Source organism: Paraburkholderia dilworthii, from assembly GCF_000472525.1.
Classification (GTDB): Bacteria; Pseudomonadota; Gammaproteobacteria; order Burkholderiales; family Burkholderiaceae; genus Paraburkholderia; species Paraburkholderia dilworthii.
This window is the reverse complement of record NZ_AWZT01000002.1, coordinates 57672-115342: the sequence shown is the minus strand read 5'-3', so window position 1 is coordinate 115342 and position 57671 is coordinate 57672. Positions and strand designations below refer to the sequence as shown.

Here is a 57671-nt window from a genome sequence, read left to right as displayed (position 1 = left end):
GCGCACGCGCGGCGCCGAGGCGGTCGCGCTGCACGCCGGCGGCGTCGGTGCCGAGCAGGCGGGCGGCTTCGAGCGGGTGCGGGGTAAGCACGCATGGGTCGCCTTGCACACCACGCGCGGTGACGGCCGCGGCCAACGTCGGGTCTTTCGAAATCAGATTGAGTGCGTCGGCGTCGAAGAGCTTCGGCGCATCGAGTCGCAGCACGTCGTGCAACACGCGCGCGGCGCGCTCGCCGTGCCCCATGCCGCAGCCCACCGCGAGCGCATTCATCTTGTCGAGCGGCAAATCGTCGACGGGATGCAGCATCAGTTCGGGATGCGGCGGGTCATAGGGCGGGGCGCCCGCACCAAGCAACGCGACGTGGACCTTGCCCGCGCCCGTGTAGAGCGCCGCACGCGCAGCGAGGATCGGCGCGCCGCACATGCCGGTGTCGCCGCCGATCACCGCGAGACTGCCGAAGGTCCCCTTATTGGTCGCGAAGTCGCGCGGCGGCAGGGATGTGGCGAACAGATCAGGCGCGTTCAGTTGAATGGCTGTGCGCGCGCTGCTGTCGACGCCGATCGGCGCGACCGTCACGGCACCGGCGAGATCGCGGCCCTGCGCGGTGAAGAGACCCGGCTTGGCGGCGATGAAGGTGACGGTGTGCGTCGCGCGCACGGCCGTCTCGCCGTCGCCTGCGATCGTACCGGTGTCGCTATCGAGGCCGCTGGGGACGTCGAGCGCCAGCACGCCGCCTGTGTGCGGCCGGGCCTTGGTCCATTGCGAGAGTTGACGCGCGGCCGCAGCGAACACGCCGTCCAAATTTCGCGCGAGGCCAATGCCGAACATGCCGTCGACGAGCCACGTGTATCCGTCGAGCGAAGCGGGCAGCGCTGTCGTAATCGCAACGCCGGCCGCGCGGGCCGTGTCGAGTGCCCAGCGGGCGTCGTCCGGCTTCACTTCGACCGGCATGCAGAGCTCGACGGCGACGCCCGCCTTGTGCAGTTCCGCCGCCAGAATCAGCGCGTCGCCGCCATTATTGCCGGGGCCGGCGATCAGCCAGACGCGCTGCCTGGATTTTTCAACCGACGTGTCGCGCGTGATCTGTTCCAGCAGGAAACTGGCGGCCGCCTTGCCGGCCCGGTCCATCAGCGTGTGTGCCGGCAGCGACGCGGCGGCTTGCGATTCGGCGATCCGCAGGTCCGTCAGCGTCAGTAATGGGAGGGCGCGGTGATGAGGGCGGATCAGCGTCGGCGGCGTGAGGTCGGCTTCGGTCATGGCGAGACGGGCGGGCACCTTGTGCAAGGTGCGAAAGCTGCTGGAATCGCTATGGTAGTGCCGATGCGGGCGCGATGCGTCGATTCGGCACGCGCCGTTACTTAAACCGTTCCGCCCGCAGCGCGGCAAGCGTGTCGTCGGGCAGATCTGGCGTGTTGCCCGCGATCAGATCGGCAATCAGCTTGCCCGCTCCGCACGCGAGGCCCCATCCTGCGGGCCCGTGGCCCACGTTGACGAAAAGACGCGGATGCAGCGCACTGCCGACCACAGGCAAACCGTCGGGCGACAGCAGCTTGATGCCTTCCCACGGCAAGGCCGCCGAGATGCGCGCCGCGCCCGGAATCCAGTCATGCGTCGCCTGGCCGAGCAGCGCGAGGGCTTCCTTCGTCACCGCCTCGCCGAGCGGCTTGTCGATCTGGTTGGCGGCCTGCAACACCGCGCCGCCCGCGATTCGCAAGCGGTGATTCATCCGGCTGATCCCAATGCGCTTGATCGCGTCGACGATAGCAACATGCGGCGCGCATTCCTCATGTGCAATAGGCGCCACCAGCGTATGCAGGCGCAGCGGATGCAGCGGCAGGCGCAAGCCGAGGCGTTCGAGCAGCGCGAGGCTGCCGTGACCGGCAGCGACCACGATCGCGTCCGCGTGGATCACATCGACTTCGCGCGCGCGGGACGTCGCACCCGGCCGCGGAGCGAGTTCCACCGCGGCGCGCTGGCCGTCGAGGCGGACTGCGGAGACCTTGCAGCCGAGCATGAACTGCACGCCGCCTTGCGTATCGAGCGTCTGTTTGATCAGCTTGGCGAAGAGCGGGCAATTGGCCGTGCGCTCATGATCGAACAGCACGCCGCCCGCGAATTCGGGTTCAGTGCGCACCGAATGTTCGTAGGCCGCACATTCGGCCGGGGTCAGCACATGATGCGGCACTTCATAGCGCGCCAGCAGCCCGAGCGCGGGCTGTAACTGCTGCCATTCCTGCGCGGAACGCACGAGATACAGCAGACCGCTTGCCTGTTCGAACTCGAGCCCGAAGCGCGCTTCCATGTCGGCCATTGTCTCGCGCGACAATTCGATGAGCGGACGCAATAGCCCGTACTGGTGACCGAACTCGTCGGGCTCCTGCAAGGCGGCCAGCTTCTTCACGAACTGCCGTGCCGGCCCGCTGAAACCGGGCTTGCTGATCACGCCGTTTTTCGCGTTCTGGCGGCTTGCCATGAAAGTCGGCCCGAACCAGACGTCGAGCGGCGTTGGCAGAACCGTGCCGCCGTGCCCATAGGTCGCGCCTTGCGCGACGGTGGCGTGGCGCTCGACGACGCATACCCGGTGGCCGGCCGCGCGTAGCTGATAAGCGGTGGCGACGCCCGCAATCCCGCCGCCAATGACGATGACATCCATTGTTCTGATTCGATTTGCCGGGCGGGACGCTGCTGTGCGAGCCCCGCGAGGCGTGACATGCGGCGCGGCCGGACAGGGCGCGAAGACGTGACTTGCGGAACAGGTCCGGACACGACTCGCGACATGGCGCCAGCGGCAAGGCAAGCCTTGCTCGCACCGATCTGATGAAAGGGCGAATGATAGCAGCCAAAGCCCGTGCGCGGTCAGACGCGCGACACGCCCGAGCGCCTTGCGCAGCGCGCGCAAAGCGCATCGTGAGCCCACGGCGCGGCCCGCTGGAAGCCCGTTCCCGGGGTATAATCCCGGACTTCCTTTCCGCCTCATGTCGCCAGCACGCGCGACTCTTCGGCATCATTGAGCGACGCAACGTCAAGGTTATGGCCCACTTCTCGTGTATCCCCGGCGCTTCGGCCCTTTCCGATTTCCGTCAAACCCGCCTGCTCGAAACGCTTACGCGCATCGACCCGAATATCACGGCCGTGCGCGGGCAATATCTGCACTTCGTCAATGCGCAAACCCCGCTTTCCGCTGAAGACAACGCGAAGATCGAGGCGCTGATGCACTACGGCCATCCGCTCGAAGAAACCAGAGAGCGCGGCGCGGCCGAAACGTTTCTCGTGGTGCCGCGTTTCGGCACCGTGTCGCCGTGGGCCAGCAAGGCAACGGATATCGCGCATCTGTGCGGGCTCACGCAGGTGCGCCGGATCGAGCGCGGCGTCGAGTACACGGTCACGCTGAAAAGCGGGCTGCTCGGCGGTAAGAAGGCACTTTCCGACGAAGCGCGCGAGGCCGTCGTGGCCGCGCTGCACGACCGCATGACCGAAAGCGTCGCGCCGTCGCGCGATCATGCGCTGCATCTGTTCGACGAACTGCCGGCGAAACCGCTGCAAACCGTCGACGTGCTCGGCCAAGGCCGTCGCGCGCTGGAAGCCGCGAACACGGAACTGGGCCTCGCGCTCGCCGACGATGAAATCGACTACCTCGTCGACGCATTCGCGAAACTCGGCCGCAACCCGAGCGACGTCGAACTGATGATGTTCGCGCAGGCCAACAGCGAGCACTGCCGCCACAAGATCTTCAACGCGGACTGGACCATCGACGGCGAGAAGCAGGACATTTCGCTCTTCAACATGATCCGCAATACCGAGAAGCTCAACCCGCAAGGCACGATCGTGGCGTATTCGGACAACTCGGCGATCATGGCGGGCGGCACGGCGGAGCGCTGGTTCCCGCGCACGCCCGCGCAATTGGGCGAGAGCGAACTGCCGGAACATTACCGCCGCAGCGTTGAACTCACGCACACGTTGATGAAGGTCGAGACGCACAACCACCCGACCGCGATTTCGCCGTTCCCGGGCGCCGCGACTGGCGCGGGCGGTGAAATCCGCGACGAAGGCGCCACCGGTCGCGGCGCGCGTCCGAAGGCGGGCCTCGCGGGCTTCACCGTGTCGAACCTCGAATTGCCCGACGGCGTCGAAGCCTGGGAAAACGCGCGCGACGTCGCCGAGCCGCTCGCGCATCGCAATCCGGATCACAAGCACGAAGCTTATGGCCGCCCGGACCGCATCGCTTCGCCGCTGCAAATCATGATCGACGGTCCGCTGGGCGGCGCCGCGTTCAACAACGAATTCGGCCGGCCGAATCTGGGCGGCTATTTCCGCGCTTACGAGCAGAATGTGGCGGGCGTGGTGCGCGGTTATCACAAGCCGATCATGATCGCGGGCGGCATCGGCAATATTTCCGATCAGCACACGCATAAGCTCGACCTGCCGGAAGGCTCGCTGCTGATCCAGATCGGCGGGCCGGGCATGCGCATCGGCATGGGCGGCGGCGCGGCGAGCTCGATGGCGACCGGCACGAATACCGCCGAACTCGACTTCGACTCGGTGCAGCGCGGCAACCCGGAAATCGAGCGGCGTGCGCAGGAAGTCATCAATGCGTGCTGGCAGCTCGGCGACAAGAACCCGATTCTGAGCATTCACGACGTGGGCGCGGGCGGTTTGTCGAACGCGTTTCCGGAAGTGGTCGACGGCGCGGGCAAGGGCGCGCTCTTCGATCTGCGCAAGATCCAGCTGGAGGAGAGCGGCCTGTCGCCGCGCGAAATCTGGTCGAACGAGGCGCAAGAGCGCTACGTGCTCGCCATTGCGCCCGCTGATTTGCCGGCTTTCAAGGCGATGTGTCAGCGTGAGCGCTGCCCGTTCGCGGTGATCGGCACTGCGACCTCCGAGCGTCAGTTGAAACTGATCGACCCTGAACTCAAGGACGACAACGCGCATCAACCGGTCGACATGCCGATGGAAGTGCTGCTCGGCAAGGCGCCGCGTATGCATCGCGACGTCACGCGCGTCGAGCCGAAAGCCCAGCCGGTGGATGTGACCGGTATTGCACTGTCCGAAGTGGCGGTGAGCGTGCTGCGGCATCCGACAGTCGCGAGCAAGTCGTTCCTCATCACGATCGGCGATCGTTCGGTGGGCGGCACGACGGCGCGCGACCAGATGGTCGGGCCGTGGCAGGTGCCGGTCGCCGACGTCGCAATCACGACGATGGACTACGCGGGCTTTCGCGGCGAAGCAATGACGATGGCCGAGCGCACGCCGCTCGCCGTTATCGACGCGCCCGCGTCGGGCCGCATGGCGGTCGGCGAGGCCGTCACGAACATCGCGGCGGCGCCGATTGCATCGCTCGACAAGCTCAAGCTGTCGGCGAACTGGATGGCCGCGTGCGGCTCGCCGGGCGAAGACGCGGCGCTTTACGACACGGTTAAGGCGATCGGCATGGAGTTGTGTCCGGCGCTCGGCATCAGCATTCCGGTCGGCAAGGATTCGCTGTCCATGCGCACCAAGTGGGAAGATCGCGGCGTCGCGAAGGAAGTCGTTGCGCCGGTCTCGCTGATCATCTCGGCTTTCGCGCCGGTCGAAGACGTGCGCCGTCATCTCACGCCGCAACTGCGCCGCGCAAGCGGAACCGATGGCGTGGGCGACTCGGTGCTGATCGCGATCGACCTCGGCCGCGGCAAGCATCGTCTGGGCGGCAGTATCCTCGCGCAAGTCACGCAGCAGATCGGCGATACGGTGCCGGACGTGGATGATCCGGAAGACCTGAAGCGGTTCTTCAACGCGATCCAGTCGCTGAATCAGGACGGCAAGTTGCTCGCCTACCATGACCGCTCCGACGGCGGCCTGTGGGCAACCGTGTGTGAAATGGCGTTCGCAGGTCACGTCGGCGTGTCGTTGAATGTCGACATGCTGGTGCTCGATCCGCATCACGAGTCTGATTACGGCGACGCGAAAGACTGGGCGAAGCAAACGAGCGGCCGCCGCGAGGATCGCACGATCCGCGCGCTCTTCACCGAAGAACTCGGCGCCGTGGTTCAGGTGCGCGCGGCCGACCGCGACGCAGTGCTGGCCGCGTTGCGCGAACATGGCCTGTCGGCGTGCTCGCACGTGATCGGCAAGATCAACGATCGCGACACCATCGAAATTTATCGCGACGCGAAGAAGGTTTATGAGGCGCCGCGCGCCGAACTGCATCGCACGTGGAGCGAGGTGAGCTGGCGCATTTCGCGTCTGCGCGACAACCCGGCCTGCGCCGACGCAGAATACGACGCGCTGCAGGATGCCGCCGATCCGGGCATTACGCCGGTGCTGACTTTCGATCCGGCAGAAGACGTCGCGGCGCCGTACGTCGGCAAAAGCGCGCGTCCGCGTGTGGCGATTCTGCGCGAACAGGGGGTGAACTCGCACCTGGAAACGGCCTATGCGTTCGACCGGGCGGGTTTTGACGCGCATGACGTGCATATGAGCGATCTGCTCGCCGGCCGCGCCGATCTGGCGGATTTCGCGGGCGCGGTTGCATGCGGCGGGTTCTCGTACGGCGATACCCTCGGCGCCGGCGAAGGCTGGGCGAAGGCAATCCGCTTCAACCCGCAACTGGCCGACATGTTCGCAGCGTTCTTCGGCCGCGCGGACACGTTCGCCCTCGGCATCTGCAACGGCTGCCAGATGATGAGCAGCCTCGCGTCGATGATTCCCGGCGCCGAAGCCTGGCCGAAATTCACCCGCAACAAGTCGGAGAAATTCGAGGCGCGTTTCTCGCTGGTGCAGGTCGAGGCATCGCCGTCGATTTTCTTCGCCGGCATGGAAGGCTCGCGCATTCCGGTCGCGGTCGCGCACGGCGAAGGTTATGCGGACTTCTCGCAACAGGGCGATGCGTCGAAGGTGGCGGTGGCGATGCGTTATGTCGATCACCGTGGTCAGGCGACCGAACAGTATCCGTTCAACCCGAACGGATCGCCGGACGGCATCACGTCCGTCACGACGGCGGATGGCCGCTTTACCGTGCTGATGCCGCACACCGAGCGCGTGCATCGCGCGGTGCAGATGAGCTGGCATCCGGAAGGCTGGGGCGAGGGCGGCACGGACGCGAGTCCGTGGATGCGCGTGTTCCAGAACGCACGGCGCTGGCTCGGTTGACGGCATAGTGGAGCAGCGGGGGGGTCCTGCCAGCCAGGCCCACCCGTGGCGGTCCCCGTAGACGTCCCCGTAGACAACTGAGACCGTCGACGCTTTTCTAACGGCATGCGCATACCGGCGCTGCATCCGGCGCATGGCCCTCTCGCCGGCGCGCTGCGCGTCATCAAAAAAGCCCCGTTCAGTCATGAACTGAACGGGGCTCCGTGAACCAGATCGAAGATCGCGAATTGCCGCTTACTGAATCTTCGCGTTCTTCCGCAAACCTTCTTCGAATGCCTGCAGCTTTTCCTGCTGGATCTGCTGCACGATCTGCGGGCGCACCTGTTCGAGCGGCGGCGGGGTGATGCTGCGCACGTCGTCGACACGAATGATGTGCCAGCCGAATTGCGTATGCACCGGCGTGTCCGACATCTGGCCCTTCTGCAGATGCGTGGCCGCGTCCGCGAATTCAGGCACGTAAGCCTTCGGGTCCGACCAGTCCAGATCGCCGCCGTTCTTGCCCGATCCCGGGTCCTTCGAGAATTGCTTGGCCAGCTCCTCGAAGCTTGCGCCGCCCTTGATCTTCGCGATCAGGTCCTTTGCCTGCTGCTCGTTGTCCACGAGGATGTGGTGCAGGTGATATTCCTTGCCGCCCGCGTCCTTGATCAGCGCGTTGTAGCGAGCGGTGACTTCAGCATCGCTCGGCGCATTCTTCTTCACGAAATCTTCGATCAGCGCGCGCAGCACGACCGTTTGCTGAGCGACGGCAATTTGCGCCTTGATGTCCGGACGATTCGGCAGGCCGCGGCGCAGCGCTTCCTGCATCAGAATCTCGCGATTCACGAGCTCTTCGCGCACGGCCATTTGCAGTTGCGGCGTATTTTGCTGGCCTTGATGAACCAGTTGGTCGATCAGCGCGTCGGCGCGTGCTTTTGGAATCGGCGTGCCGTTTACCACGGCGATGTTCTGTGCGAATGCAGGTGCGGCCGCAAACGCAGCCAGCAATACCCAAAGGCGGGTTTTCTTCAAGGTCATCGGAAGTTTTCCTAGCGGGGCAACAAAGCGAATTCTTCGGGCGTGTAAGCCGTGATTGCAAGGGCATGAATGCCGCGCTGCATGGCATCGGCCAGCGCATCATACACCATGCGATGCCGCGCCACGCGGGGCTTGCCGGCGAATGCAGCAGCCACGATCGTGACGCTGAAATGACCGCCGGCGGACGCTCCGGCGTGGCCGGCGTGCTGCGCGCTGTCGTCGGTGATCTGGATCGACGTGATGGGTGCAAGCGCGGCGGTGAGGCGCGCTTCGATCAGCGCGGCGCGCTCGGCGGTGGTGGCGTGCATGAACATATCGCTCATGTCATTCCTCCTTCATGTACTTCGATAGCCACAAGCTCTGTCCGACGATGAACACCACCAGACAGCCTGTCGCGCCGAACAGTTTGAAATTGACCCACTGGTCGGTCGTGTAGTTGTACGCGACGAACAGATTGAGCAGCCCGAGCAGCACGAAAAAAATTGCCCAGATCACGCTCAGCTTGCCCCAGATCGCGTGCGGCAGCGTGATCTGCTTGCCCATCATCGCTTCGATCAGGTTCTTGTTGAAGGCCAGTTGCGACACGATCAGCACCACCGAAAACGCCCAGTACAAAACGGTCGGCTTCCATTTGATGAAGGTGTCGTTGTGCAGCACGAGCGTCGCGCCGCCGAACACGGTGACGACGCCGAGGCTCACCCACAGCATCGGGTCGACTTTGCGGTGGCGAAAGGCCACCCACGCGATCTGCACCAGCGTGGCGACGATCGCCACTGCCGTCGCCGTAAAGATGCCCCACACCTTGAAGGCGACGAAGAACAGGATGATCGGGAACAGATCGAACAGGAATTTCATGTATCTGGACGGGAAGTCGGAGAGTGGGTCAGAGGAACAAGTGCGCGGCGTGAAGCACCCAGGCACCCCGCGGCAGGCAGCAGAACTGGCCGCGGAGCCCGGCGACGCGACCTGCTTGCCTTCGCAGCGCACGCGGAATGGGCGTCCCTATCTGACGGGATAGCCGCGCCGAACGACGGTTCAGCAGCCGATGTTGCAGGTTGCTGTCACGCTGTCACGCGCGTCTGCAAGAGGCTTCTGCCTGCTTCAAGGCGCTTGCCTGTGCCTGCGACACGCTGCCACGAGTTGCTGCCAGTTGCTTCGAGCCTGCTGCCGCGCCGACGCATGCCTGACTTCCGCCGATATCGACCGCAACTCGCCAGGTCACCAGGCACCGGGCGCGACGCCAGGCTCCGCGCTGCGTTACTTGGGCTCGAATTGTAACGCAGCCGAATTGATGCAGTAGCGCAGACCGGTGGGCGCCGGTCCGTCCTCGAACACATGGCCGAGATGCGCGCCGCAGTTCTTGCATTGCACCTCGATGCGCAGCATGCCGTGCGAGCGGTCGGTTTTCTCGGCGATCACTTCGCCGTTGATCGGCTTGAAGTAGCTCGGCCAGCCGCAGCCGGCGTCGAACTTGGTGTCCGATTCGAACAGCGGCGTGCCGCAACAGACGCAATCATAGATGCCGCGGTCCCAGTGATCGTGATAGCGGCCCGTGAACGGGCGCTCGGTCGCGGCGTGGCGCGTCACCTGATATTCGATGTCGGAAAGCTGCTTGCGCCATTCGGCATCGTCTTTCTGCACCGCGGGGGCATCGTGCTTGAGGTCGTCGGGGTTGTTCATGGTCGGTTCCTGTCTCGGGCTTGTAGTGGGAGCGGCTCACAGCTTGCGCGTCACGACGAGCAGCTGACTTCCAGCGAGCTTGCCCAGTCGGGCGGCAACCCGGCATACGCTTCGTGCTCGGGCTGTTCGTCGAACGGATGGCGCAGCACGACGGCCAGACGCTCCAGTTCGGAAAAATCCTTCTCTTTCGCGCGGCGGATTGCCGTTTCCGCCAGATGATTGCGAAGTATGAATTTGGGGTTCACCCGGTTCATTGCAACGGCGCGCGCCGCATCGTCGCGTGTTTCATGGGACAAGCGCGTGCGATACTCGTTCGCCCAGGCGTCGAACGCGGCGCGGTCAAGGAACAGATCGCGCACCGGCGCATCGCCGCTCGCGTCGCGTTTCGACATGCGGGCGAGGTTGCGGAAGGTCAGCGTGAAATCCGCGCGGTTCGCGTGCATCACGTCGAACAGACGGTTGACCAAGGGCGCGTCGCCCTCGCGCTCGGTTTCCAGCCCGAGCTTCGCCGCCATGCGCCGCTCGAGCGCCGGGCCAAAGCGGTCCTTGAAGCCGCCGAGTACGCGCTGCGCATCCTCAATGGCCTTGTCGTTGCGCACGCTGTCCTCGTAGCGTTCGCCGAAGAGCGGCAGCAGTCCTTGCGCGAGACAAAAGAGATTCCAGTACGCGATCTGCGGCTGCATCCGGTACGCATAACGGCCCTGCGAATCGGAGTGATTGCAGATGTAGCCGGCGTCGAAGCCGTCCATGAAACCGAACGGACCATAGTCGATGGTGAGGCCGAGGATCGACATGTTGTCGGTGTTCATCACGCCGTGGCAGAAACCGACGGCCTGCCATTCGACCATCAGATCCGCCGTCGACAACACCGCTTCGTTCAGCAACGCGAGGTAGGGATCGTCGGCTTCGCGGCAATGCGGATAGAAACGCTCGATCACATGATCCGCTAGCGCGCGCAGCGCGTCGGTGCGATCGTTCGAATAAAAGTGCTCGAAGTGGCCGAAGCGCACGAAGCTCGGCGCGACGCGCGTGACGACGGCGGCGGTTTCGATCTCCTCGCGCCGCACCGGCTGGTCGGAGCCGATCACGCACAACGCGCGCGTGGTCGGAATGCCGAGGTGATGCATCGCCTCGGAACACAGGAATTCGCGAATCGACGAGCGCAGCACCGCGCGGCCGTCGCCCATGCGCGAATAGGGCGTGCGTCCAGCGCCTTTCAGTTGCAATTCGAAACGTTTGCCCTCGTGTTCGACTTCGCCGAGTCCGAGCGCGCGGCCATCGCCCAACTGGCCCGCCCACACGCCGAACTGATGCCCCGAATACACGGATGCATAAGGCAGCGCCTCTCCCGGCCACTCGCGCGTGGCATTGCCCGAAAACAGTTCGGCGAATGCCGGATCTTTTTCGAGTCCCGGCTCCAAACCGAGCAGCGCGGCTGTCTCGGAGGAAAACCCGACGAGATACGGTGCGCTCAACGGCGTGGCCGGCAAACGCGTGACAAACGTGCTGCCAAGCCGCGCAAACGCGCTTTCAGGCGAGGTGACAAGAGTTTCGGAAAGTGCCGCCAAAGGCCCGGACAGGCCTGCAATGCTTGGGGAAAACGACATGTTGAGCGCCTCACTATTAACCGATATTGTAAGTCCGCACCCGCGGCGCTGCTGGTGGGCCGGCAGTTGGCGTCAACGTCGCTGTGCGGGGCGGATGCGTCGACTCGCCTGTCGATTGCTCCAGCAATTTCACTGCCGCACGGGTTTATGGCGAACGGCGCTTCCGGATCCGCACCCCTAAAAAGCAAAAGGCCAGGAGACGATTCTTTATGACGATGACGACGCCGCTGCTTGGCCAGATGATGGATGTGCCGCTCACCGTGTCATCGCTGCTCGCGCATGCCGCACGGCATTTCGGCAGCACCGAGATCGTGTCGCGGCGTATCGAAGGCGACGTTCATCGCTACACGTATCGCGATTGCGAACAGCGCGCGAAGCAGCTCGCGCAGGCGCTGATTGCGCTCGGCGTTCGCTCCGGCGAGCGTGTCGCGACGCTCGCGTGGAACGGCTACCGGCATCTCGAAACCTATTACGGCACCACCGGCTTCGGCGCCGTGTGTCACACGATCAACCCGCGCCTCTTTCCGGATCAGATCGCGTACATCATCAATCATGCCGACGATGCGTACGTGCTGTTCGATATCACGTTCGCGCCGCTCGTCGATGTGCTCGCGCCTCAATGTCCAAAAGTGCGCGGCTGGATCGCCCTCGCCGACGAAGCGCATCTGCCGGCGATGCAAACACCGGCGTTGAGCTACGAGACGCTCGTGAACGCGCAGGACGGCGACTTCGAATGGCCACCCATCGACGAACGTCAGGCGTCGTATCTCTGCTATACGTCGGGCACTACCGGCAATCCGAAAGGCGCGCTGTACTCGCATCGCTCGACGGTGCTGCATGCGTTCGGCGCATCCTTGCCGGACGCAATGAGCTTGTCCGCGCGCGATTCGGTGCTGCCCGTCGTGCCGATGTTTCATGTCAACGCGTGGGGCATTCCGCACGCCGCGCCGCTCACCGGAGCAAAGCTCGTGTTCCCCGGCAAGGACCTCGACGGCAAATCGCTGTTCGAACTGATGGAACGCGAACGCGTCACGTATTCGGCCGGCGTGCCGACGGTCTGGCTCGGCTTGCTCAACTATTTGCGCGATGCCGGCGTGCGCTTTTCGTCGCTGGAGCGCACGGTGATCGGCGGCTCCGCGTGTCCGCCCGCAATGCTGCGCACGTTCGAGGACGATTACGGCGTGCAGGTGATTCACGCGTGGGGCATGACCGAAATGTCGCCGCTCGGCACGCTGTCGAAGCTGACCTGGGAGCAATCGCAGCGACCCCTGGCCGAGCAGCGCAAGTCGCTCGAAAAACAGGGACATGCGCTTTACGGCGTCGATATGAAGATCGTCGGCGAAAATGGTAAGGAGTTGCCGTGGGACGGCGTCGCGTTCGGCGATCTGTATGTGCGTGGACCCTGGGTGATCGACCGGTATTTCCGCAAGGACGACTCGCCGCTCGTGGACGGCTGGTTCCCGACCGGCGACGTTGCGACTATCGACGGCGACGGTTTCCTGCAGATCACGGACCGCTCGAAAGACGTGATCAAGTCCGGCGGCGAGTGGATCAGTTCGATCGACGTCGAGAACGTTGCGATTGCGCATCCGGCGGTGGCCGAGGCCGCGTGCATTGCTTGTGCGCATCCGAAGTGGACGGAGCGCCCGCTGCTGGTCGTGGTCAAACGCGCGGGCCTCGACGTAACGCGCGAAGAACTGCTCGCGTTCTACAACGGCAAGGTCGCCCGATGGTGGATCCCCGACGACGTCGTGTTCGTCGACGAACTGCCGCATACGGCCACCGGCAAGCTGCAAAAACTGAAGCTGCGGGAAATCTTCCGCGATCATGTTCTGCCGTCGGCGCTCGAAGACCGGATGCACGAAGGAGACTGCCCGCTTGCCAGGGGAAACCCCGCCTGACGATAAATTGAACGAGCGTGCTTTTTTGTGTATTCTGCCTGCTGACACCGGAACGGCCGACCTGAAGCTGGAGACGAAGGTTGGAGCACGTGAGTCGGACGATACGCCGGCTCGGCGAACCGGACGGGCGGCGCGCGCTGCGCCGCCTTATCTCATGGATGCGATGCATCGCACGGAGGCAGGCAGATGGCAGTGGACTACACAACCCATGACGGCGTGGCCGTCATCACGCTGAACAATCCTCCCGTCAACGGCCTCGGGCTGTCGACGCGGGCAGGGATCGTGGAAGGCATCGAGCGCGCGCAGAAGGATCCGGCCATCAAGGCCATCGTGCTGACGGGCGCGGGCAAGGCCTTTTCGGGCGGCGCCGACATCACCGAATTCAATACGCCGAAAGCCACCCAGGAGCCGACGCTCGCCACCGTCATCAAGACCGTGGAAAGCAGCGCGAAGCCGGTGGTCGCGGCCATTCACAGCGTTGCGATGGGCGGCGGCCTCGAACTCGCGCTCGGCGCTCACTATCGCATCGCCACGCCTGGCGCGCAGATCGCGTTGCCGGAAGTGAAGCTCGGGATTCTGCCGGGCGCGGGCGGCACCCAGCGGCTGCCGCGTGCAATCGGCCTTGAAGCCGCGCTCAACATGATCGTTTCGGGCGCGCCTGTTATGTCGGAGAAACTGTCCGGCTCGGGCCTCTTCGACGAACTGGCAGAAGGCGATCTCGCCGAAGCGGCGCTCGCGTTCGCTCGCAAGGTCGGCGCAAAAGAAGGCCCGCATCCAAAGGTGCGCGAGCGCAAGATCGAGCATCCGAATGCCGAGGGTTTCATTCAGTTCGCGCGCAATAGCGTCGCCACCGTCGCGAAGAATTTCCCCGCGCCGCTGAAATGCATCGACGCAGTCGAAGCCGGCGTGAAAAACGGCTTCGACAAGGGCCTCGCGTTCGAGCGAGAATGTTTTGTCGCGCTCGTGCAAACGCCCGAGAGCCGCGCGCTGCGTCACGCGTTCTTCGGCGAACGCGCGGCGAGCAAGATTCCCGACGTGCCCGCCGATACGCCGGTGCGCGAGATTCGCCAGGTCGCCGTGATCGGCGCGGGCACGATGGGCGGTGGGATCGCGATGAACTTCATCAACGCGGGCATTCCGGTCACGCTGCTCGAAACGAAACAGGAAGCGCTCGACCGCGGCCTCGCCACGATCCGCAAGAACTACGAAGCGAGCGTGAAGAAGGGCAAGCTCAAGCCCGAAGCACTAGAAGAACGCATGGCGCTGATCGTGCCCACGCTTTCCTACGACGACCTGAAGAACGCCGACCTCATCGTTGAAGCGGTGTTCGAGGAACTCGGCGTCAAGGAGCAGGTGTTCAAGCGTCTCGACGAAGTCGCGAAATCCGGTGCAATCCTCGCATCGAACACGTCGACACTCGATGTGGACAAGATCGCCGCCTTCACGAAGCGTCCGCAAGACGTGGTCGGCATGCACTTCTTCAGCCCGGCCAACGTGATGAAGCTGCTCGAAGTCGTGCGCGGCAAGGAGACTGCGAAAGACGTGCTCGCCACCGTCATGAAGCTCGCGAAGAAGATCAAAAAGACCGCGGTGGTGTCGGGCGTATGCGACGGCTTTATCGGCAACCGGATGATCGAGCAGTACATTCGCCAGGCGCTCTTCATGCTGGAAGAGGGTGCATTGCCCGCGCAAGTCGATCGCGCAATCGAAAAGTTCGGCTTCGCGATGGGCCCGTTCCGCATGAGCGATCTGGCCGGCAACGACATCGGCTGGGCGATACGCAAGCGCCGCTATCAGGAATATCCGGAGATGCATTACTCGAAGATTGCAGACCGTCTGTGCGAGACGGGGCGCTTCGGCCAGAAGACCGGCGCGGGCTGGTACGACTACAAGGCGGGCGACCGTACCGCGTATCCGTCGAAACTGGTCGACGAGATGATCGTCGCTCACTCTGAGAAAACCGGCACGAGGCGCCGCACAATCGGCGACGACGAAATCGTCGAGCGTCTCGTGTTCGCGCTCGTGAATGAAGGCGCGAAGATTCTGGAAGAAGGAATTGCGTCGAAAGCGTCGGACATCGACATGGTCTATCTGACCGGCTACGGCTTTCCGGTCTATCGCGGCGGCCCGATGCTGTACGCGGACACTGTCGGCCTCTACAACGTCGAGCGCGCGATTCGCCGCTACGCATCGCAGCCGAATGGCGACGCGTGGCAACTCGCGCCGAGCATTGCCGAACTCGCGGCCCAGGGCCGGGGCTTTAACGGCTGACGCCGCGCGCACGGCGCACGCCGCTCGCACGAACCAGAGGTGGCGCGCGCGATTGCCGTGCGGCGGCGGTATCGCTCGCATCGACGCAAGCGCCACCATCGACATTGACACGCAGGAGATTCGCATGACTGACGCCGTAATCGTATCGACCGCCCGAACGGGGCTCGCCAAATCGTGGCGTGGCGGTTTCAACATGACGCATGGGGCAACGCTCGGCGGCCACGTGACGCAGGCCGCTGTGGATCGCGCGAAGCTGGACCCGGCGCGCGTGGAGGACGTGATCATGGGTTGCGCCAATCCCGAAGGCGCGACCGGCATGAACATCGCGCGGCAAATCGCGCTGCGCGCCGGTTTGCCGGTCAGCGTGCCGGGCATGACGGTGAATCGTTTCTGTTCATCGGGATTGCAAACCATTGCGCTTGCCGCGCAACGCGTGATTGCCGGCGAGGGCGACGTCTTCGTGGCGGGCGGCGTCGAATCCATCTCGTGCGTGCAGAACGAGATGAACCAGCACATGATGACCGAGGGCTGGCTTAGCAAGAACAAGCCGGAAATCTACTGGTCGATGTTGCAGACCGCCGAGCATGTCGCGAAACGCTATTCGATTTCCAAAGAACGGCAGGACGAATACGGCGTGCGCTCGCAGCAGCGCGCCGCGGCCGCGCTGGAAGCCGGCAAGTTCAAGGACGAGATCGTGCCGTTGACGGTGCTCGCGGGCGTCGCCGACAAAGCGACCGGGCGGCTGTACACGAAAGAAGTGACCGTTAGCGGCGACGAGGGCATTCGCGCTGACACGACGCTCGAAGGCGTGTCCAGAATCCGCACTGCGCTGCCGGGCGGCGTCATCACGGCGGGCAACGCGAGCCAGTTCTCGGACGGCGCGTCGGCGTGCGTGGTGATGAACGCCAAGGTCGCGGAGCGCGAAGGGCTGCAGCCGCTCGGCATTTTTCGCGGCTTCGCGGTGGCCGGCTGCGAGCCGGATGAGATGGGCATCGGACCGGTTTTCGCGGTGCCTAAACTGCTCAAGCAGGCGGGCCTGAAAGTCGAGGACATCGACCTGTGGGAATTGAACGAAGCGTTTGCCGTGCAGGTGCTGTATTGCGCCGACAAGCTCGGCATTCCGCACGACCGTTTGAACGTGAACGGTGGCGCGATCGCGGTCGGTCATCCGTATGGCGTGTCGGGCGCGCGGCTCACCGGGCATGCGCTGATCGAAGGCAAGCGGCGCGGCGCGAAGCTGGTTGTGGTGACGATGTGTATCGGGGGCGGGCAGGGCGCCGCGGGGCTGTTCGAAGTCGCGTGAGCGCGTAGTCACGCCGTCACGGGATCACGGGATCACGGCATCACGGCATCACGGCAGGGCCATGCCGGCCGCGGGCAGGCTCAGCGATCCCTGATCGACGAACCGCGTCGTGCCGGTCAGGCCGCCCGCGAGCTTGCCGCGCAAAATGTACGGAATTTGTCCCGACTGCGCGGTGCTCCCCTGCATCGCGCCGGCGAACGCGAAAGCCTGGCGCACGGCGGCGAAGGCGGGCACCGTCAACGGCACATTGACCACTGTTTCGCCAAAGCGCGGCACGGTGCCGCTCTGATCGCTGACACCGCTTGCGAACGGCTTGCCGTTCAGATCGAGATCGAGCGACACGCCGTTAAAGCTGACTGTCGATTCGTTCGGATTCTGCACGCGCAGCTTCACGTTGAAGCGCATCTCAAGACCTTGGCTTTCGATCGGTTCGATGCCGGCCACGCTCACGCGCAGCGGGTCGCCGCCGAACAATCCGGCACATCCGTTGAGCGTGAGCGCGAGAACGGCCCATAACGCGCCCACGCGGCACAGACGCGCGCTGAACAGCATGCGGACGAAGGACATGACCGGACCTCGGAGAGCGGATGGGGTCATGCATTGTAGCTGGCGATGCCTGGCGCGCGGCGCGCTCGTATGCAGCATCTGCTGCGACCTTTCATGCAGCAGATCAGGCCGCGCGCCGCAGCCTGGTCTTGAGAAACCTGGCGAACTGAAGCGCGGCGCGACTTGTCAAGGTGCTGCCTTTGTCCTCAGCAAGCGACGGTTGCACGAGGAAGGTCGCAGCCGGCGCATGCGCCGCGCTGATCGATACGATGCCGCGTTGCCGCGCCACGAAACACTGGCCTTCGTGCAATGTGATCGACGTCAACGGAACGGCATCGCCGAGCCACGCGAGCGAATGATCGCGGAACGCCAGTTGTAGATCGCCTTGAATGGCGAGAACGGAGCTTCGCGCCCGCAAGTCGCGCAGCGCGACTTGACCGACGGCGACGCATGACAAATTGGTGTTCACGCGAGCTGACATGACCGTTTCCTTGAGACCGTTTGCATGCCATCCAGCATATTGAGCCGGTGCCCGTGAAAACAGTCGCAGTCATCCACAATCTGAACCGGTACAAGGCAGCAGTTTGGCGCGCTGTATCGGTCGAAATGGCGCGGATGTGTATCTGTCGCGGCGCACCGACTGTGCGCACCATCCGCTCATGAACCAGTCCACGCAAATGCCAACGCCAACGCTCACGCATCTCCACCCCGCGGACGATCCTTTGGCGAGCCAGCCGCTCTACCGCCAACTGGCCAGCCACTACCGCCGCGCGATCCGCAACGGCGTGCTGCGTCCCGGCGAGCGCATGCCGTCGATGCGCGCGTTCATGCAGCGTCACGGCGTAAGTCTCGCGACGGCGACCGAAAGCTACCGCGTGCTCGAACGTGAAGCGCTGATCGAGGCGCAGCCGCGCGCCGGCTACTTCGTGCGCGCCTCGCAAGGCGCTGCGTTACCCGCCGCCTCTGAACCCGACCTCGCGACCCTGCCGCAGCCCGCGCAGTTCGTCGGCATTCACTCGGCGATATCGGCGATCGTCTCGCAATATCAGCGCTATCCGGACGCATTCAATCTCGGCGGCGCGACCGCTGTGCCGGAGCTCTATCCGACCGACGCGTTGCAAAAAGCCGCGCTGCGCGCATTGCGCCGGCGGCCCACGTTGCTGACCGCGGTTGGACCGGATCAGGGCGATCCGGCGTTGCGTGCGATCATCGCGCGCCGCGCGCTCGACGCGGGCATTCAGATCGGCGCGGACGATATCATCATGACGCACGGCGGCATTGAGGCGGTCAACCTTGCGTTGCGAGCGGTGACGCAACCGGGCGACACCGTGGCCGTCGAATCGCCGTGTTTCTTCGGCTTGTTGCAAGCGCTGGAAAGCCTTGGGCTGCGCGCGCTCGAAATCCCGGCAAGCCCGAGCAGCGGGCTCGCCATCGAGGCGCTCGACTTCGCGTTGCAAACGCATCCCGGCATCAAGGCCGTGGTGGTCGTGCCAAATCTTCAGAACCCGCTCGGCAGCGTGATGCCCGATTCGCACAAGGCGAGACTCGTCGAACTGTGCGCACGAGCCGGCATCGCGCTGATCGAAGACGACCCGTATCGCGAACTCGTCGACAACGCGCAGCCGCTGCGCTCGCTGAAGGCCTGGGACACCGACGGCACCGTGATCCACTGCACGTCGTTCAACAAGACGCTCGCGCCCGGCATGCGGATCGGCTGGATCAACGGCGGCCGCTGGCATCCGCGTATCGGTATGCTGAAGTTTGCGCAGTCGCGTCATAACGAGCAGTTGTCGCAAGTCGTGCTCGCGGAGTTTCTGGGGACGAACGCGTATGAGCGGCATTTGCGTCGTTTGCGCGATCGTTTGAGGTTGCAGCGTGAGCGGATGTCGGCGGCAATCGGCGCGTCGTTTCCCGAGGGCACGCGTTTTACGCCGCCCGCCGGCGGCATGTTCTTCTGGATCGAGTTGCCGCATGCGGTGTCGTCGGCGGCGTTGTTCGATGCCGCTTTGGAAGGGGGCATTCGCGTGATGCCGGGCACCGTGTTTTCAAACGCGGGCCGCTTCGATCGGTTCATTCGCCTCAGTTGTCCGAGCGCGGATCTCGATCTCGCCGATGAAGCCGTGCTCAGGCTCGGCCGGCTTGCGACAGCCATAGCCGCGCGGGCGGCGACGCAAGCGGCGTGAATGCGTCGCGGTTGACAGGCCGATGCCTCGCTCGTCACCGCGCGGCGCCATAGCGGGTATCATTTCTTCTCTTTCGGCGCGGTGCGTCGCCGCCTGAATGCCGCTGCATTGCTCATTCATTGCCATTCAGTGAAGGTGGCGCGCCGCCCTCATGTCAAGACAAGCAAATCTGAAAGCCGCTATGACCGATTCATCTTCATCCACCGCGGGCGGCGCGTCGTTGCCCGAGAGCCCGTTCGTCGACCGGCTCGGCGCGCAGCTCGTGTCGGCGGCGGACGGCGTCAGCGAAGTCGTGCTGCCCTTGCTGCCCGAGCATATGAACACGTGGGATGTCGCGCATGGCGGCGTGACGATGACGCTCGCCGACGTCGCGCTCGCAATGGCCGCGCGCAGCCTCGCGGGCGACGGCGTCGGCGTGGTCACCGTCGAAATGAAGGTCAACTTCATGCAGCCCGGCCGCGGCGAACTGCGCGCGACTGGCCGCGTGCTGCACCGCTCGACCACGATGGCCTATTGCGAAGGCGAGGTCCGCGACAGTGAAGGGCACTTCGTCGCCAAGGCGCTCGGCACGTTCAAATACATGCGCCGTCTCGCCGTGGGCCGCGACGTGACGCGCCAGCGCTTGCGCAGCGACCCGTCGGCGAAACCCGGTCCTAGCGACGGTTAAGCACCTGCGCACGCGTGCAGGCAAACGGCCATTGCGGCTGCACGGTCGGAGTGCGGATCGAGCGCACGAGTCGCTGCATTGCCAGAGGAATATGAAGCCGGCAACATGCAGTCGGCTGCCGGCGGTCCGCAACATGCAACCGGCTGCCGGCGGTCGGCAACATGCAACCGGCTAGTCACAGTCGGCAAGTCACAGTCGGCAAGTCACAGTCGGCTAGTCACAATCAGCCAAACCAAGGAGACGATCGTCATGCCACAGATCAACCGTCAGTTCGTGCTCGCTTCGCGTCCGCAAGGCGCCGTTACGCCTGAGAACTTCCGCCTCGTCGAGACGCCGCTTGCTCCGCTTGCCGATGGAGAAGTGCGCGTGCGTAATCACTATCTGTCGCTCGATCCGTACATGCGCGGCCGTATGAACGACAGCAAGTCGTATGCACCGCCGCAGCCGCTCGACGAAGTGATGATCGGCGGCACGGTCGGCGAGGTGATCGAGTCGAAGAATGCAAACTTCGCGGTCGGCGACAAGGTCGTCGCCATGTTCGGCTGGCAGGAATACGGTACGTCGAACGGCGCGGGCGTACAGAGAGTCGACGACACGCATGTGCCGCTATCCGCCTATCTCGGACCGGTCGGCATGCCGGGCGTAACCGCGTGGTACGGACTGAACCGGATCATCGCGCCGAAGGCCGGCGAGACCGTCGTTGTCAGCGCGGCGAGCGGGGCGGTGGGCAGCGTGGTCGGTCAGTTGGCGAAAGAGGCGGGCGCGCGCGCGGTGGGTATCGGGGGCGGTCCGCAAAAGTGCCGTTATGTGGTGGAGACGCTCGGCTTTGACGCCTGCATCGACTATAAGGCCGGCAACCTGTATCAGGATCTGAAGGCGGCGACGCCGGATGGTATCGACGGTTGCTTCGAGAACGTCGGCGGCGAAGTGCTCGACGCGACGCTCGCGCGCATGAACCCGTGGGGCCGCATCGCAGTTTGCGGGTTTATTGCGGGCTACGACGGCAAGCCGGTGCCGCTCAAGCACCCGTCGCTGATTCTGACGCAGCGCCTGCTCGTGCAGGGCTTTATCGTGACCGAGCATATGGATGTCTGGCCGCAAGCGCTCAAGCAGCTTGGCACATTGGTCGCGCAGAAAAAGCTGCACTATCGCGAAAGCATTGCGCAAGGGCTCGATGCCGCGCCCGAGGCGTTTATTGGCTTGCTGAAGGGGAAGAACTTCGGCAAGCAGCTTGTCAAGCTCATCTGATCTGATCTGATCTGATCTGATCTGATCTGATCTGATCGCGGCGGCGAAGGGAGCGCACCGAGCCGCCTGACAAGTGGGTCGACGGGCGGCCGAATGAGCCGTCAACAAGCGGCCGGATAGGGGGCCACAAGCGGTCCAATAAGCAGCCGGATAAGAGGGCCAACAAGCGGTCCAATAAGCAGCCGGATAAGAGGGCCAACAAGCGGTCCAACAAGCAGCAGGATAAGAGGGCCAACAAGCGGTCCAGCAAGCAGTCGGGTAAGACGGCCAACAGGCAGCCAACAAGCGGTCGGAAAAGCGACCGAAAAAGGCGCGGTCAACAAACTGCCCGGCAAGCGGCGTAAGAGGCCTTCAAGCGAGCTACCCATGCAGCCGCAGATGCACCCGCAGCCGCACCCGCGCTTGCAACCGCACCCGCACACAAAGGAGTCCACGGATGTTCGAATTTGCAGGCAAGGTCGCGGTTATTACCGGCGCGGCGAGCGGCTTCGGCCACGCGTTCGCGCAAAAGGGCGCGGCGCTGGGAATGAAGCTTGTGCTCGCCGACGTGAACCCCGACGCGCTCGCGCAAGCTGTCGACGCGTTGCGCGCGGCAGGCGCCGAGGCGATAGGCGTGCCGACCGACGTGTCGAGCGCAACCCAGGTCGAGGCGCTCGCGCAAACCGCGCTCGATGCATTCGGCAAGGTGCATCTGCTGTTCAACAACGCGGGCGTGGGCTCGGGCGGCTTCCTGTGGGAGAGTTCGGCCAACGACTGGTCATGGGTATTCGGCGTGAACGTCATGGGCGTCGCGCATGGCGTGCGTGTGTTTGCGCCGATCATGCTGGCGCAGAACGAACCCGCGCATATCGTCAACACCGCATCCGTCGCGGGCCTGTTGTCGCCGCCTGCGATGGGCGTCTACAACGCGTCGAAACATGCGGTCGTGTCGCTCACCGAGACGCTCTATCACGATCTGCACATCGCGCAGGCCGGGCGTGACGCGAGCGGCCGCGTCGGCTGTTCGCTGCTATGTCCCGCGTTCGTGCCGACCGGCATCGCCGATGCCGAGCGCGCGCGGCCCGCTGATCTGCGCAACGAGAGCCGCCCGACGCGCTCGCAGATCGCCGCCGGCAAGCAATTGCAGCGTGCAGTGCAATCGGGCAAGCTCAGTGCCGCCGATGTCGCCGGCATCACGTTTGAGGCCATCGCCGCGCGGCGTTTCTATATCGTCACGCATCCGGCCATCATGGCGACGGTGAAACTGCGTCACGAGGACATCGAGCAGTTGCGCGATCCCACCGATCCGATGTCGCTGAAACCCGAAGTCAAGCACGCCGGTTCGGACTAAAAAAACCGCTTGCTGCGCGCAGTGCCGCGCGCCTCTTTTCAACCTTCGGCGCCTGAGCGCCATCCGACGTCACATGCCGCTGAATCCGAAGATCGAGCAGGTGCTCGACATGATCGCGCGCGCGAAGCGCCCCAAGCTCCATGAAATGACCGCGCAAGCGGCGCGCGCGTCTTATGAAAAAAGTGCGCCGATTCTCGAGATCGCGAGCGCGCCGATGTTCGCGGTCGAAGACCTGCGTGTACCGACGCGCGAAGGGGCAGCGATCCGCGCGCGTCTTTATCAGCCCGTCGAGCCGAGTTGGGCCGAGCCGGCTCCGGCATTGATCTACTATCACGGCGGCGGCTTCACGGTCGGCAGCGTCGATACGCACGATGCGCTGTGCCGAATGTTCGCGCGCGATGGAAAATGCGCGGTGCTGTCGGTCGATTACCGGCTCGCGCCGGAATACAAGTTCCCGACCGCCGTCGACGACGCCTTCGCCGCGCTCACGTGGCTGCACGCGCACGCCGCGGAATTCGGCATCGACACGAAACGGCTCGCGGTAGGCGGCGACAGCGCGGGCGGCACGCTGGCCACGGTCTGCGCGGTGCTGGCGCGCGATGCCGGCATCGACGTCTCGCTGCAATTGCTGATCTATCCGGGCACGACCGGCTATCAGCGGACCGATTCGCACTCGCGCCTCGCCGACGGCTTCCTGCTTTCCGGCGCGACGATCCGATGGTTCTTCGATCAATACGTGCGCGACGCGAGTGATCGTGACGACTGGCGTTTCGCGCCGCTCGACGGCAAGCGCGGCGCACCCGACTTCGGCGGACTAGCACCAGCCTGGATTGCGACCGCCGAATACGATCCGCTGAGCGACGAGGGCGACGCTTACGCGGCGAAACTGCGCAGCTATGGCAATGAGGTCACGCTCAGGCGCTACCCGGGCATGATCCACGAGTTCTTCAAGATGGGCGGCTTCGTGCCTGATGTCGCGCACGCGCACGCGGAGGCCGCCGCGGCGTTGCGCGCGGCCTTCGGGGTGGAATGATTACGCGATTTCCCGCTCGACGTTGAACGCGAAGCTGCGTTCGAAGTCGCCCGGCCGCACGATGCGGTGCGAGCCGTTGTCGTCGCTACGCTCGGCAACCGCCACGCTGACCATCTCCTCGTTGGCGAGCACCCGCAGCGCCGTCGTGCCGCGCGTGCCGTACTCGGGCGTTTCGATGAATGCCGCCGACAGCGCCCGTTCGCGCTCGAGCGCAATGCCGGTGGAGGGCAATTCATCGTCGGGGGCGACGCGCGGGTCACGCATCAGGTCGATCAGGCGCTCGAGCGGCGGCATCAGGTTGCGCGTGAGCAGCGCGCTCAACTCGGCCCGCTTTCTGACGAGCTTCGGCCACGCGGTGTCGAGTATCGCGTTCGAAATGCCGTGCGTGCCGGGCGCGAGCAGCGCCGGCGCGAGGTTCGAGCGGTTGCAGTACCAGGCGAGTTCGCGGCGCGTCCAGTCGCCGACCAGCAGGTTGAAGCCGTTGTAGATGTCGCCGGTTTGCGCCACGCGGTGCAGATAGGCAAGGGGCGTTTCATGCGCGCTGCCGTTTGCGCTTCCGTTCGAGGCGGAGTCGGCGGTCGAATCGGGATCGGAGTTCGCGCCAGAGTCTGGACCGGAGTTCACCCCGTAGTGCGCTGAAACCAGCCAGTCGCTGACGAGCGTGCCGCGGGTCGGCGCATCGGCGCGCGTTTCGTGCGGCGCGCGGTAATTGGTCAGCGCGGCAAAGCGGCCGTCGCGCGACATGCCGAGCCACGTTCCGCCGCCCAGCAGATCGCGGCCGGCCAGCACGCCCGGCGCATCACCCCACCAGGCGATCGGCTCGGCCGTGCGCCGGAAGAACTCATCGCGATTGGCGGCGAGCGTGAAGAGCGGGCCATCGACCGCATCGGGTCGCCAGTCGAAGACGATCAGGCACATCGGGGGCGTCTCCCGGTAGGGCGCTTTAAAAACAGGATCGCGCGCGGACAAAGATTCAGGCGAAGACGCCGGCAACAAGCAATGGCTTCACCAAGCGGCGCCTTTTCATCGAACTGCGCAGCGCGGCATCTTCGAGGCCGCTTAAACCTCGGTGGGCAGGCCGTACGGAAGCGCGAGGAACCGCAGCGCCGGGCCATCCGCCGCGCCCAGATGCACCGAGCCGCTTTCGAGCGCCGCGAGCTTGATCTCCACCAGCAGATCCACACCACCGTCGCGCGCCGCCGCCGCGTTCACCACCATGCCGCACGGCTGGCCCGGATCGTCCGACTGAAAAAGTTCGGCGCCGGCCTTCACGGTATCGAGTTCGCCCGCCACGTTGGCGAGCGACGTGCGCCGCTTGATCGTGCCGCGATACTGGCTGCGCGCCACCACCTCCTGGCCCGGATAGCAGCCCTTGCGGAAATTGACCGCGCCGAGCACGTCGAAATTGACCATTTGCGGCACGAACTGTTCGACCACCGGCTGCGTGATGCGCGGCTCGCCCGCGCGAATGTCGAGCCAGTCCCAAACCGCCGGCGAAACCTGCTTCAGTTTTTCACCGAGCAGCGGCAAGTGAGCTTCGACCTGCGCTTTCGGCCCGATCCATAGATAACGCAGACGCTCGGCCGCGTCGGGCACGCGAATCAGCGAGCCGGCCGCGCCGTCCACCTTCACGTGAACGCCGTCGGGCAGCGCGTCGAACACCCCGGAGAGCGCCTTGCGGACATCGCCCGCGAGGCCGATCACCGCGAGTTCGCCGCTGGCATCCACGAGTTTCGCCTTGGCGCGCAGGACAAACATGGACAAGCGCTTCTGCACTGCGGCCTGCACGTCTTTCGAGACCAGCAGGCGGATCGTGTCGCCGCTGCGCCACGTCAGAAACGACGCCAGCAGCCGCCCCTTTGCCGAGCAGTAGCCCGCAAGGCGCGCGTTGGCGGCGTCGAGATGCTGCGTGTCGTTGGTCAACTGTCCGTGCAGGAAGCTCGCGGCGTCGTCGCCGGTGGCGTCGATCACGCCGAACTGCATGAGCGCCATGTAGGCGCCGTGTTGGAGCACGGCGTCGAATTCATCGGCGGACGGACGCGGCAGCACCGGTAGTGCCGTGCCCGACTGACCTGACGGCGTGCCGGCGACTGCGGCGGGAACAGTGCCTGAAGGGGAGCCTGAAGGAGTGCCTGAAGCGGTAGTGAGCGGTGTGTTCATGGATTCCGGGAACAGTCAATTCTGACTTTAGCTAAGGCAAACAAGTATTATATGCAGTCCAACCCAGCCACGTTTCGCATGTCCCTCCTGAAGAAATGTTTGATAGCCGGCTCGATCGTCGTCGTGCTGGCCGCAGCCGCGATTGCTGGCGGATACCACTGGGCCAACAGCCCGCTCGAACTGAACCCCGCGCAACTCGACGTCACCGTCAAGCCGCACAGCAGTCTGCGCAGCGTCACGCTGCAGTTGAACCGCGGCGGCGTGCCGGTCGAACCCGAACTGTTTATCGTCATGACGCGGCTGCTCGGCCTTCAGAGCGAACTGAAGTCGGGCAATTACGAGTTCAAGACCGGCGTGACGCCGTATGAAGTGCTGCAAAAAATCGCTCGCGGCGACGTCAACGAATACGTTGCGACCATCATCGAAGGGTGGACGTTCAAGCGCATGCGCGCGGAACTGGACGCCAATCCGGCGCTCAAGCACGACAGCATCGGGATGGACGACGCGCAACTAATGAGCGCAATCGGCGCGCCGGAGGCGTCGCTCGGTAACGGCGAAGGGCTGTTTTTCCCCGATACATACCTGTTCGACAGGAACACGAGCGATCTCGACGTGTACCGCCGCGCATATCGGCTGATGCGCGCGCGTCTGGACGAAGCGTGGCTCGCGCGCGCGCCGAACCTGCCGTACAAGACGCCGTATGATGCGCTGATCATGGCGTCGATCATCGAAAAGGAAACCGGCAAGAAATCCGACCGGGCGATGGTCGCGGCGGTGTTCGCGAACCGTCTGCGCGCGGGCATGCCGCTGCAAACCGACCCAACCGTGATCTACGGCATGGGCGAGAGCTATACCGGCCACATCCGCAAGAAAGACCTGCAAACGGACACTCCCTACAATACCTACACCCGAATGGGCTTGCCGCCCACGCCCATCTCGCTGCCCGGGGTCGCGTCGCTGCAAGCGGCGATGAACCCCGCGCAAACGAGCGCGTTGTACTTCGTCTCGCGCGGCGACGGCAGCAGCATTTTTTCGGACACCCTCGGCGATCACAACAAGGCCGTGGACAAATACATTCGAGGGCAATAATGACGCGCGGCAAATTCATCACGTTCGAGGGCATAGACGGCGCCGGCAAGACGACGCATCTGGCCTGGTTCCGCGAGCGGCTCGAACAGAAAGTGGCGGCCACCGGCCGCTCAGTGGTCATGACACGCGAGCCGGGCGGCACGCCGCTTGGCGAGCAGATTCGCGAAATCGTGCTGCATCAGAAGATGGATCTCGAAACGGAGGCGCTGCTGATGTTCGCGCTGCGCCGCCAGCATCTGGCCGAAGTGATCGAACCTGCGCTCGCGCGCGGCGACTGGGTATTGTCCGACCGCTTCACCGACGCCACCTTTGCCTACCAGGGCGGTGGCCGCGGGCTGCCGCGCGACAAGCTCGAAACGCTGGAACGGTGGGTGCAGGGCGGCTTCCAGCCGGATCTGACGGTGCTGTTCGACCTCGCGCCCGAGATCGCCAACGAAAGGCGCAGCGCGGCGCGCGACCCGGATCGTTTCGAGAGCGAATCGACCGCGTTTTTCGACCGCACCCGGGCCGAATATCTGCGTCGCGCGGAAGAAGCGCCTTATCGTTTCGCTATCATTGACTCTTCGCAGAGCATTGCGCGAATCCAGAAACAACTCGAGCAAATGCTCGCAAGCCTTTGATTTTTAATTATCATAAGTGCAGCTGATACGAGCGCAACCGCTCATCTTTCACATCAAGTAGCGATTCTAACTGACTGAATTTAAAGAAAATAATGATTTATCCGTGGCAAACCGATGACTGGAACCGCCTGCAGCAATTGCGCGACCACTGGCCGCACGCGTTGCTGCTGCATGGGCAGGCGGGCATCGGCAAGCTGCGCTTCGCGCAGCATCTCGCCCAAGGTCTGCTGTGCGAGGACCGGCGGGCGAACGGCGAACCGTGCGGCGCGTGCGTCGCGTGCAACTGGTTCGCGCAAGGCAATCATCCTGATTACCGGATCGTCGTGCCGGAGGCGCTGGCCGCCGAAGCCGGCATCGGCAACGGCGCTGACGAGAAAGCCGAAAAAGCCGATACGGACGATGGCAAAAAAACGCGCGCGCCCAGCAAGGAAATCAAGATCGAGCAGATTCGCGGCTTGCTGGACTTCGTCGGCGTGGGTTCGCACCGCGGCGGCGCGCGCGTGGTCGTGCTGGCTCCAGCGGAAGCGCTGAACATCGCCGCGGCCAACGCGCTGCTGAAGACGCTCGAAGAACCGCCCGCGGGCGTCGTGTTCCTGATGGTGTCGGCGCGCATCGACCGGCTGTTGCCCACCATCATCAGCCGCTGCCGGCAATGGCCGATGAGCCTGCCGGCGCCGCAAGCCGCGACCCAGTGGCTCGCGGCGCAAGGCGTGGCTGAGGCGCCGGCGTTGCTCGCCGAAGCGGGCGGCGCGCCGCTGACCGCACTCGCGCTTGCCAGCGACGAAAACCGTGCGCTGCGCGACTGGACGCTCAAGCAACTGGCCGCCGGCCCCGAGTGCGACGCCTTTGCCTGCGGTGAGGCGCTGCAAAAGCTGCCGGTGCCGCTCGTACTCGGCTGGCTGCAACGCTGGATGTACGATCTGCTCGCGCAGCGCACGGCCGGCGCGCCGCGGTATTTTCCGCAGGCGTCGGCGGCGCTGACGCGCTGCGCGTCGCAAGCCGACGCGAGCGCGTTCGCCCGTTTCACGCGGGCGGTAACGCGTCAGCGGGCGGTCGAGAATCATCCGCTGAACGCACGGCTCGTGTTCGAGGAGCTGTTTCTTGGCTACCGCGAGCTCTTTGCGTGACGCGATGCCGCGCGGCCTTCCGCACGGCGAGCGTCGTGTCACCCGTTAGCGCGTTACCCGTTAGCCAGTCCTTCATTCCAATCAGAAAGCACCATGAGCCTGTCTTACCGCGATGCCACGCTCGACGATCTACCCGCCATCGTCGCCATTTACAACTCGACGGTAGCGTCACGCCAGGTGACCGCGGACCTCGAACCGGTCGGCGTCGAAAGCCGAATTGGATGGTTTCACGCGCATGGGCCGCAGAAACGTCCGCTGTGGGTCGTCGAAGATGCTGAACAACCCGGCCGCGTGATTGCGTGGCTCAGTTTTTCGGACTTCTATGGCCGTCCTGCCTATCAGCGCACCGCCGAAGTCAGCATCTATCTCGATGAGAGCGCGCGCGGCAAGGGCCTCGGCAAGCAGTTGCTGGCGGCCTCGCTGGCGGCGGCGCCGGCGCTGGGAATCGACACCGTGCTGGGATTTATCTTCGGTCACAATGAGGCGAGCCTGCGCCTCTTTCGCGGCTTCGGTTTCGACACGTGGGGCTCGCTGCCGCGCGTGGCCGTGCTGGACGGCGTCGAGCGCGATCTGGTAATCCTCGGCAAGCGCCTCGACGCGCACGGCGCGGCAGCCTGAGCCGCCTCGCGCCATTCATTTGCAGGACATCATCATGTTTGTCGATTCGCACTGTCACATCAATTTCGAAGGACTCGCCGACCGCCTGCCGCAGGTGCTCGAGAATATGCGCAGCCATTCGGTCACGCACGCGCTGTGTGTGTCGGTGGATCTCGAAACGCTGCCGTCCGTGCTCGACATCGCGAGCCGGCACGAGAACGTCTATGCGTCCGTGGGCGTGCATCCGGATCACGAGGACATGCGTGAGCCGAGCGTCGCCGAACTGGTCGAACTGGCCGAACATCCGAAGGTGGTCGCAATCGGCGAGACGGGCCTCGATTACTACCGCCTGGAAGGCCGCTCGATCGCCGACATGGAATGGCAGCGCGAGCGTTTTCGCACACATATCCGCGCCGCGCACGCGACCGGCAAGCCGCTCATCGTCCACACACGATCTTCGTCGGAAGACACGCTGCGCATCATGGCCGAGGAGTGCGCGAGCGAGCCGGGCGGCGTCATGCATTGCTTCACCGAGCCGTGGGCCGTGGCCGAACAGGCGCTCGCGCAGAATTTTTACATTTCGCTGTCGGGTATCGTCACGTTCAAAAGCGCGACGGATGTGCAGGACGTCGCGCGCCGCGTGCCTCTGGAGCGCCTGCTGATCGAAACCGATTCGCCGTACCTCGCGCCGGTGCCGTATCGCGGCAAGCCTAATGAACCTGCGTACGTCAGTTATGTCGGACGTTTCATTGCGCAGCAGCGCGAAATGACCGACGAGGCGCTGGCCGCCGCGACGACGCAGAACTTTTTCCGCCTTTTCAAGCTTCCGGCGCCGAATGGTGCGCGGTGAAAGACGCATAAATATCAATAGGATAGGGGCGAACCCTAAAGTAGAATATGACAAACGACTCGAAGTTGATCCACGCACGACAAGCCACCCAGACAGGCCGGGGCGCGTCGGCGCGCCGCGGCTTCTCGCGCGCCGCGTTGGCGGCCACGCTCGCGTGCGCCGCGCTGAGTTCGCTGATCGCCGCGCCGGTTCAGGCCGCGCCGATCGACTCGTTGATCAAATCGGTCAAATTCGACGACGTCGACGGCGTCAGGAAACTGCTTGCGAAGGGCATGGATCCGAACAGCGTCGATAACCAGGGCATGCCGCTTCTCGTGCTGGCCGCACGCGAGAAATCGGACAAGGTCGGCGCCGTGTTGCTCGCGAATCCGAAGACCAACGTCGAGATCGAGGACAAAGCCGGTGAAAACGCGATGATGATGGCCGCGCTGAACGGCGACCTGGACTTCGTCAAGCAGTTGATCGCCAAGGACGCCGAAGTGAACAAGAAGGGCTGGGCGCCGCTGCACTACGCCGCCGCGAACGGCCACGACGACATCGTGAAACTGCTGCTCGACCATTCTGCGTACGTCGATGCAGGCTCCCCGAACGGCACCACGCCGCTGATGATGGCCGCGCGAGGCGGTCATGTGTCGACGGTGAAACTGCTGCTCGACAACGGCGCGGACCTCACGGTCAAGAACCAGATTGGCCTCACGGCGCTCGATTTCGCGAAGACCTACAAGGAGCCGGACGTGGTCGAAGGCCTGACCGCGCGTCTGCAACAGATGCAGCAAAAGTAGAGCGCGCGGCGAAGCGGCGTGCGCCGGTCTTCGCCGCCGATAAGCCTGAAGATGGCGGCTGCCGGCCTGCTGCCGCATCGTAAAACAGTGCAGAATGACGACTTTGTTGCGGCGCGTGCGCGCGCCATCCGATTGCGGCAACAGACCGCCTGATAAACGACCCTGGAAAGGAACACCATGCTGCGGGCTTTGATTTTCGCCAGCGCGTTTGCCGTACCGTTATCGGCAGCCGCGTTTACGGGGGGCGACCTCAACAAGCTGTGCACCAAGACCGACGTGGCGTCGCGCAGTGCGTGCGCCGCGTACATCGAAGGCGCCGCCGACGGCATCTTCAATACCATCGACGCGATCGGCGGCACCACGGGGCCGCGCGTCGGACAGTATTTCTGCTTGCCGCAGGACGCGCGCTCGGCGCAACTCACGGATGCGGTACGCAAGTACATCGCGGAAAATCCGATCGTCGCGGGCTACAACGCGAGCACGGCGATCTCTCTGGGACTTGGCAAGGCGTTTCCTTGCAAAAGCGGAAGTTGACGCGAACTGAGATGCGCTGCGGCTCGCACGCGGCGCGTTGCTTTGCGATGTATCGGGTGTCTGGCCCATCCGGTGTATCAGACGTATCGGACGTCAAGCCGATTGGGCCGCTAGCGTTTGTCTCGCGGCGTTTGTCTCGCGGCGTTTGCGTTGAAGCGGCGGTTTGCGTTAAAGCGGCGTTGCGATTGCGTTTGCCGCATGCCGCGAACACGTTCCACGATGAGCCGGGCGCCACTATTAGCGGGCGGCACCGGCTCCAGAAGCGGGCCGCTGGATTTGATTCGCACCCGCGTCGAAGGCGCCTCACGGTGTTTTTCACCGCGCTTTCACGAGCGCGCCCGACAGGTTTATCCCGCGGCGCGCATCACGCTGTGCTGGCGCCGCGCCTCATCGCCGCCGGCCTGTCCACACTCAATCGAAAAGGAGATTGTCCCCTTCATGCCTTTTCTCGATGAACTCAACCACCTTGACCGCATCGCCGAAGCGCCACTGCATACGTGGCTCGGCGCATTGATCGTCTCGATCGTCGCCGTGCTGGTCGCGATCGGCGTGCACCGCGTGGGCGCCCGTATCGTCACGCGGATCGCTCGGCCTTATCCGCTCACGAGCGTCGTGCTCCGCTATATCGACAAGCCGTCGCTGTTCGTGCTGATCATCCTCGCTCTCGAAGCCGTATGGTGGGAGGCGCCGGACACGCTCACCTTCATCTCGCCGCTGCGCGACGCCGCGGCTATCGCGCTGATCGGCGCGTTGACGTGGTTGTCCGTGCGTTCCGCGGCGGCCATCGGCGAGGCCATCATCCAGGCCCATCCGCTTGATACCGCCGACAACCTGCAGGCGCGCCGCATCCACACGCAGGCGAGGGTGCTCGCACGTTCGGTGATGCTCGTGATCGTGATTGTCGGCGTCGGCGGCGCATTGATGACCTTTCCGAATGTCCGGCAGATCGGCGCGAGCCTGCTTGCGTCGGCGGGCGTGGCAGGCCTCGTTGCCGGTATCGCGGCGCGGCCGGTCCTCGGCAATCTGATTGCCGGCTTGCAGATTGCACTCTCGCAGCCAATCCGGCTCGACGATGTTGTCGTTATTCAGGGCGAATGGGGGCGTATCGAGGAGATCACCGGCACGTATGTATCGGTGCGTCTGTGGGACCAGCGGCGGCTGATCGTGCCGCTGCAATGGTTTATCGAAAACCCGTTCTCGAACTGGACGCGCAGCAGTTCGCAAATTATCGGCACGGTGTTTCTCTACGTCGATTACCGGATGCCGCTCGCGCCGCTGCGCGAGGAACTCGCGCGCATCGTCGAAGCGGCGCCCGAGTGGGACCAGCGCGTGCAGGTGCTGCAAGTCACCGAGGGCACCGAGCGCTCGATGCAATTGCGCGCGCTCGTCAGTTCGCTCGATTCGGGCCTGAACTGGGATTTGCGTTGTCGCGTGCGGGAGGGACTGCTCGACTTCATCCAGAAGCACTATCCGCAGTATCTGCCGCGCGCGCGTGCGGAAGTGTCGGCGGAACTCGAAAACGGCAAGGGCGAACCGCTCGACTGGGTGCCGCGTGGCGCGCGCACGCCGGCCGGCAGCACGGCGGCGCATACTGAGGCCGACCCGGTGGCGAGCCGCCCCGGGCAGGCGGCCAGCGCGGCAACGCCGGCACACAAGGTAAAGGAAACGGCCTAGCGGGCGGCAGACAGGCGGCTGGCAGGACAGCGTGCGTATGGCCTGCGCAGAGCGACGCGCTGAAAGCGCTGAGCGATGGATGGACCGGCGGAAAACTGGTGGCGGAAACGTCTGAAAGACTCGCGACGAATGCGTAAAGGAAAAGCCGAAAAGCTCGTGAAAAGCGTTTGCACCGGGCTTTCGGCTCCGACTGCCTGTAGTCCGATGCAACCGATCGGTCGTCAAGGGGTCGAACCGTCGACTTACTTATGAACCTGGCGCGGCATGGCGTGCACTCTGCGAAAAAGTTGTCGTGGCGCCGGCTGCACTGTGGCAAATGCCGCGCCAAACAAGGAGGACTTGCAACATGGGCCGACTGATCGTCGTGTCGAATCGCGTCGCAACGCCAACGGAAACCAAAGGATCGGCGGGCGGCCTTGCTGTCGGCGTGTTCGGTGCGCTGAAGGATGCGGGAGGCGTATGGTTCGGATGGAGCGGCGACGTGGTCAGCGAGACCGTCGCCAACGCGGGCCCGACGCTCGAACAGGATGGCGCCGTCACCTTCGCCACCGTGGGCCTCACGCGCAAGGACTACGACCAGTACTACCGCGGCTTTTCAAATGCGACGCTGTGGCCGGTGTTCCACTACCGCAACGACCTCGCCCGTTATGAGCGCGAGGAGTACGCGGGCTACCGGCGCGTCAACGCGTGGCTTGCCCACAAGCTGATCAAGCTGCTCGAACCCGACGACGTGATCTGGATTCACGACTACCACCTGATCCCGTTCGCCGAAGCGCTGCGCAGCGAAGGGATCACGAACCGCATCGGCTTCTTTCTGCACATTCCGTTTCCGGCGCCGCAGATCCTGCTCAACATTCCGCCGCACGAGGAACTGGTGAAGTCGCTGTCGTGCTACGACCTGCTGGGTTTCCAGACTGCGACCGATCAGGAGGCGTTCCACGACTACGTGACCCGGCACGCGCGCGGCACGGTGTCCAACGGCATGGTCGAAGCGTTCGGCCGCAAGCTGCGTACGGGCGTGTACCGCATCGGCGTATTTCCGGACGAGATCGCCGAGCAGGCGAAGCGCTACGAAAGCCGTCAGCATGTGCTCGATCTGAAGCAGAGTCTCGAAGGCCGCAAGCTGATCATGAGCGTCGACCGGCTCGATTATTCGAAAGGGCTCGTCGAACGTTTTCGCGCGTTCGAGCATCTGCTGGAACGCTCGCCCGAATGGCGCGGCAACGTCACGCTCGTGCAGATTGCGCCGCCCACGCGCTCCGACGTCGCCACCTACCAGAAGATCCGTCAGGATCTGGAGTACGAAGCAGGGCGAATCAACGGGCGGTATTCAGGACTCGACTACACGCCGATCCGCTACCTGAACCAGCAATACGACCGCTGGAAATTGATGTCGCTGTTCCGCGAATCGCAGATCGGCTTCGTCACGCCGTTGCATGACGGCATGAACCTCGTCGCGAAGGAATATGTCGCCGCGCAAAATCCGGACGATCCGGGCGTGCTCGTGCTGTCCATTTTCGCGGGCGCGGCGGATGAGCTCACAGGCGCGCTGCTCGTGAATCCGCACGATGCGATCGGCATGTGCGAGGCGTTGCAGCGCGCGCTGCAAATGCCGCTCGACGCGCGTCAGCGGCGTCATGAGATCAACATGGCGGCGCTGCGCAAGAACGATCTTGGCGTGTGGCGCGACAGCTTCCTGCGCGATCTGCGTAGCGTGCCGGTGCAGGAGCCGGGCAAGGGCGGCGGCCACAAGTGATGGATTGCTCGAAACGGCACAGCGCGCGCATGGACCGGCAGCGCGAGCACGGTGGCATAGCAAGCGCGCCCCGACAGGCATCGCATCCGTGGATGGCGGCGTGCTGAGCGCGCTCGCCATCGCGGGTTACCGGTCGTTACGCGAATTGATCGTGCCGCTCGGCCGGCTCAACGTCATTACAGGTGCGAATGGCAGCGGCAAGTCGAGCGTATATCGTTCGCTGCGTCTGCTTGCCGACACCGCGCGTGGCGGCGTGATCACCTCGCTCGCGCGCGAAGGCGGCTTGCCGTCCACCTTATGGGCCGGTCCCGAGCGTTTTTCGCGGGGCATGCTGAGCGGCGAATTCGAGGTTCAAGGCACGACCCGCAACGCACCGGTGAGCCTGCGGCTCGGGTTCGCGGGCGAACAGTTCAGTTATGCGATCGATCTCGGGCTGCCGCATCCGGGTACAAGCCAGTTCGTGCTCGATCCCGTCATCAAACGCGAGTGCATCTGGAGCGGACCTGTGCTGCGGCCTTCGGCGTTGCTGGTCGACCGGCACGGCGCGGCGCTGCGCACCCGCGATGAAAACGGCGACTGGCAAACGGTCCCGCAGCCGGTCGCGAGCTTCGACAGCATGATGACCGAGTTCGCCGACCCGCGCTCCGCGCCGGAGATGATCGCGGTGCGCGAGCAGATCCGCTCGTGGCGCTTCTACGACCATTTCCGCACCGACGCGGACGCGCCCGCGCGCATGCCGCAAATCGGCACGCATACGCCGGTGCTGTCCGACGACGGCGCCGATCTCGCCGCGGCTTTGCAAACCATTCGCGAGATCGGCGATCCGGCGGCGCTCGATGCCGCGATCGACGATGCGTTTCCCGGCTCGCGGCTCGAGATCGCGACACAGGACGGCCGCTTCGAAGTGCTGATGCAGCAACACGGCCTGCTACGCCCGCTGAAGGGCGCGGAATTGTCGGACGGGACTTTGCGCTATCTGTTGCTGGTGGCCGCACTGTTGACGCCGCGTCCGCCTGCGCTGCTGGTGCTGAACGAGCCGGAAACCAGTTTGCATCCGGACCTGTTGCCGGCGCTCGCACGCCTTATTACGCAGGCCGCCGCACATTCGCAGGTACTCGTGGTGTCGCACGCGGCGCGGCTGATCGCGGCACTCGAACGCGAAGACGCGAGCGAATCGATCGTGCTCGAGAAGCACTTTGGCGCAACGCGTCTCGCGGATGCGGACGAGCGCGACCTGCCGGCGTGGAAGTGGCCGGCCCGCTGAAGGAGCAAGGGCGCAGCGGATGCGCGCGTATTTCGCTGCTCCGCGCGATGTAAGCTGAATGTAACAGCGCCCAATAAATGCAATACCGGGCGCTTTTTAGCCCCTACCAGGGAATAATGCTCCGATGCATGTGGTGCGCGCGCCGCCGCCCGCGCATCAATCGAAGGACGAAAGACCGGCGCTCAGATTCGGCGCCACTGACGGCGAGCGCGGCAAAAGTTCGTGTCTGAACATAAGTCGGGCCGCAAGCCATCAGTTTACGGAGACAACTATGAAGATTGCGCAGATCGCCCCCTTGACCGAATCGGTGCCGCCGAAGCTGTATGGCGGCACGGAGCGCGTCGTGTCGTACATCACCGAGGCGCTCGTCGAACTCGGCCATGACGTGACGCTGTTCGCAAGCGGCGACTCCGTGACGAGCGCCAGGCTCGAGGCCGTATGGCCGCGCGCGCTGCGCCTCGATCCCGGGATTCGCGACCGCGTGGCGCCGCACATGCTGTTGATGGAACTCGTGCGCCGCCAGGCCGAGGATTTCGACGTGCTGCATTTTCACCTGGACTATTACTCGTTCTCAGTCTTCAAGCGCCAGGAGACGCCGTTCGTCACGACCATGCACGGCCGTCTCGATCTGCCCGAACAACAGCCGGTGTTCGACACGTTCAACACCGCGCCGGTCATTTCGATTTCGAATGCGCAGCGGCATCCGTTGCCGCAAGCGCGCTGGCTGACCACGGTTTATCACGGCCTGCCTGAGCAGCTTTACACGCCGCAGCCGGTCGAGCAGAAGTACCTCGCTTTCCTCGGGCGCATTTCGCCTGAAAAACGCGTCGATACTGCGATCCGCATTGCCGGGCGTTGCGGCATGCCGATTCGCATCGCCGCCAAGGTCGACACCGCGGATCGCGAATATTTCGAGCGCGATATCCGGCCGCTGCTGGACTTGCCGCACGTCGAGTTCATCGGCGAGATCGCCGATCATCAGAAGGCCGACTTCCTGTCGGGCGCGCATGCGCTGCTGTTTCCGATCGACTGGCCGGAGCCTTTCGGCCTCGTCATGATCGAGGCAATGGCTTGCGGCACGCCGGTCGTTGCGTTCAACCGTGGCTCGGTGCCGGAAGTGCTCGAAGACGGGCTGACGGGTTTTATCGTCGAAGACGAAATCGGTGCCGTTGCAGCGGTCAACCGCTTGCACAAGATGCCGCGTGCGGGCGTGCGGCAACGCTTCGAGGAGCGCTTCACATCGCACCGGATGGCGCAGCAGTATGTGGATGCGTATCAGTCGGTGATCCGCGCGCAGAAGCGTTCGCGCTTCAAAGTGGTGGACAGCTCGGGGCGTTGATCGCCGCGAGCGGGCGCGGCGGCCGGTTCAGCACGGCCGGCCATTTGCGCAGCGTGCGGATTTTGCCGATTATTCATCGTGCGAATTTGCGTTGGGCCCGGCAGCGTTGCTGTTGTGCCAGCGAAGGTCCAGCTGCAGGTCTAACGCAAAACGCCGACAAGGCCGGCGCCCACAGCGCAACCGACCTCTTGCCGAGATTTCGCGCGCGGCGTCAAATGGGGCGGATCTAACCTGGCAGGCGCGCGCCCAGCTCGCGCTCCCGGGCACCGTTGCAGGGATCACGCACATCAGGCGCCCCGCAAACGTCCAGGCGTTATGCCAAGCCGCTAGCGAGCCGCCACGTCCCTTAAATTTTCAGGCGCGAAACCTTTGTGCCCTGCAGCGACAGGTCGCCCATCAATCCGGCATTGGTCAGCACGAATACCTCGACGGGCGCCGTGGCCGTGTTGCTGTCGATCGCGCCATTCGCGCCCATCTTCACTAACGCGACCGACGCGTCGCCGCCCACCGACCAGCCGTCGGCATTGCGGAATTTGTCGAGTGCGTCCTGCGTCATGAACAGGAAGATGATGGCCTTCGATTGCGCGCCGGCTTGCAGGCCGAACGAGCCCGAGATCGTGCTGTAGTAGCCGACCGTGCTGCCGCCCACGCGCAGCGAGCCTTCGCCGTACTGGCCGCCGACAATGAAGCCCGCTTGCAGCACAGACGGGAACACGAGCACGCCGCGCGCCTTCGAGACGAGTTCACGCGAGCCCTTCACGGTCGTGTACAGCCTCGACATGGTGCCTTCGACGCTGGCATCGATCGACTGGCGTTTGGATGCGTCGGTGGCCGCGGTGTCGTGGCCGCCCGTATTGGTGGTACAACCGGCGAGTGCAAGGCCTCCGAAAGCGAGCGCAGCGGTAGTCTTCAACATGAAGTGTCGTCTTTGCATCGTTTTTCTCCGTATGGTTCCGGGGCGCAGCCGCGGAAGTCGCGCGGCTGCCTTTGAGTTATATCACACGGCGCGCCAAATGGCGCCCTTGCGCGCAAGGCGAAAGCCTTATGCGGCGGGGCTTTGCGGCACATCCGAAAAGACGCGCTGTAAATTTGACCGGCCCCGCGGCTCGCCCTCGCGGGTCGCACAATGCGCAATCGAACGGCTTTCAGCGCCAGGCATTTCGACGGCGCCAGCCCGGCGGCGGGAGGATGGAAAGGCGCGCCCGCGCCCATTTTTACCGATTCGGGCACCGGCAATTCGCGTTGCAATCGAATCGGAAGTGTTGCCTCAATGCAGCAGACTCGCGACGTCCGCATGCTATCAGCCGTGGTTGGCCGGGCTCTTGACCGGCGACGGGCGCCTCAACGCGCGGCGCACCCCGCCGATCACCACACCGATGAAAAGCAGCGTAATCGCCGGCACGATCCAGTAGCCGACAAACGCATGCCATAGATAAGCCATCAGAGTAGAGCGGCGCACACCGTATTCGTTGCGCGCGTCCTGCTGACGCGGCGCGTTGGCCGCGAGCACATCGGCGGGACAACCGGCGGCTTGCGCCTCGTCGGGCTTGCCGTGGCAGCGGGCGGGGGCGCCCGCGGCGCGCTGTGCGTCGGTGAAATTCCAGGTGGTCAGCGCGCGCTCCAGGTCGACGGCGTTGTAGGCCATCTCCTCGCGAATTTCGCTGACTGCAACGATCGCCACGGGCACGGCCCAGAATACGATGACGACCAGCCACCGCCTCAACCAGCGGTTTTTATGCTTCGATACCATCCTTGCCTCCAATCGATGCTTTGCGGCATCAACGACAAGATGGCGGCCCGTATGAATGTTGTGTGAGGGTGGGCCGTCTCCGCAGCCATCATAGAAGAAAAACGGCGCGTTCGGGCAGCGGCACCGCGAAGGGCGGGCGAAGCGGGGAAGTGAAAAACGCAAACAGTGTGACGCGATAATCGAGCGCCGCGCGAGGCACGCGGCGCTGTCCGACAAAAACCGCCGCTTAGTTAGCCGGCGCGGACGACAGGCAGCTCTTCATGAACGTCTTGCGTTCGTCACCTTTCTTGCCGGTGGCCTGCACGTTGCACGCCTTCATCTTGTCCTGCTGGCTCATCGGCGCGGCGGCCGGCTTGGCCGACAGGCAGGTTTTCATGAACGCCTTGCGCTCGTCGCCTTTCTTGTCGGCGGCCTGCTTGTTGCAGTCTGCCATCTTCGTTTGCTGGCTGTTCTGTGCGAACGCGGGCGAGGCGAGTACGGCGCCGAGTACCAGTGCAACGATTGCGGATTGAGTTTTCATGTGACACTCCATCGGTGTGGAAACGTTTGTGGTCTTCATGCACGTGGGCGTCGACGGCATCCGGCCCTCGGCAGGTCCATTATGGCAAATGCTGTCTGCATCAACGGTCAAAACCGCGTTTGCGTTGACAGCGTCGGCCGCGCGTTTTCCCTGACGGAGCGGCGCTTGCGCCATTCGCACGATTGAAACTGGCGCAATCACGGAGATGCCATTATGTTATGCATTGCAGATTAAATCGACAATGCAATTCGGCTTTAATTCGCATGTTGCAGTCGCAGGCGAACGCGCTCAAAAATTCGCGCTGCATTGATTCATTTGCTGCGCGTGCACATGAATGGCAATTCGTAAGGAAATCCTGAGAGAAAATACCCTAAAACCGATTGACACGCAGCGTTGCGCATTTGCCGGCTGTGCCGTGATATCAAGCAAACCAGAGGAGCTTGTCATGCACTATCTATTGAGTTATGACCTCGTGCCAGACTATCTGGAACGGCGCGGCGCACACCGCGAGCGGCATCTGAAGCTCGCGTGGGCCGCAGCAGAGCGCGGCGAACTGCTGCTCGCCGGCGCATTGACCGAACCGGCCGACACTGCTGTGCTGCTCTTTACCGGCGACTCGCCAGCAGCCGCGCAAGCCTTTGCAGAAGCGGATCCCTACGTGCAAGCCGGTCTCGTTACCCGTTGGCGCGTGCGCGAATGGACGACCGTGGTAGGCGAGGGCGCGGCGAGTCCTGTCCGCTAGAAGACGCCAATTAGCGCGTAGGCGCGGCGCCGCGCCTACGCTGTTCACGGAGGCTAGACACAGAGGCTAGAAGGCCGGGTTGCCACATCGGTGTCACCAGACGCTGGCACCGTTGACTCGATGCACGCGCAACGAACGGGGCATGCAGGCGTGCAAAAACTCTGTGGAATTACCGCGCGATGCATCTGTCGAATTCGCATGGGGCTATTCGCGGCTTTTGCTATTTTCGCTGCTCGCAATAGCAAATTCGGTGCTATCGCAGGAAGTATTTCCGTTACCGCATCGCGTGAAATGGTCGAGTGAAGAGTACAAGTTGTTTCTATCCGTAACACTTGTCTCAACGATATTCACGAAAACCCTGGTGATGGTATGCTTCGTGCACAAATTCTCCCACGCACGAGTGAGACCACGTTTTGTGCTTCGCAATAGGGACAAACCGCACTAACACAGGGCGGTATTGATCACCAAACAAAACGTACAAGACATATTTGTGCAACCGAGGGCTACACATGGATCGTGAAGGTTGAATCCGTGGTCAGCCCAAAGCCGCGGCCAGGCCAGGCTGCGTGGAGAAAATCACATGTTTTTCGATGAGCTAAGCAATGACGAATGGGCGCTGCTGGCAGCGCTTGTCTCCGATGAGCCGGCCGTCCGTCTGAACCGACGCGGGCGGCCCCGCGCCGACCCACGTGTCGTGGCCAATGCCGTGTTATGGATTCTGACTACTGGAGAGCCCTGGTCGAAGCTGCCGGGCCGCTATCCGTCGGGTCCCACTTGCCGGCGCCGTTTCGAAGAATGGCAGTTGAACGGCACGCTGCTCGAGATGGTTCGGCTCCTGTCCAGAACCGGACGTACCTTCGCGTATGTCCCGCAACCGGCGGTCCCGGCTGCGGCCAAACCGGCGGGTAAGCCAGCGCTGCCGGTGACGGAAACACCGGGTGCGCGCGACGAGAATCTGCGTGGTGTGTCGTGGAAGAGCCCCGAGTCCTGGCAAGCGCCGGGCACGAACGGCAACGCCTCGAATATGCAGCACGCGGCGGGCGCGTCCCACACGCGCAACTGGCGCTCGGCCGACCCCATCGCGGACATCACGCGTCAGCTGGCAGGTATCGACAACGCCGCGCCGTCTGAAACGTCCACACAGGCCGCATCGCAGGTGATAACGCGCGCGCCGGCCTTGCCCACGCCATCGGTCGTCTACGCGCCGCGCCCCGCGCTGCGTGTCGACCTGCACGCAATGGACGAAGCCAGCGCGGTCGGCACGGCCATGCAGGGTTTGAACTCGGCGATTGCCTCGGCGCGCACAATGCCCGCGGCGGCTGTGCAGCGCAGTCCTTTGTCCACGAGTCTCGCGCCGCGCGGCCGGCAAGTTGCCGAGCGCCACGGCTATCTGATCTACGTCGCGGCCGAGCGTGTGCCTAACGCAATGTACCGCGCATGGGCGGAGATCATGAAGGAGGGCAGGCGTGTCGAGCGATCGGGCCTCGTCGGGCCGCGCTTCGCGGATGCACAGGCCGCCGAGCATTATGCGTTCGAGTGGGCGGCGCAGTGGATCGATCGCGAGTGCTTGACCCTGGCTGCGGCCGAAGCAGCGCCGCAGGCCCGCACGCCGCAACCGCATGCAACGCCCATGCAGACGCACAAGGCCGCGTATGCGCCGAATGCATCGGTGACTCATGCGCCGTATGCGACGGCGCCGGCTCGTCCGTTGCCCGGCACGCGTCATTTGCCGGAACCGGTCGCCGCGCATCACGGTGCGTCGTTGCATGGTCCTCTGAATACATTTCGCGGACCGCTGCGGCGTTATCCCGGCGAACCGGCCGTTGCTGTGACAGCGGCAGGCGCGACGACGATGGTAAGTGCGGTAAATGCAGCAAACGCGGCATCAAGCGCAGCGGCAAGCACGGCAGCCCATGCGGCCACCGAGCGCGACAAGGCGGAGCGTTTTCCGTCGTACACAGAACTCATCTCCCATGCGGGATGAGCAGGCAGTACCCCGCGGCTGTCGGAGCAACCGCCGCAGGTTCCCGCTTCATTCGCTGTGATCATTCGCTGTGATCATTCGCTGTCGTCAGTGGCTGTCGTCGGTCGCTCTACCCAACGCTGTTCCTGCAAGTGACCTCGCGTGCCTGATTCAGTGCGTTACTGGCGTCCGTAGGTATCGTCGAAGCGCACGATATCGTCTTCGCCGAGATACGAACCGGATTGCACCTCGATCATTTCGAGCGGCATCTTGCCGGGGTTCTCGAGACGGTGCGTAACGCCAAGCGGGATATAAGCCGATTCGTTTTCGGAGACGATAAAACGCTCTTCACCTCGCGTGACGAGTGCGGTGCCGCGCACAACGATCCAATGTTCGGCGCGGTGATGATGCATTTGCAGCGAAAGGCGAGCGCCCGGTTTCACGACAATGCGCTTAACCTGGAAGCGCTCGCCGGTATCGACGGAATCGTAGTTGCCCCACGGGCGATGCACCTTGCGATGGTTCGCCGCTTCAATGCCGCCCTCGCTGCGAATGCGGCCCACGATCTTCTTGACGTCCTGCACGCGCGACTTATCCGCGACGAGAATCGCGTCGGCCGTTTCGACGACGACGAGATCGCGCGTGCCCACGCAGGCAATCAGGCGTCCTTCCGAATGGGCGAAGGTGGAGGAGGCGCCTTCGAACATCACGCGGCCGCGGCCCACGTTCTGCTCGGCGTCTTTCTCCGAGATGTCCCAGATCGCGTCCCACGAGCCCACGTCCGACCAGCCCGCCTGCAACGGCACGACCACGCCTGACAGGGCGCCCTGTTCGTTGCCGAGCTGCTCCATCACCGCGTAGTCGATCGAGTTCGAAGGGGACGCACTGAACGCATCGCGCTGCAAGCGGAAAAAGTCGCCGTCGGACTTGCCGCCCGCGTATGCCGCGTCGCACGCTTCGTAGATCGCCGGCTGGAAGTGGCGGATCGCCTTCAGCCACGTCGATGCGCGCATGATGAAAATGCCGCTATTCCACCAGTATTCGCGCGATTCGATATAGCGCTGCGCCAGTTCGAGATGCGGCTTTTCGACGAAGCGGTCGAGCTTGTGCGCGGCGACCGGAGCGCTTGCATCGGCGGCGTCCGCTCCTGGCATTTCATCAGGATTGCCAGGCATGCCGATAGCCGCACCGATTCGAATATAGCCATAGCCCGTTTCCGCGCGTGTCGGCACGATACCCATCGTGACGATATGGCCCGCCGCAGCATGCTGCACGCCCGCGGCCACCGCGGCATGAAATCCGTCGATGTCGGTTACCGCGTGATCCGCGGGCATCACGACCATGATGCCGTCCTCGTCCTGCGCGGCAATCGAAAGCGCGGCCACGGTCAGCGCGGGCGCCGTATCGCGGCCTACCGGTTCCAGAATCAGCCGAGTGGGTTTGCCGCTCGTGCGTAACTGCTCGGCGGTCGTGAAGCGCTGCTCTTCGTTGGCCACCACGACGAGTTGCCCGGTGAGCGGATAGCCGGCCTCGAGCCCGTCGAGACGGCGCGTGGTCGATTGCAGCAGCGAATCTTCGCCGAGCAGGCCGATCAGCTGCTTGGGATGCTGCTCGCGCGACATCGGCCACAAGCGCGTGCCCGAGCCGCCCGCCAGAATCACGGGATGAACCTTGAGCTTGACGTGAGTGGATGTCACTTGCGTGGACCGGGTGTCGGCGGACGTTGCCGTAACCGGAGCTGTCATGATGGACTCCTCGGGGCTGGATGAATGCATCGAGTTTTATCACGAAGCGCGAAATCAATAAAAGCGCGTTAATTGGAAACTATATAAAGCGCGCTATAAAATCCGTCACATTCGTGAACAAAAAATGTCGTCATTATTTTTCAAAAAATAAAATTACAGATAAAAATCAGATGGATAATTTTTGTGCTGGCGCATGAGCCGGAATGCGGCCCGGTTCTTGGCGCACGCGTATCGCATGAACACGGCTGCATGCTCCTATCACGCCGAAATCGCCCATATTGCAGCATTTTCCCGGTAAAAACTGCCGCACAAAATGACAAAAAATGGCGAATTTTTGACCGATACATTTTGAGATTTTTGCGGCCTTGCGGAGCGAATTTTAATAACGCTTTATCTATACCTGAGAAGGACATTCACTCATTCCGAGACGCGTTTTTCACTGCGGCCGAGCATCGGCTTAGCAAAGTGGGAAACGGAATTGCAATTAGCACGGCTTCAATCGGTTTCGCGTCGGGCAATTATTCGCCAACGCGAGTACCGGCGTTGTGCGTGCTGCTGCCGGAGCGATTGAGCCTGGGTATTCCAGGCAACCCGCCGACTAACCAACGGGATGGCACTTGACTGACGAACTGAGGGGCAGCGCATGCTGAGCGTTCTATCGAGAATCATCGACGTCGCGATGGTCGCGCTCGGCGCCGCAATCGCGGCGGCCGTGCACAACGGGAAAGTCGTGTGGCTGGACGATATGCAAAGCGTTTCGCTCGCGTTCGACGTTCTGCTGGCGGTGGTGTTTTTCCCGGCGCTCGGCATCTATCAGTCATGGCGCGGCAAGCCGCTGTACGACCTGCTGTGTCGCGTCGCGGGCGGCTGGGCAATGGTCGAAGTCACCGGTGTGCTGATCAGTTTCAGCCTGCACCTCGCGGACAGCCTGTCGCGCCTGTGGCTCGTCTACTGGGCGCTCGTGACCATCGTGCTGCTGATCGTCACGAAGGTGATCGTCTATTCGATTCTGCGCGGGCTGCGCCGCGAGGGTTTCAATCAGCGCGCGGTGGCGATTGTCGGCGGCGCGCCGTACGGGCGCTTTCTGATCCAGCAGATGCGTAGCCATCCGGATGCGGGCTTTAGCCCGGTCGTGGTGTTCGACGAGGACGGCACGATCAACCACTATGAAGACCCCGACGCGGCTGACGCAATCGAAGACGTCCCCGTCGAGCGCGACTATCAGCGCATGATCCAGCTGGTGCGCCAGCGCGCGATCCGCGAGTTGTGGCTCGCGCTGCCGATCTCGAAGGAGAAGCAGATCCATCGCTTCGTGATGGATCTGCGCAACGACTTCGTGAACATCCGCTTCATTCCGGACGTGCGCAGTCTCACGCTCTTCAATCAGCCGATGGTCGAACTCCTCGGTGTGCCGGCGATCAACCTGGCGGCGTCGCCGATCACCGATTTGCGCGTGCTGCCCAAGCGCATCTTCGACCGCCTCTTTGCGCTCGCCGCATTGACCGCGCTTGCTCCGTTGATGCTCGTGATCGCAGCGATGGTCAAGCTCAGTTCGCCCGGTCCCGTGTTCTTTCGCCAGAAGCGCAAGGGCATCGACGGACACGAGTTCGAGATCTACAAATTCCGCTCGATGAAGATGCACAAGGAAGAGGCCGGCAAGATCACCCAGGCCACGCGGCGCGACCCGCGCATTACCGCGGTGGGCGCGTTCCTGCGTCGCACGAGCCTGGATGAGTTGCCGCAATTCATCAACGTGCTGCGCGGCGAAATGTCGGTGGTCGGGCCGCGTCCGCATGCGCTCGAACACGACGACATCTACAAGGATCTGGTGAAGGGCTACATGCACCGCTATCGCATCAAGCCGGGCATCACGGGATGGGCCCAGATCAACGGCTATCGCGGCGAAACCGACCGCATCGAAAAGATGATGGGGCGCGTGAAGCTCGATCTGTACTACATGCAGCACTGGACCTTCTGGCTCGACATCAAGATCGTCGTGCTGACGCTGTGGAAGGGCTTTGCCGGTAGCAACGCATATTGAACCAACTCAAATTTCCTGCGAGGTAACACATGAACCTGACGATCATCGGTAGCGGCTACGTAGGCCTCGTGACGGGCGCATGTCTGGCCGACATCGGCCACGACGTGTTCTGTCTCGACGTCGATCAGCGCAAGATCGACGTGCTCAACAACGGCGGTGTGCCGATCCATGAACCGGGTCTGCAGGAGATCATCGCGCGCAATCGCAAGGCCGGACGCCTGACGTTTTCGACCGATGTCGAAGCTGCGGTCGCGCACGGCGACATCCAGTTCATCGCGGTGGGTACGCCGTCGGACGAAGACGGCTCCGCCGACCTGCAATACGTGCTCGCCGCTGCGCGCAACATCGGCCGCCATATGACGGGCTTCAAGGTGATCGTCGACAAGTCGACGGTGCCCGTCGGCACCGCCTCGCGCGTGCGTGAAGCGATCGCGCAAGAGCTCGAGATGCGCAATCTCGATCACATGTTCTCGGTCGTGTCGAACCCCGAATTCCTGAAGGAAGGCGCGGCGGTGGAAGACTTCACGCGGCCCGATCGCATCGTGCTCGGTTGCGATGAGGACGTGCCCGGCGAAAAAGCGCGCGAGTTGATGAAGCGCCTCTACGCACCGTTCAATCGCAATCGCGAACGCACGCTCTATATGGACGTGCGCTCGGCGGAGTTCACCAAGTACGCGGCCAACGCGATGCTCGCCACGCGCATTTCGTACATGAACGAGCTCGCTAATCTGGCCGATCGGGTGGGCGCCGATATCGAGGCCGTGCGTCGCGGCATCGGTAGCGATCCGCGCATCGGCTATGACTTCCTGTATGCCGGTTGCGGCTACGGCGGTTCGTGCTTCCCGAAAGACGTGCAGGCGCTGATCCGCACGGCCGCCGATCACGACGCGAACCTGCGCATTCTCGAAGCGGTGGAAGCGGTCAACGACACGCAGAAGAAGGTGCTCGCGCAGAAGATCGTCGCGCGCCTCGGCGAAGACCTGTCGGACCGCACGTTCGCCGTGTGGGGCCTCGCGTTCAAGCCCAATACCGACGACATGCGCGAAGCGCCGAGCCGTCCGCTGATTGCCGAGCTGCTGCGTCGCGGCGCACGCGTGAAGGCGTACGACCCGGTCGCAATCGACGAATCGAAGCGCGTGTTCGCGCTCGATCTGAAGGAGGTACCGCAGCAGCACGCGCGCCTTGAGTTCACGAACGAAGAGATGGAAGCCGCCGATGGTGCCGATGCGCTCGTGATCCTCACCGAATGGAAGGTCTTCAAGAGTCCGGACTTCGATGCGCTCAAAACGATTCTGAAGACGCCGCTCATTTTCGACGGTCGCAATCTGTACGAGCCGGACGCGCTGCTCGAACTCGGCATCGAATATCACGCAATCGGCCGTCAGCATGCGCTGCGCAATGCGCCCGCCAGGGTCGGCGCGAACGGTCTGCCGCTCATGCAAACCGATGCGCAAACCGATGCACTCGCCGCGGCGGAGGCCGGCCAGTAAGCCGGCTTGCAGTTCGCTCTTACGTATTAGCCGCGCCTCATCACGGAGCCTGCCATGTTCGCCAATGTTCTGATCGTCTGCCACGCCAACGTGTGCCGTTCGCCTGCCGCTGAAATGCTGTTCAAGGCGCGCCAGGCTGCGCGCTCGCACGCGTCGGCGGCGTCCATTGCGTTTCATTCGGCGGGCATCCGCGCGATGAACGGTCACGGCATGGACCCGGTGATGCGGCGCCTGCTCGCGGAGCGCGGCGTCGCGTCCAGCACGCATCACTCGCGGCGGCTGGACCGGCAACTCGTGCGTTCCGCCGATCTGGTGCTCGTGAGCGAGCGCGCGCAGGTGAGCGAAGTCGAAGCGCTCGACCCGGCTTCACGCGGCAAGGTCTTCCCGCTCGGCAAATGGGAAGACGTCTCCGACGTCGCCGATCCGCACGGCGGCGAGGAATCCGCTTACACGGAGAGTCTCGTGCTCATCGAACATCTGGTCATGGGATGGCTGAAAAAAATATGCTGATGAAAACACCCGCTACACACGCATTCACGAACCTGAAAACGAACTTGGGAGCGAACCTCCGCGCGAAGTTCGCCGCCACGCTTTTGCTGACGTCCTTTCTGTCGGCCTGCGCCACCGCACCGGGCAACTATCTCGACACGTCGCGTCTGAAAGACGACGGCCAGCACCAGGGCCAGCCCGCCGAAACCTATCCGGTCCATGTGATCGACGCGAGCGTCGTCGCGGCGCAAGCCCAGGCCGAAGCGAGCGCGCCGCCGCGAGCGCTGCCCACATCGACCTTCAGCGATCCGTCGCAATACGTCTACCGGCTTTCGCCGCAGGACATTCTCGGCATCACCGTGTGGGATCACCCCGAATTGACCACGCCGCAGGGCAGCACGCTGTCGGCGGGCGGCACCAGCACCCAGACCATTGCCGGCGCATTGCAGCAGCCGTACACGGCCGCGTTGCCCGGCCAGGCCGATCCGTACGGGCAGACCATCGCCGCCGACGGCACCATCTTTTTCCCGTTCGTCGGCCGCATCAGGGCCGCGGGCAAAACCGTCGGCGAGTTGCGCGATCAGCTCGCGAGCGGCCTTGTGCGCTATATCCGCAATCCACAGGTCGACGTGCGCGTACTGTCGTATCGCGGCCAGAAAGTACAGGTCACGGGCGAAGTGAAGACACCGGGTCCGCTCGCGGTGAGCGACGTGCCGCTCACGCTCGTCGACGCGCTCACGCGCTCGGGTGGCGCGACCGCCGACGCCGACATCCAGCGCGTGCGCCTCACGCGCAACAACAAGCTGTACGTGCTCGACGCGAACCGCATGCTGGATGCCGGCGACACCACGCAGAACGTGATGCTGCAAAACGGCGACGTGATCAATGTGCCGGATCGCAGCAACAGCCGCATCTTCGTGATGGGTGAGGTGAAGACGCCGATCCAGGTGCCGATGCTCAAGGGGCGTCTGACGATTGCCGACGCGCTCACGCAAGCGGGCGGCATTCTCGATACCGACGCCAATCCGCGCCAGATCTTCGTGATGCGCGGCATGCGCGAGCATCCGACGACACCGGACGTCTACCGCCTCGACATGACGCAGCCCGACGCGATCATGCTGTCCGCGCAGTTCCAGTTGCAGCCGATGGATGTCGTGTATGTGGGCACTGCCGCGTCGACCACGTTCAACCGCGTGTTGCAGCAAGTGTTGCCGAGCGTGCAGACACTGTTCTACCTGAAGCAGCTCACGCGTTAAGCGCCTGAGCCGTGTCGAGGCCCGCGCCGCGCCATCGCCGATGGCCGCGGCGCGGGACCGAGGCGAACGCACCTGGCGAACACATAAGCAAACGCAAAAGCCGCACAAGCAAACGCCGAAGCAGATGCATACAAACAACCGCACAAGCAACCGATACGGGATCGAATCGTGAGCAATCAAATCTCTCCACACATGGCCGGTCCGCTCAGGACCGAAGAAGAGGACGTGGTCCTCGGGCAACTGGTGCAGGTGATCCTCGACGACATCTGGTGGCTGATCGCGATCGCCGCGGCGGTCGTTGCGATTGCCGGCGCGTACTGTGTGCTCGCCAAGCCGATCTATTCGGCCGATGCGCACGTGCGCGTCGAGCAGGCCGACAACACCTCGCAGGCGCTTACGCAGACGCAGACCGGCGCAGCGATCACCAGCGGCTCGACCTCGCTGCCGACCGACGCCGAAATCGAGATCATCAAGAGCCGCGGCGTGGTCGGTCCCGTCGTCGAGCAGATGAAGCTGAACTTTAGCGTCACGCCGAAAACGCTGCCGCTCCTCGGCAGCATCGCCGCACGCATGGCCACGCCCGGCGAGCCGGCGCGGCCGTGGCTCGGGCTGTCGTCGTATGCATGGGGCGGCGAGGTCGCCGACATCGATTCAATCGACGTGCTGCCCGCGCTTGAAGGTCAGAAGCTGACCATGAAAGCGCTCGACGGCGGCCGCTACGAACTGCATGCCGAAAACGGCGCACTGCTGTTGCGCGGCCAGGTCGGGCAACAGGCACAAGGGGGCGGCGTGACGATGCTGGTCAACAAGCTCGTCGCGCGTCCAGGGGAGGAATTCACGGTGGTCCGCGCGAATGATCTCGACGCGATCAGCGCGTTCCAGTCGGCAATCAGCGTGCAGGAACAGGGCAAGCAGACCGGCGTGATCCAGATCTCGCTCGAGGACAAGAACCCCGAGCATGCCGCGCTCGTCGCCAATGCGCTCGCGCAGTCGTATGTGCGCCAGCACATTTCGAACAAGCAGGCCGACGCGAGCAAGATGCTCGACTTCCTGAAGAGCGAGGAGCCGCGCCTGAAGTCGGACCTCGAACGCGCCGAGGCCGCGCTGACCGCTTATCAGCGCCAGTCCGGCTCGATCAACGCGAGCGACGAGGCCAAGGTGTATCTCGAAGGCAGCGTGCAATACGAGCAGCAGATCGCCGGCTTGCGCCTGCAAATGGCGCAGCTCACCGAGCGTTACGGCGACGACCATCCGATGCTCAAGGCCGCGCGCGAACAGATGGCCGAGTTGCAGGCACAGCGCACCAAATACGCGGACCGCTTCCGCGATCTGCCGGCCACCGAAGTGAAGGCCGTGCAGTTGCAGCGCGACGCGAAAGTGGCGGAGGACATCTACGTGCTGCTGCTCAACCGCGTGCAGGAGTTGTCGGTGCAGAAGGCCGGCACCGGCGGCAACGTGCATATCGTAGACGCCGCGCTGCGCCCCGGCGCGCCGGTCAAGCCGAAGAAGGCGCTGATCCTGTCGGCGGCAACCATCCTCGGGCTGATCGCGGGCACCGGCTTCGTGTTCCTGCGCCGCAATATGTTCAAGGGCATCGACGACCCGGAGCATATCGAGCGAGCGTTCCATCTGCCGGTGTTCGGGCTCGTGCCGATGAGCGCGGAACAGACGCTGCTCGAAAACGGCTTTCAGCGCGGCGGCGAACGCCTGCGTTCGGTGCTCGCAAACGCGCGGCCGAAGGACGTCACGGTCGAGAGCCTGCGCAGCCTGCGCACGTCGATGCAGTTCACGATGATGGACGCGAAAAACCGCATCGTCATGCTGACGGGCCCGATGGCCGGCGTCGGCAAGAGCTTCCTCACGGTCAACCTCGCGGTGCTGCTCGCGCATTCGGGCAAGCGTGTGCTGATGATCGACGGCGATATGCGTCGCGGCGTGCTCGAACGCTATCTGGGCGGCACGCAGGAGAACGGCCTTTCGGAACTTCTGAGCGGCCAGATCTCGCTGGAGGAGGCGATCCGCGCGTCGGAAATCGAGAACCTGAGTTTCATTTCGTGCGGGCGCCGGCCGCCGAATCCGTCGGAACTACTGATGTCGCCGCGTCTGCCGCAATACCTCGACGGTCTCGCGAAACGCTACGACGTGATCCTGATCGACACGCCGCCGGTGCTCGCGGTGACCGATGCGTCGATCATCGGCGCGTATGCCGGCTCGACCTTCTTCGTGATGCGTTCGGGCATGCATAGCGAGGGCGAGATCATCGACGCGTTGAAGCGTCTGCGCGCAGCGGGCGTACACGTGCAGGGCGGCATTTTCAACGGCATGCCGGCGCGGGCGCGCGGCGGCTATGACCGCAGCTACGCCGCGGTTCAGGAATACCTGAGCACCTGAGCATGCGGTCGAGCGGATACATCATCGGGCAGCGAGCGCAACAGGCGCATGCAAGCCCGGCGCAATGACGATAACAAGCGACGTCGAAACGAGGACGTCGCGATGAGGACATCGCAATGAAAGTGACGGTACTGGTTCCGACTTACCGCCGCCCGGCCGATCTCGCGCGCTGCCTCGCGGCGCTGCACCGGCAGTCGCGCGCGCCCGATGAAGTCGTCGTGGTGGCGCGCGCCGACGACGAGGCGACCCATACGTGTCTGCGCGACCCGGCGGTGCCGGGCAAGCTGCCGCTATCCGTGGCGCTGGTTGAAGCGCCGGGCCAGGTCGCGGCGCTCAATCGCGGACTCGACGCCGCCAACGGCGACGTGATCGCCATCACCGACGACGACGCGGCGCCGCATCCCGACTGGGTGCAACGCATCGCAGCCGCATTCGAAAACGATGCGCGGCTCGGCGCGCTCGGCGGGCGCGACTGGGTCCACGAGAAAGGCCGCGTGCTCGACGGCGAGCGCCCGCTGGTGGGCAAGGTCACGGCGCACGGCAAGATCATCGGCAACCATCATCTGGGCGTGGGCGGCGCACGCCAAGTCGACATTCTGAAGGGCGCCAATATGAGCTACCGGCGCGACGCGGTGCGCAACATCCGTTTCGATGCACGGCTGCGCGGCGCGGGCGCCCAGGTTCACAACGACATGGCGTTCAGCCTCGCGGTGAAGAACGCCGGCTGGAAGCTGATGTACGACCCGCGCGTCGCCGTCGATCATTTTCCCGCCGAACGTTTCGACGACGACCGGCGCGACGCACAAACAATGGCTGCGTTGCGCAACGCCGCGTTCAACTTCCATCTGATCCTGCGCGACCAGTTGCCGCCTTTGCGTCGCGAAACCGCGTGGTGGTGGTGGACGCTCGTCGGCACGCGCGTCTATCCTGGCCTCACGCATGCGGCGCTCGCGCTCGTATCGAGAGAGGCGCGCCTGAAGCTGTCGCGCTGGCGCGCGGTGCGAACCGGCGCGCACGAAGCGCGGCGCGCGCTGTCGCGCACCGCCTGAGCGGCGGCCAATGCAACGGACGCAAACGGCGTGTAGCGTCTTACACGCTAGAGCATCGGCAAAGGGAGTGTCTGCATGAGTACGAAGGTTCACGTTCATCTGTTTTACGGCGCCGATCCGCGTTTCTATCGACCGGGCGACAACATCGGTTGCCTGTACGGCTATCACCACGCCGAATCGGATGCGTTCGCGCTCATCTATTCAAAGGACGCGCGCGAGAGCAAGCCGATGCGGCTCGTGCGCCGTGCGCTGAAGGCGGCGCTCGGCTTCGACTTCATCCATACGTGGCGCAATCGCACGGAAATGCTGGGCTCGGATGTGATCTGGACGCACACCGAACAGGAATGGCTCTCAGCCGCGTTGATGCTTTTGCTGAGCGGCCGCAAGGCCGGCGCTGACTCGTCGCCGCTTCTGCTCGCGCAGAGCGTGTGGCTGCTCGACAAGTGGCCTTCGTATGGGATCGTGCGCAAATGGCTGTATCGCAAGCTGATGACCCGCGCCGATCAGCTGACCACGCTCGCCAGCGAAAACGCCGCCTTGTGCAAGCGCTATTTCGATCGCGACGCGAGGCCGCTGCTTTATGGGTTGAACACACAGGACTTTCCGGTCAAGGTGCCGACCGAATGGAAACCGCATTCGCCGATCCGCATCGCCGCAATCGGCAACGACCGCGACCGCGACTGGGAAACGCTCATCAAGGCGTTCGGCAACGACGCACGCTACACGGTGAAGCTCGCGACGCGCCGCCAGATTCCTGCGTCGCTGCGCGCGCCGAACGTCGAAATCGCGCTGTTCTCCGGAATCAGGAAACAGCACGAACTGTATGACTGGGCCGATGTGATCGTCGTGCCGTTGCGGCCGAACACGCACGCGTCCGGCATTACGGTGATGCTGGAGGCGGCCGCGGTCGGCAAGCCGATGATCGTTACCGATGTCGGCGCATTGCAGGATTACTTTCCTGCGGGCGAAGCGTCCTATATTCCGCCGTTCAATGCGCCAGCGTTGCGCGATGCCGTCGACCGGCTCGCCGCCGCGCCGATGAATGCGCTGCGCCAGGCGCAGGCTGCGGCTGCCGGCTTGCTGTCGCGCGATCTGACCACCCAGCACTACGCGATGCAACACGTGCGGATCACGCAGGAGATGCTGCGCGCTCGCGCCGTCGCACGCGGCCGCGTGGCGCCTTGCGCCGACGCGGACAAGGCAGTGGGCGCCCAGGCTCAACACAGCGCCGCGCAAGAATCGCGCGGGGGCCTCTAAGCGATGTCGACGCTTCCGCGAGCCGACCTTCCGCCGACACCCGGCATGCCAGGTGGTCCTGGCGTGCCGGGCACAGGACGCGCGCTGCGTGCGGCCTCGCGCAAACGCCGCGAGTGGTTGCCCGCAGCCATGCTGTGGCTGGTCACGGCGATGTTGATCGTCGCGCATCAGGGCACGGTGCTCACGCTCGCGTTTCCGGTGCTCGCGATTCTTACGGGACTGTGGCTCTACTTCAAGAGCCCGGCGCGCTATATCGGCTTCATGTGGTGGCTGTGGTTTCTGAGCCCGGAAGTGCGGCGTCTTGCCGACTGGTCCAAAGGCTCGTTCACGCCGACGAGCCTGATCCAGGTCGCGCCGCTCGCCGTCACTATGATCAGCGCGTTCTCGCTCGTACGCTACTACAAGCTGCTCGGACAACGACGCGGTCTTCCTGTGTTGCTGATCCTGCTCGGGCTCGTCTATGCGTATCTCGTCGGCGTGATTTCGAGCGGTCCGCTCGCGGCTACCTACGACCTCGCGAACTGGCTGTATCCGATCCTGATCGGCTTTCACATCATGGCGAACACGCGCCAGTATCCGCAGTATCGCGACACCATCGTCAACACGTTCATCTGGGGCATGCTCGTGATGGGCGGCTATGGTCTGATCCAGTTTTTCATCATGCCGCAGTGGGACGCGCTATGGATGCTCGGCTCGCAGATGAACTCGCAAGGCGACCCGGTGCCGATGGGTGTGCGCGTATTCAGCACGATGAATTCCTCCGGGCCGTTCGCGTTCGCGATGATGGGCGCGATGGTGTACGTGATGGCCGCCACGCATCGCATGCGCTGGGTCGCGGCGGCGCTCGGCTTCTTTTCGTTTGCGTTGAGTCTCGTGCGCTCCACGTGGGGCGGCTGGGTTATCGCGTTGCTGATCCAGCTGATCAAGTCGAACAACAAGGTGCGCGTGCGCATCGTCGCAAGCGCGGTGTTGCTCGCGGGCCTGTGTGTGCCGCTCCTCGCCGTCGGTCCGGTCGCCGAGCGGATGCAGGCGCGACTGTCCACCATTGTCAACCTGAACGACGACCAGAGCTATGCGGCTCGTAACGAGTTCTATGCGACCTTCGCGAAAACAGCCTTCACCGATGTCTCCGGCGAAGGGATGGGCGCGACCGGCACCTCGACCAAACTCTCGAACGACGGCGGCCAGTTGGGCCAGTACGGCAACTTCGACAGCGGCGTGATGAACATCCCGTTCGTGCTCGGCTGGCCCGGCACGCTGCTTTACATGTCGGGCATCGTCTGGCTCCTGACGCGCGCCGTGCTCGCGTCGTTCAGACTGCGCAACGACAAGTACGTATCCGCTTGCCTGAGCCTGTGCCTCGCAACCTTCGCGATGCTGGTGTTCACCAATTCGCTGGTCGGCACGGGCGGGCTGCTGCTTTTCATGAGTGTTTTTTCGATTCTTTCCGCGGTGCATTACGAAAAAATCAACCGCGCGAGTATGCCATTGCGCACGCCAATTTTCCACGGAGGCACTGATTGAGAGTCGCCATTGTCACGCACGTTGTGCGCCATAACGACGGCCAGGGACGCGTCAATCACGAGATCGCGCGCGCGGCGCTCGACGAGAATATCGGCGTCACGCTGATCGCCTCGCACGTGGCGCCCGATCTGCTCGTTCATCCGAATGTCCGCTGGGTGCCGATGAAAATCGGCCGCTGGTGGCCCACCAATCTGCTGCGTCAGCAGGTGTTCGCGTTCAAGAGTGCAATGTGGCTGCGCGCGCATCGCCGTGAGTACGACGTGCTGCATGTGAACGGCTTCATCTCGTGGATGCCCGCCGACGTCAACACGTCGCACTTCGTGCATAGCGGGTGGCTCGGCAGCAAGTACTACCCGTTCGGTCTCACGAAGGGCGTATGGTCCGCGTATCAGTCGGTTTATACGCGCTGCAATGCGTTGCTGGAGCGCTGGGCTTACCGGCGCTCGAAAGTGATCACGGCAGTGTCGCAAAAGGTCGCCGATGAAATTCGCGCGATCGGCCTCACGCCGGATAACCGTGTCGATGTGATTTACAACGGCGTCGATACGCGCGGTTTCTCCGCGGCGAGCGGCGATCGCGCGAAGTTCGCGCTGCCTGACGATGCGTTTTTGCTGCTGTTCGTCGGCGATCTGCGCACGCCGCGTAAAAACCTCGGCACGGTGCTGGCCGCGCTCAAGCATCTGCCGGAACGCGTGCATATAGCGGTGGCGGGCTTCCTGCCAGGCAGTCCCTATCCGGACGAAGCGAAGGCGCTCGGCATCGCGCATCGCGTGCACTTTCTCGGGCTCGTCAAAGAGATGCCGGTGCTGATGCATTCGGTCGATGCGTTCGTGTTTCCGTCGCGTTACGAAGCGATGAGCCTGTCGCTGCTCGAAGCGATGGCGGCCGGGCTACCCGTCGTGACCGCGCGCACCGCGGGCGGCGCGGAGATCATCACGCCCGAATGCGGGATCGTGCTCGACGATCCGGACGATCCGAAGGCGCTCGCCGGCGCGGTCGCGCGCCTCGCCGCCGACGACGATGCGCGCCGCAAGATGGGCGTGGCCGCCAACGAACTCGCGACCGGTTTCGGCTGGGCGCGCATGGCCGCGCAATATATCGCGCTGTATCGACAGCTCGAAGGGCAGCACAAAAATCGTCGACGCAGCGAAGCAGAAGCAGCGGTGGTCGCAAAGACCGACGCGCTTACGCTCAATACGCTCGCCGGACACAAGCGCGTTGAATGACGCAACCGGCGCGCGACCATCACAATTCACCGCATACAAAGGGGCAATGACAATGACCACAAGCTCAATCAAATCGCTGCAGATCGGGATGCACTGGTTTCCCGAGCGCGCGGGCGGCCTCGACCGCATGTATTACTCGCTGGTCGGCGCGCTGCCGGGCGCGGGCGTCGCAGTGCGCGGCGTCGTGGCCGGCTCGCCGAAAGTCGCTGCCGATACCGGCGGCGCGATCAACGGCTTCGGTTCGGCCGGCCAATCGCTGCCGCTGCGTCTGATGGCCGCGCGCCGCGCGCTGCGCCAGGAAATCGACATATCGCGTCCAGACGTGATCTCGTCCCACTTCGCGCTCTATACGTTTCCGGGCCTCGACGTGACGCGCGGCATTCCGCAGGTCTCGCATTTTCAGGGACCGTGGGCCGACGAGAGCCACGTGGAAGGCGCCGATTCGCTCGGCCAGCGCGCGAAGCGTTATCTCGAACAATCGGTCTATGCGCGTTCGTCGCGTCTCATCGTGTTGTCGGAGGCGTTCG

At 64.0% G+C, this 57671-nt stretch carries 47 protein-coding genes (2 of these 47 cut by a window edge); 32 read left to right on the top strand and 15 right to left on the bottom strand.

What is annotated here, in order from left to right; genetic code table 11:
• Both F759_RS0104225 and F759_RS0104220 read right to left on the bottom strand, forming a co-directional pair.
• Positions 1–1258: the 5' portion of an NAD(P)H-hydrate dehydratase gene (locus F759_RS0104225; RefSeq protein ID WP_027798753.1), read on the bottom strand. Its footprint begins 329 nt before the window's first position; 1258 of the gene's 1587 nt are visible here — the first part of the coding sequence; its start codon is at positions 1256–1258; its stop codon lies beyond the left edge, outside the window.
• A 97-nt stretch (positions 1259–1355) separates the two neighbouring features.
• Positions 1356–2654: an FAD-dependent oxidoreductase gene (locus tag F759_RS0104220; RefSeq protein WP_027798752.1), complete on the bottom strand. Its 1299-nt coding sequence runs from the start codon at positions 2652–2654 to the stop codon at positions 1356–1358.
• A gap of 377 nt (positions 2655–3031) precedes the next feature.
• Here F759_RS0104220 and purL point away from each other — a divergent pair, with 377 nt between their 5' ends.
• Positions 3032–7126, top strand: coding sequence for a phosphoribosylformylglycinamidine synthase (gene purL, locus F759_RS0104215; protein WP_027798751.1), 4095 nt, complete (start codon positions 3032–3034; stop codon positions 7124–7126).
• 234 nt (positions 7127–7360) lie between these two features.
• Here the strand turns inward: purL and F759_RS0104205 are convergent, their stop codons facing one another.
• The 5 genes from F759_RS0104205 to F759_RS0104180 all read right to left on the bottom strand — a co-directional run bounded on the left by F759_RS0104205 (position 7361) and on the right by F759_RS0104180 (position 11427).
• Complete coding sequence (locus F759_RS0104205) at positions 7361–8140, bottom strand: peptidylprolyl isomerase (RefSeq protein ID WP_027798750.1); 780 nt, start codon at positions 8138–8140, stop codon at positions 7361–7363.
• Positions 8141–8151: 11 nt separating this feature from the next.
• On the bottom strand, positions 8152–8463 hold the full coding sequence (locus F759_RS0104200; RefSeq protein WP_027798749.1) for a BolA family protein: 312 nt from the start codon (positions 8461–8463) through the stop codon (positions 8152–8154).
• Position 8464: 1 nt separating this feature from the next.
• Complete coding sequence (locus F759_RS0104195; RefSeq protein ID WP_027778365.1) at positions 8465–8995, bottom strand: septation protein A; 531 nt, start codon at positions 8993–8995, stop codon at positions 8465–8467.
• A 402-nt stretch (positions 8996–9397) separates the two neighbouring features.
• Positions 9398–9820 (bottom strand): peptide-methionine (R)-S-oxide reductase MsrB, encoded by a 423-nt coding sequence (gene msrB / locus F759_RS0104185; RefSeq protein WP_006048959.1) that lies wholly within the window; start codon positions 9818–9820, stop codon positions 9398–9400.
• A gap of 50 nt (positions 9821–9870) precedes the next feature.
• The gene (locus F759_RS0104180) at positions 9871–11427 is read right to left on the bottom strand and encodes a protein adenylyltransferase SelO (protein WP_027798748.1); all 1557 of its coding nucleotides are present in this window, start codon (positions 11425–11427) and stop codon (positions 9871–9873) included.
• Positions 11428–11642: 215 nt separating this feature from the next.
• Between F759_RS0104180 and F759_RS0104175 the strand changes: the two genes are divergently transcribed.
• The 3 genes from F759_RS0104175 to F759_RS0104165 all read left to right on the top strand — a co-directional run bounded on the left by F759_RS0104175 (position 11643) and on the right by F759_RS0104165 (position 16902).
• Complete coding sequence (locus F759_RS0104175; RefSeq protein ID WP_027798747.1) at positions 11643–13328, top strand: 3-(methylthio)propionyl-CoA ligase; 1686 nt, start codon at positions 11643–11645, stop codon at positions 13326–13328.
• Between the two features lie 186 nt (positions 13329–13514).
• Positions 13515–15599 carry a 3-hydroxyacyl-CoA dehydrogenase NAD-binding domain-containing protein gene (locus tag F759_RS0104170; protein WP_027798746.1) on the top strand — a complete coding sequence of 695 codons (2085 nt, stop codon included), beginning with the start codon at positions 13515–13517 and terminating at the stop codon, positions 15597–15599.
• 124 nt (positions 15600–15723) lie between these two features.
• A complete protein-coding gene (locus F759_RS0104165; protein ID WP_027798745.1) occupies positions 15724–16902 on the top strand; it encodes an acetyl-CoA C-acyltransferase in 1179 nt (392 codons plus the stop codon).
• Between the two features lie 48 nt (positions 16903–16950).
• On the opposite strand, the gene F759_RS0104160 is transcribed toward F759_RS0104165, so the two are convergent.
• Positions 16951–17469 (bottom strand): LEA type 2 family protein, encoded by a 519-nt coding sequence (locus F759_RS0104160; protein ID WP_027798744.1) that lies wholly within the window; start codon positions 17467–17469, stop codon positions 16951–16953.
• A 103-nt stretch (positions 17470–17572) separates the two neighbouring features.
• Positions 17573–17929 carry a hypothetical protein gene (locus tag F759_RS0104155; RefSeq protein WP_027798743.1) on the bottom strand — a complete coding sequence of 119 codons (357 nt, stop codon included), beginning with the start codon at positions 17927–17929 and terminating at the stop codon, positions 17573–17575.
• Positions 17930–18125: 196 nt separating this feature from the next.
• Between F759_RS0104155 and F759_RS0104150 the strand changes: the two genes are divergently transcribed.
• The 5 genes from F759_RS0104150 (at position 18126) to F759_RS0104130 (ending at position 23909) form a co-directional block, all read left to right on the top strand.
• A complete protein-coding gene (locus tag F759_RS0104150; protein ID WP_027798742.1) occupies positions 18126–19631 on the top strand; it encodes an aminotransferase-like domain-containing protein in 1506 nt (501 codons plus the stop codon).
• A 181-nt stretch (positions 19632–19812) separates the two neighbouring features.
• Complete coding sequence (locus F759_RS0104145; protein ID WP_027798741.1) at positions 19813–20298, top strand: PaaI family thioesterase; 486 nt, start codon at positions 19813–19815, stop codon at positions 20296–20298.
• Positions 20299–20547: 249 nt separating this feature from the next.
• Entirely contained in the window at positions 20548–21546 is a 999-nt protein-coding gene (locus tag F759_RS0104140) for an NADP-dependent oxidoreductase (protein ID WP_027798740.1), read from the top strand.
• Positions 21547–21982: 436 nt separating this feature from the next.
• Positions 21983–22876 carry an SDR family oxidoreductase gene (locus F759_RS0104135; RefSeq protein WP_027798739.1) on the top strand — a complete coding sequence of 298 codons (894 nt, stop codon included), beginning with the start codon at positions 21983–21985 and terminating at the stop codon, positions 22874–22876.
• 73 nt (positions 22877–22949) lie between these two features.
• The gene (locus F759_RS0104130) at positions 22950–23909 is read left to right on the top strand and encodes an alpha/beta hydrolase (protein WP_027798738.1); all 960 of its coding nucleotides are present in this window, start codon (positions 22950–22952) and stop codon (positions 23907–23909) included.
• Here the strand turns inward: F759_RS0104130 and F759_RS0104125 are convergent, their stop codons facing one another.
• Complete coding sequence (locus F759_RS0104125; RefSeq protein WP_027798737.1) at positions 23910–24827, bottom strand: NRDE family protein; 918 nt, start codon at positions 24825–24827, stop codon at positions 23910–23912.
• Between the two features lie 141 nt (positions 24828–24968).
• Positions 24969–26069 carry a CAF17-like 4Fe-4S cluster assembly/insertion protein YgfZ gene (gene ygfZ / locus F759_RS0104120; RefSeq protein WP_027798736.1) on the bottom strand — a complete coding sequence of 367 codons (1101 nt, stop codon included), beginning with the start codon at positions 26067–26069 and terminating at the stop codon, positions 24969–24971.
• A 78-nt stretch (positions 26070–26147) separates the two neighbouring features.
• On the opposite strand from ygfZ, the gene mltG reads away from it, so the two are divergent.
• The 11 genes from mltG to F759_RS0104060 all read left to right on the top strand — a co-directional run bounded on the left by mltG (position 26148) and on the right by F759_RS0104060 (position 37701).
• Positions 26148–27158 carry an endolytic transglycosylase MltG gene (gene mltG / locus F759_RS0104115; protein ID WP_027798735.1) on the top strand — a complete coding sequence of 337 codons (1011 nt, stop codon included), beginning with the start codon at positions 26148–26150 and terminating at the stop codon, positions 27156–27158.
• Complete coding sequence (gene tmk, locus F759_RS0104110; RefSeq protein WP_027798734.1) at positions 27158–27778, top strand: dTMP kinase; 621 nt, start codon at positions 27158–27160, stop codon at positions 27776–27778. Before mltG ends, tmk begins: the two co-directional genes overlap by 1 nt.
• 92 nt (positions 27779–27870) lie before the next feature.
• The gene (locus F759_RS0104105) at positions 27871–28905 is read left to right on the top strand and encodes a DNA polymerase III subunit delta' (RefSeq protein ID WP_027798733.1); all 1035 of its coding nucleotides are present in this window, start codon (positions 27871–27873) and stop codon (positions 28903–28905) included.
• A gap of 93 nt (positions 28906–28998) precedes the next feature.
• On the top strand, positions 28999–29523 hold the full coding sequence (locus tag F759_RS0104100; RefSeq protein WP_027798732.1) for a GNAT family N-acetyltransferase: 525 nt from the start codon (positions 28999–29001) through the stop codon (positions 29521–29523).
• A gap of 34 nt (positions 29524–29557) precedes the next feature.
• Entirely contained in the window at positions 29558–30352 is a 795-nt protein-coding gene (locus tag F759_RS0104095) for a TatD family hydrolase (RefSeq protein ID WP_027798731.1), read from the top strand.
• A 47-nt stretch (positions 30353–30399) separates the two neighbouring features.
• On the top strand, positions 30400–31134 hold the full coding sequence (locus F759_RS0104090) for an ankyrin repeat domain-containing protein (RefSeq protein WP_027798730.1): 735 nt from the start codon (positions 30400–30402) through the stop codon (positions 31132–31134).
• Positions 31135–31311: 177 nt separating this feature from the next.
• On the top strand, positions 31312–31668 hold the full coding sequence (locus tag F759_RS0104085) for a Rap1a/Tai family immunity protein (protein ID WP_006048979.1): 357 nt from the start codon (positions 31312–31314) through the stop codon (positions 31666–31668).
• A 438-nt stretch (positions 31669–32106) separates the two neighbouring features.
• Positions 32107–33342 (top strand): mechanosensitive ion channel family protein, encoded by a 1236-nt coding sequence (locus tag F759_RS0104075; protein WP_027798729.1) that lies wholly within the window; start codon positions 32107–32109, stop codon positions 33340–33342.
• A 346-nt stretch (positions 33343–33688) separates the two neighbouring features.
• Positions 33689–35098 carry an alpha,alpha-trehalose-phosphate synthase (UDP-forming) gene (gene otsA / locus F759_RS0104070; RefSeq protein WP_027798728.1) on the top strand — a complete coding sequence of 470 codons (1410 nt, stop codon included), beginning with the start codon at positions 33689–33691 and terminating at the stop codon, positions 35096–35098.
• A 100-nt stretch (positions 35099–35198) separates the two neighbouring features.
• On the top strand, positions 35199–36362 hold the full coding sequence (locus tag F759_RS0104065) for an AAA family ATPase (protein WP_027798727.1): 1164 nt from the start codon (positions 35199–35201) through the stop codon (positions 36360–36362).
• A gap of 271 nt (positions 36363–36633) precedes the next feature.
• Positions 36634–37701: a glycosyltransferase family 4 protein gene (locus tag F759_RS0104060; protein ID WP_027798726.1), complete on the top strand. Its 1068-nt coding sequence runs from the start codon at positions 36634–36636 to the stop codon at positions 37699–37701.
• Positions 37702–38047: 346 nt separating this feature from the next.
• On the opposite strand, the gene F759_RS0104055 is transcribed toward F759_RS0104060, so the two are convergent.
• The 3 genes from F759_RS0104055 to F759_RS0104045 all read right to left on the bottom strand — a co-directional run bounded on the left by F759_RS0104055 (position 38048) and on the right by F759_RS0104045 (position 39971).
• Positions 38048–38635: a BPSL1445 family SYLF domain-containing lipoprotein gene (locus F759_RS0104055; RefSeq protein WP_027798725.1), complete on the bottom strand. Its 588-nt coding sequence runs from the start codon at positions 38633–38635 to the stop codon at positions 38048–38050.
• 366 nt (positions 38636–39001) lie between these two features.
• Complete coding sequence (locus F759_RS0104050) at positions 39002–39451, bottom strand: hypothetical protein (protein ID WP_027798724.1); 450 nt, start codon at positions 39449–39451, stop codon at positions 39002–39004.
• 226 nt (positions 39452–39677) lie between these two features.
• Positions 39678–39971, bottom strand: a complete 294-nt coding sequence (locus F759_RS0104045; protein WP_027798723.1) for a PsiF family protein — start codon at positions 39969–39971, stop codon at positions 39678–39680.
• A gap of 445 nt (positions 39972–40416) precedes the next feature.
• Between F759_RS0104045 and F759_RS0104030 the strand changes: the two genes are divergently transcribed.
• Together F759_RS0104030 and F759_RS0104020 are read left to right on the top strand one after the other, a co-directional pair.
• A complete protein-coding gene (locus F759_RS0104030; protein WP_027798722.1) occupies positions 40417–40713 on the top strand; it encodes a YciI-like protein in 297 nt (98 codons plus the stop codon).
• A 580-nt stretch (positions 40714–41293) separates the two neighbouring features.
• The gene (locus tag F759_RS0104020) at positions 41294–42697 is read left to right on the top strand and encodes a transposase (RefSeq protein ID WP_027798720.1); all 1404 of its coding nucleotides are present in this window, start codon (positions 41294–41296) and stop codon (positions 42695–42697) included.
• Between the two features lie 158 nt (positions 42698–42855).
• Here F759_RS0104020 and F759_RS0104015 read toward each other — a convergent pair whose 3' ends face one another.
• The gene (locus F759_RS0104015; protein WP_027798719.1) at positions 42856–44421 is read right to left on the bottom strand and encodes a mannose-1-phosphate guanylyltransferase/mannose-6-phosphate isomerase; all 1566 of its coding nucleotides are present in this window, start codon (positions 44419–44421) and stop codon (positions 42856–42858) included.
• Positions 44422–45064: 643 nt separating this feature from the next.
• Here F759_RS0104015 and F759_RS0104010 point away from each other — a divergent pair.
• The 10 genes from F759_RS0104010 to F759_RS0103960 all read left to right on the top strand — a co-directional run.
• Positions 45065–46462, top strand: a complete 1398-nt coding sequence (locus tag F759_RS0104010; RefSeq protein WP_027798718.1) for an undecaprenyl-phosphate glucose phosphotransferase — start codon at positions 45065–45067, stop codon at positions 46460–46462.
• Positions 46463–46491: 29 nt separating this feature from the next.
• Positions 46492–47952: a UDP-glucose dehydrogenase family protein gene (locus F759_RS0104005; protein ID WP_027798717.1), complete on the top strand. Its 1461-nt coding sequence runs from the start codon at positions 46492–46494 to the stop codon at positions 47950–47952.
• A gap of 54 nt (positions 47953–48006) precedes the next feature.
• On the top strand, positions 48007–48462 hold the full coding sequence (locus F759_RS0104000; protein ID WP_027798716.1) for an arsenate reductase/protein-tyrosine-phosphatase family protein: 456 nt from the start codon (positions 48007–48009) through the stop codon (positions 48460–48462).
• Positions 48456–49697 carry a polysaccharide biosynthesis/export family protein gene (locus F759_RS0103995; protein WP_027798715.1) on the top strand — a complete coding sequence of 414 codons (1242 nt, stop codon included), beginning with the start codon at positions 48456–48458 and terminating at the stop codon, positions 49695–49697. The genes F759_RS0104000 and F759_RS0103995 overlap by 7 nt, the downstream gene beginning before the upstream one ends.
• Positions 49698–49889: 192 nt before the next feature.
• Entirely contained in the window at positions 49890–52088 is a 2199-nt protein-coding gene (locus F759_RS0103985; RefSeq protein WP_027798714.1) for a polysaccharide biosynthesis tyrosine autokinase, read from the top strand.
• A 116-nt stretch (positions 52089–52204) separates the two neighbouring features.
• On the top strand, positions 52205–53137 hold the full coding sequence (locus tag F759_RS0103980; RefSeq protein ID WP_027798713.1) for a glycosyltransferase family 2 protein: 933 nt from the start codon (positions 52205–52207) through the stop codon (positions 53135–53137).
• Positions 53138–53212: 75 nt separating this feature from the next.
• The gene (locus tag F759_RS0103975) at positions 53213–54394 is read left to right on the top strand and encodes a glycosyltransferase (RefSeq protein WP_027798712.1); all 1182 of its coding nucleotides are present in this window, start codon (positions 53213–53215) and stop codon (positions 54392–54394) included.
• 45 nt (positions 54395–54439) lie between these two features.
• The gene (locus tag F759_RS0103970) at positions 54440–55918 is read left to right on the top strand and encodes a glucose-6-phosphate isomerase (RefSeq protein ID WP_407668515.1); all 1479 of its coding nucleotides are present in this window, start codon (positions 54440–54442) and stop codon (positions 55916–55918) included.
• Positions 55915–57144 carry a glycosyltransferase family 4 protein gene (locus F759_RS0103965; protein ID WP_027798710.1) on the top strand — a complete coding sequence of 410 codons (1230 nt, stop codon included), beginning with the start codon at positions 55915–55917 and terminating at the stop codon, positions 57142–57144. The genes F759_RS0103970 and F759_RS0103965 overlap by 4 nt, the downstream gene beginning before the upstream one ends.
• A gap of 52 nt (positions 57145–57196) precedes the next feature.
• Positions 57197–57671: the start of a glycosyltransferase family 4 protein gene (locus tag F759_RS0103960; protein WP_027798709.1), read on the top strand. The gene runs 692 nt beyond the window's last position; only the first 475 of its 1167 coding nucleotides appear in the window; its start codon is at positions 57197–57199; its stop codon lies beyond the right edge, outside the window.

Coding starts and splice junctions, on each gene's coding strand:
- F759_RS0104220 (WP_027798752.1), bottom strand. CDS start 2,654: ATGGATGTCATCGTCATTGGCGGCGGGATTGCGGGCGTCGCCACCGCT.
- purL (WP_027798751.1), top strand. CDS start 3,032: ATGGCCCACTTCTCGTGTATCCCCGGCGCTTCGGCCCTTTCCGATTTC.
- F759_RS0104205 (WP_027798750.1), bottom strand. CDS start 8,140: ATGACCTTGAAGAAAACCCGCCTTTGGGTATTGCTGGCTGCGTTTGCG.
- F759_RS0104200 (WP_027798749.1), bottom strand. CDS start 8,463: ATGAGCGATATGTTCATGCACGCCACCACCGCCGAGCGCGCCGCGCTG.
- F759_RS0104195 (WP_027778365.1), bottom strand. CDS start 8,995: ATGAAATTCCTGTTCGATCTGTTCCCGATCATCCTGTTCTTCGTCGCC.
- msrB (WP_006048959.1), bottom strand. CDS start 9,820: ATGAACAACCCCGACGACCTCAAGCACGATGCCCCCGCGGTGCAGAAA.
- F759_RS0104180 (WP_027798748.1), bottom strand. CDS start 11,427: ATGTCGTTTTCCCCAAGCATTGCAGGCCTGTCCGGGCCTTTGGCGGCA.
- F759_RS0104175 (WP_027798747.1), top strand. CDS start 11,643: ATGACGACGCCGCTGCTTGGCCAGATGATGGATGTGCCGCTCACCGTG.
- F759_RS0104170 (WP_027798746.1), top strand. CDS start 13,515: ATGGCAGTGGACTACACAACCCATGACGGCGTGGCCGTCATCACGCTG.
- F759_RS0104165 (WP_027798745.1), top strand. CDS start 15,724: ATGACTGACGCCGTAATCGTATCGACCGCCCGAACGGGGCTCGCCAAA.
- F759_RS0104160 (WP_027798744.1), bottom strand. CDS start 17,469: ATGTCCTTCGTCCGCATGCTGTTCAGCGCGCGTCTGTGCCGCGTGGGC.
- F759_RS0104155 (WP_027798743.1), bottom strand. CDS start 17,929: ATGTCAGCTCGCGTGAACACCAATTTGTCATGCGTCGCCGTCGGTCAA.
- F759_RS0104150 (WP_027798742.1), top strand. CDS start 18,126: ATGCCAACGCCAACGCTCACGCATCTCCACCCCGCGGACGATCCTTTG.
- F759_RS0104145 (WP_027798741.1), top strand. CDS start 19,813: ATGACCGATTCATCTTCATCCACCGCGGGCGGCGCGTCGTTGCCCGAG.
- F759_RS0104140 (WP_027798740.1), top strand. CDS start 20,548: ATGCCACAGATCAACCGTCAGTTCGTGCTCGCTTCGCGTCCGCAAGGC.
- F759_RS0104135 (WP_027798739.1), top strand. CDS start 21,983: ATGTTCGAATTTGCAGGCAAGGTCGCGGTTATTACCGGCGCGGCGAGC.
- F759_RS0104130 (WP_027798738.1), top strand. CDS start 22,950: ATGCCGCTGAATCCGAAGATCGAGCAGGTGCTCGACATGATCGCGCGC.
- F759_RS0104125 (WP_027798737.1), bottom strand. CDS start 24,827: ATGTGCCTGATCGTCTTCGACTGGCGACCCGATGCGGTCGATGGCCCG.
- ygfZ (WP_027798736.1), bottom strand. CDS start 26,069: ATGAACACACCGCTCACTACCGCTTCAGGCACTCCTTCAGGCTCCCCT.
- mltG (WP_027798735.1), top strand. CDS start 26,148: ATGTCCCTCCTGAAGAAATGTTTGATAGCCGGCTCGATCGTCGTCGTG.
- tmk (WP_027798734.1), top strand. CDS start 27,158: ATGACGCGCGGCAAATTCATCACGTTCGAGGGCATAGACGGCGCCGGC.
- F759_RS0104105 (WP_027798733.1), top strand. CDS start 27,871: ATGATTTATCCGTGGCAAACCGATGACTGGAACCGCCTGCAGCAATTG.
- F759_RS0104100 (WP_027798732.1), top strand. CDS start 28,999: ATGAGCCTGTCTTACCGCGATGCCACGCTCGACGATCTACCCGCCATC.
- F759_RS0104095 (WP_027798731.1), top strand. CDS start 29,558: ATGTTTGTCGATTCGCACTGTCACATCAATTTCGAAGGACTCGCCGAC.
- F759_RS0104090 (WP_027798730.1), top strand. CDS start 30,400: ATGACAAACGACTCGAAGTTGATCCACGCACGACAAGCCACCCAGACA.
- F759_RS0104085 (WP_006048979.1), top strand. CDS start 31,312: ATGCTGCGGGCTTTGATTTTCGCCAGCGCGTTTGCCGTACCGTTATCG.
- F759_RS0104075 (WP_027798729.1), top strand. CDS start 32,107: ATGCCTTTTCTCGATGAACTCAACCACCTTGACCGCATCGCCGAAGCG.
- otsA (WP_027798728.1), top strand. CDS start 33,689: ATGGGCCGACTGATCGTCGTGTCGAATCGCGTCGCAACGCCAACGGAA.
- F759_RS0104060 (WP_027798726.1), top strand. CDS start 36,634: ATGAAGATTGCGCAGATCGCCCCCTTGACCGAATCGGTGCCGCCGAAG.
- F759_RS0104055 (WP_027798725.1), bottom strand. CDS start 38,635: ATGCAAAGACGACACTTCATGTTGAAGACTACCGCTGCGCTCGCTTTC.
- F759_RS0104050 (WP_027798724.1), bottom strand. CDS start 39,451: ATGGTATCGAAGCATAAAAACCGCTGGTTGAGGCGGTGGCTGGTCGTC.
- F759_RS0104045 (WP_027798723.1), bottom strand. CDS start 39,971: ATGAAAACTCAATCCGCAATCGTTGCACTGGTACTCGGCGCCGTACTC.
- F759_RS0104030 (WP_027798722.1), top strand. CDS start 40,417: ATGCACTATCTATTGAGTTATGACCTCGTGCCAGACTATCTGGAACGG.
- F759_RS0104020 (WP_027798720.1), top strand. CDS start 41,294: ATGTTTTTCGATGAGCTAAGCAATGACGAATGGGCGCTGCTGGCAGCG.
- F759_RS0104015 (WP_027798719.1), bottom strand. CDS start 44,421: ATGACAGCTCCGGTTACGGCAACGTCCGCCGACACCCGGTCCACGCAA.
- F759_RS0104010 (WP_027798718.1), top strand. CDS start 45,065: ATGCTGAGCGTTCTATCGAGAATCATCGACGTCGCGATGGTCGCGCTC.
- F759_RS0104005 (WP_027798717.1), top strand. CDS start 46,492: ATGAACCTGACGATCATCGGTAGCGGCTACGTAGGCCTCGTGACGGGC.
- F759_RS0104000 (WP_027798716.1), top strand. CDS start 48,007: ATGTTCGCCAATGTTCTGATCGTCTGCCACGCCAACGTGTGCCGTTCG.
- F759_RS0103995 (WP_027798715.1), top strand. CDS start 48,456: ATGCTGATGAAAACACCCGCTACACACGCATTCACGAACCTGAAAACG.
- F759_RS0103985 (WP_027798714.1), top strand. CDS start 49,890: ATGGCCGGTCCGCTCAGGACCGAAGAAGAGGACGTGGTCCTCGGGCAA.
- F759_RS0103980 (WP_027798713.1), top strand. CDS start 52,205: ATGAAAGTGACGGTACTGGTTCCGACTTACCGCCGCCCGGCCGATCTC.
- F759_RS0103975 (WP_027798712.1), top strand. CDS start 53,213: ATGAGTACGAAGGTTCACGTTCATCTGTTTTACGGCGCCGATCCGCGT.
- F759_RS0103970 (WP_407668515.1), top strand. CDS start 54,440: ATGCCAGGTGGTCCTGGCGTGCCGGGCACAGGACGCGCGCTGCGTGCG.